Origin of the sequence: Streptomyces sp. NPDC056169, assembly GCF_042268445.1 — a bacterium.
Taxonomy (GTDB): Bacteria; Actinomycetota; Actinomycetes; order Streptomycetales; family Streptomycetaceae; genus Streptomyces.
Genome location: NZ_JBHJUO010000012.1, coordinates 284,614 through 333,015, shown reverse-complemented (window position 1 = coordinate 333,015; position 48,402 = coordinate 284,614). Strand labels below are relative to the sequence as shown.

The following is a 48,402-nucleotide window of genomic DNA, read 5'->3' as shown; positions in this document are numbered from 1 at the left end:
CCGTGGACAGCTTCCACAGGATGCCGTTGAGGACCTGCCGCCGGTCCCGGACCGGACGACCCATCCGCGGCGGAGCCAGCAACGGCCCGATCACTCCCCAGGCCTGATCAGTCAGTTCATGACGTCGCACCACGAACGGAGTAACGACCGACCGACATTGCGGACACGCCCTAGGGCTGTCGGCCCCGATCCGCACGACAGGCTCTGAAGCCGGCGCCGTCAGGCCAAGGGCAGGGGCCAGGCGTACGGGCCTCCGGGTTCGTCCAGCCAGGCCCACTGCCGGTCGCCGCTGACCGTCACCCCGAAGCGCTCCCGCTCCGGCCGCCCCTCGCGCAGCCAGAGCGAGAGCGCTTCGCGTCTGTCCAGGACCTCGGCGACGAGACCCCACAGGAAGCCGAAGCGTTCGTCCCCGGCGGGGCCGTGGCGCGGGCCCTGGCGCTCCGGGACGTGGGCGGCGGCGCCCCGCAGCGCCACGAAGTACGCCGAGGTCTCCAGGAACCGCCCCTCCGCGTGCGTACCGTCGCGCACGCGCAGCAGGACGAGGCCGGTGGAGAGCGGGGCGAGGACCAGGGCGCCGGGCCGGCACTGGGCGATCCAGGGGAACGGGACGGCGGGCACCGCGCAGGTCGCGACGATCCGGTCGTAGGGGGCGTGCTCGGCGCAGCCGCGGGCGCCGTCGGCGGCGAGCACCGCGGGTCGGTACCCGGCGGCGCCGAGATGGGTCCTGGCGGACTCGGCGATCTCCTCCTCCAGGTCGACGGTGGTGACGTGCTCCTCGCCGAGCCGGTGGCAGAGCAGGGCCGCGTGGTAGCCGGACCCGGCGCCGATCTCCAGGACGTCGTCCCCGTCGCGCACGTCCAGGGCCTCAAGCATGAGCGCCATCAGGGAGGGCTGGCTGGCGGAGGAGACCAGTTCCCCGTCGCGTACGCGGGTGGCGATCGCCGTGTCCGCGTAGGCCCCGTGCAGCCAGCGCGCCCGTCGCGCGGGGTCGGGGTCGCCGGCCCAGAGCCGCTCGTAGCCGCCGGTCCCGGAGACGTAGTACGAGGGGACGAAGAGGTGGCGCGGGACCTCGGTGAAGGCGGCCCGCCAGGCGGGGTCGGACAGCAGGCCGTACCCCTCGATCTCCCGCACGAGCGCATGTCGCTCCCGCGCACCGGCCCCGGCGGACTCGCCCCACGGCTCACCCATGCCTCCACTCTCCCGCCACCGGAGGCCTCCGGCGAGCGGTCGCCGGGTCTCCGGGCGAGCGGTCGCCGGGAGGTCCTAAGCCTCCGGTCCTCGGTCCGGTCATCTGAGACGATGGAACGGTGAACGAGATTCCCGGGGAAACGACGCAGGAGCAGACCTTCTACGAGCAGGTCGGCGGCGAGGAGACCTTCCGCCGCCTGGTCCACCGCTTCTACGAGGGCGTCGCGGCCGACCCGCTGCTGCGCCCGATGTACCCCGAGGAGGACCTCGGCCCGGCGGAGGAGCGCCTCGCCCTCTTCCTGATGCAGTACTGGGGCGGCCCCCGCACGTACAGCGACCACCGCGGTCACCCCCGCCTCCGCATGCGCCACGCCCCGTTCACCGTGGACCAGGAGGCCCACGACGCCTGGCTCCGCCACATGCGCGCCGCCCTGGACGACCTCGAGCTCGCCCCCGAGCACGAGGCGGAGCTGTGGCGCTACCTCACCTACGCGGCGGCCTCGATGGTGAACACGGCCGGCTGACGGACCTTCACCACCCCACACCACCACCGCCACCCCTGGACGGACACATTCCGGAGACGGAACGCCGATTAACGGTCACGATCCCATCAAGGTCGGTCCGTAAGCGGTTTCCAGCCGCCCCTGCACTCTGAAAGAGTCCAGAGGAAGTCCGGGGGGACTCGGTGGGCTTACGGAGAACTTTCGGCGGCGCTCCGCGCACGCAGGCTGTTTCAGGGTTCCAGGGGGATGGGTGACGGGGTTCGTATTCCTGCGTGTCAGGGCTCACCGGCTGTTGCTGGCCGCGGCGCTGCTCGCCGTACTGCTGACCACCACCGTGCTGGCCACGCTCGCCGCCTTCTCCTCGTCCATCGGGGACGCGGCGCTCCAGGCGGGGCTCCAGGGGCGGTCCGCGCCCGCCGCGTCGCTGCTCGTGACCGGACAGGTCGACGCCGCGAAGCGGGCGAGTGCCGAGGAGGCCGTGCGGGACGGGGCACGGAAGACCTTCGACGGGCTGCCGGTGACCGTACGGCGCCTCGAACGCTCCGGGCCGTACGCACTCCCCCGCGGTCTTCAGCCACCCGCCGCCCGCAAGGGCGATCCTGACCTCACCCGCTTCGCCGCCCTCGACCGCTCGCGGCTCTCGCTCGTCCGGGGCGCCTGGCCCTCGGCCGCCCGCACCGGCGGCGTCGTCGAGTCGGCGATCCCCGAGGAGGCCGCCCGGCGCCTCCGGATCACGCCGGGGACCGTGCTCGCCCTCGGCGACCGGCTCGCCGAGGGCAAAGTGGTGAAGACCCGGATCACCGGCGTCTACAAGCCCATCGACACCGCCGACCTGTACTGGCAGCTCGACCCGGCCGGCGGCCGCGGCGTGCGGACGGTCGCCTTCACGACGTACGGACCGCTCTTCGTCGACCCGGCCGTCCCCGCCTCCGGAGCGCTCAGCGCCGGGGACACGTCCTGGCTCGGCACCGCCGACTTCAGCGGCCTCACCACCGACGGGATGGACGCCCTGCGCGTCTCGGCGACCGAGGCGCCGAAGGAGCTGGCCTCCGCCACCGAGCCCTTCGGGACGACGATCGCCGCGGCCACCGCGCTCCCGACCGTCCTGGAGCAGACCCAGCGCGCGCTGACGGTCTCCCGCTCGACCCTGCTGATCGTGGCCGTGCAGCTGGTGCTGCTCGCCGCGTACGCGCTGCTGCTCGTGGCCCGGCTGCTCAGCACCGAGCGTTCCGGAGAGACGGCGCTGCTGCGGGCCCGCGGCGGTTCGCGGCGCCGGATCACCGGGCTCGCCGCCGTCGAGGCGCTGCTGCTCGCGCTGCCCGCGGCGATCGCCGCCCCGCTCCTGACCGGCCCGCTGACCCGGCTCTTCGCCGAGCGGTCCGCGCTCTCCTCGCTCGGAGTGAAGCTCGACACGACGCCGTCCCTCCAGGTGTGGCTGGTCGCGATCGCCGTGGCGCTGTGCTGCGCGGCGGCCGTCGTGGCTCCCGCGCTCGCCGCCGGGGACGGCGCCGCCGTCTCCCTGCGCAAGACCCGCTCGGGCACCCTGCCCGCCCCCGTACGGGCCGGGGCGGACATCGGTCTGCTCGCCATCGCCGCCGTCGCGTACTGGCAGTTGCAGCGGCCCTCCGCCACCGGCGCGACCCTCGGGTCGGGCGAGGCCGGCGGGGGCTCCGTGGACCCGGTGCTCGTCGCCGCGCCCGCCCTCGCCCTGCTCGCCGGCACCGTCCTGACCCTGCGTCTGCTGCCGCCCGCCGCCAAGCTGGCCGAGCGGCGGGCCGCGAGCGGGCGCGGTCTCTCCGCCGCCCTCGCCGGCTGGCAGTTCAGCCGCCGGCCGCTGCGCGGCGCGGGCCCGGTGCTCCTGCTCGTCCTCGCCGTGGCGATGGGCATGCTGGCCATCGGGCAGAGCAACTCGTGGGAGCGTTCGCAGCGGGACCAGGCCGACTTCCGGGCCGGCGCGGACGTCCGCGTCCTCGCCGCCGGCCCCGGCGAGCCGACACAGACCGAGCTCCTCGCCGGCCTGCCCGGTGTCACGGCCGTGGCCCCGGTGCACCGCGCCTCGACGGACGTCGCCGGGAAGAACGCGACCGTCCTGGCCGTCGACACCCGCACGGCCGCGGGCGGGCTGCTGCTCCGCCCCGACCTCGCCGGCACCTCCTCCGCCGACTCCCTCTTCGCCCCGCTCGCCCCCGAGGCCGGGACCCGCCCCGGGCTCCCCCTGCCCGCCGGCACCCGGACGCTCGGCATCGACCTGCGCACCGTCGCGGCGGCCCGCACCTCCGAGGCCCGGGTCACGGTCGTCCTGGAGGACCCGAACGGCATCCCGTACCGGCTGGCCGTGGGCTCGCTGCCCTCCGACGGCCGCACGCACCGGCTGACCCTCGACCTCGGCGCCCTCGCCGGCGGGCCCGGCGCCACGGGCGGCGCGGACACCGCGGGCAGCAAGGGCTCCGGCGGCCTGCTCACCCTCACCGGCCTGGAGCTCATCGGCGAGGTCGACGACGGAGAGAAGCACCCGCTGACCCTGAACGTCGAGCGCTTCACCACCGTCGGTCCTGACGGCACCGAGCGGACGCACGCGCCGGGACGGATCCTCGCCGACTGGGCCTACGCCGCCGAGCAGACGCTGAACGGCACACCTGATCTCGCCGTCCAGGCGACCGGCCGTCCCGGCTCCGCGGGACCCGGCGGCCGCCCCGCGCCGTACTCCGTCGCGTACGCGATCAGCGGCAAGGAGGTGGGGGGCAGGTTCTTCGTGACCGAGGAGTACACCGTCCGGCTGACCGCCCCCGGGCCGAAGGCGCCCGCCCGACTGCCGGCCGTGGTCACGGAGACCTACCTGGCCGCGACCGGCGCCAAGCCCGGGGACAAGCTGGAGATCACCCTCGGCGGCAAGCCGGTCGGGATCACCATCGCCCGGGTGGTCAAGGAGCTGCCGACCACCGGCCCGGGCGCCCAGGGGGCCTCCGCCACCACGCCCGTCGCCACTCCTGAGGACGGCGGCTCGATCCTCGTCGACCTGGCCTCGGTCAACCGCTATCTGGCGAGCGACGAGACCGCGAGCGTCCCCGCGAGCGAGTGGTGGCTGACCGTCGCACCCGGCCGGTCGGACGAGGTCGCCGCGGCCCTGCGGGCCCGCCCGAGCGCGGACCCCGAGCAGATCCTCGTACGCGACGAGACCGCCGCCGACCTGCTCGGCGACCCGCTCGGCGCCGGACCCAACGCCGCCCTGATGGCCGTGGCGGCGGCCGCCGCCGCCCTCGCCGCGGTCGGTTTCGCCGTCGGCTCGGCCGGTTCGATGCGGGAACGGTCCGCCGAGTTCGGGGTGTTGCGGGCGCTCGGCACCCCGCAGCGCCGCCTCGCCCGGCTGATCGCCGCCGAGCAGGGCGTACTCATCGCCGTCGGCCTGCTCGTCGGCATCGGGCTCGGCACGGTCCTGGCCCGGGCCGTCGTCCCCCTCGTCGTCCTCACCGGCCAGGCCACCCGGCCCGTGCCCCCGGTCCTGGTGGAGCTGCCCCTGGGCCAGGTGGCGCTGCTCGTCACCGGCGTCGCCGCACTGCCGCTGGCGATCGTCGCGGCGATCGCCCTGCGCCGCACCGACCCGGTCGTGACCCTGCGCCACCAGGGGGAGAACTGATGACCGCCGCACGCAGGGAGAACGAGAACAGGGAGAACACCGACATGCCCCGGTCCGACAAGGCAGCCCGGTCCGCCAGGGCCCCCGGGTCCGGCAGCGCCCCCGGGTCCGGCAGCGCCCCCGGGTCCGGCAGGGCCCCCGGGTCCGGCAGGCCCGCCCGCGCCGTGGCGCCCTGGGTGCGGACCCGGCTGCGGACCGCGCCCTGGGCCGCCGGCTCCCTGGCGCTCCTCGTCCTGGTCACCGTCTACCTCGCCGCCGCGCTCCCGCGCGCCGTCGACGCGTACGAGACGGAGGGACTGCGGCACGAGATCGAGGCCGCGGAGCCCCGCAACAGCATCATCGAACTGACCCAGCCCGGCGGCCTGGGAGGGCCGCTCGCCGAGCGCGAGGCCGCCCTGGCCCCCTCCGTCCTCCTGAACAAGCGGGACACGCTGCGCTCCCTGCTCCCTGAGCCGCTGCGGACCGACCCGAAGCAGACCGTCCACGGCGTCCGTACGATCAAGCGGATCGACGGGCTCGACAAGTGGCTGCCCCGGCCCGACGGCCTGTCCCCCGAGCTCGTGCTCTCCTCCCCGTCCGACCTGACCGCCCACGCGACGGTACGGAAGGGCAGAATGCCCGCCGGATCGGCGCGCGCCCCGGAGGCCGTGGTCACCGCGGCGACCGCGAAGTCCCTCGGCATCAAGCCCGGTTCGGTCGTGCACGTGCCCGGCGTGGTGAACGCGGAGCCCGTCGGCGTGACGGTCACCGGCATCGTGGAGCCGCGCGGCATCGAGTCCGCGTACTGGGCGGTGGAGCCGCTGCTGCACACCCCGGCGCTCACCCCGATCGTCGGCGACGAGGTGAAGTACTACTGGCAGGGGGCACTGCTCCTCTCCCCCGCCTCGGCACCCGTGACCCTCTCCACCACCGGTGAGCCGGAGGCCTACTGGCGGTACATGCCCACGGCGGGTCACCTCACCGCGAGGGACGTCGACCGGCTCGACGCCGCGCTCGGCTCGGCGAGCGCCGGACCCGACCTGGTCTCTATGCGCCAGGTCATGGGGAACACCGGCGCGCTCACCACCAAGCTCGACGAGATCGTCGACTCCTTCCGCTCGATGCGCGAGGCGATCGACCCCGTCGTGGCCGTCGCCGTCTTCGGGATCGGCGCGGTCGCGGCCGTCGTCGTCGCGATGACCGGAGGCCTCTTCGCCGCCCGCCGGGACAGCGAACTGGCGCTGCTGCGCTCGCGCGGCGCCTCGCTGACCGGCATCGGGCTGCGCCTGCTCGGCGAGACCGCCGCGGTGGCCGTGCCGGCCGCCGCGCTCGGCCTGGCCCTGGCGGTGTGGACCGTACGGCCCCCGGAGGTGACGGGCGGTCCCGCCGCCGACGCGGGTGCCGCGGCCGAGGCCGCCACCGGACTCCCCCTCGGCCCCTCCCTCCTCGCCGCCGCCCTCGTCGCACTCCTCGCGATGCTCGTCCTGCCGCTGCGGGCCGTCGTCATGCACCGCCGCCCGCGTCTGCACGGCGGCCGCGACGACCTGCTCACCGCCCGGCCCTCCCGCCGCCGCACGGTCGCCGAGCTCACCCTGCTCGTCCTCGCCGTGGGCGCCGTCGCCTCGCTGCGGCTGCGCGGCACCGGCGACTCCGGGGACTACCTGGTGAGCGCCGCCCCGGTGCTCGTCGGCGTGATCGCCGCGCTCGTCCTCGTACGGATCTATCCGCTGCCCCTGCGGTGGCTGGCCCGGCCCGCCCGCCGACTGCGCGGAGCGGTCGGCCCGCTGGCCCTGGCCAGGGCCGGACGCTCGTCCTCGACGGGCGCGCTGCCGCTCCTCGCGCTGGTCCTCGCGCTGACCACGGCCGCGTTCGGCGGCTCGGTCCTCGCCGGGGTCGCCGACGCCCGCGACCGGGCCGCGCTCCTCGCGACCGGCGCGGACGCCCGCGTCGACGGCTCGGTCGAGTGGACGCCGCTGCCGGACGGGCTCACCGAGGCGGTGCGCGGTACGGCGGGAGTACGGGACCTGGCTCCGATCCAGGTCGAGTACGGGGTGGCGATGCCGTCCTTGCAGGGCACCGCCGCCCAGCCGATGAGCGCGCCGCTCGTGGGCGTCGAGCCCGGCTCGTACGCCCGCCTCGCGGAGCGGACCGACTTCGGCCCGTTCCCGGCGAAGCTGCTCGCGTCGACCGGAAAGGGCGGCAAGGACGCCGTCGCGGACACCGAGCGGGTGCTGCCCGCGATCGCCTCACCCGCGATCGCCGAGCGGCTCGGCAGCGAGCCGCTGGAGATCGTGGCGGCGGCCGGCGTGTTCCGGGTGAAGGTCGTCGCGGTCCGGACGACCACCCCGGCCCTGACCGGCGAGGACTTCCTCGTCGTGAACGCCGCCGACCTGACCCACCCGAGGCCCACCGCGCTGCTCGTCACGGGAAGCTCCGTGGACGGGACCGCCCTGCGCGCCGCGGTGAAGGCGAAGTCCGGCGACCTGTTCGTGGCGCTCCGCAGCGAGCTCCGCTCCACCTACGTGGACTCGCCGCTCCAGACGGGCGCCGAGCGGATCTACGCGGCGGCGATCGGCGCGGGCGCCGGCTACGCGATCGTGGCGGTGCTGCTCTCCCTGATGCAGAGCGCGCCGGAGCGGAACACGCTCCTCGCGCGCCTGCGGACGATGGGCCTGACCCGGAAGCAGGGGCGGCGGCTCCTCGGCCTGGAAGCGCTGCCGCAGGCGGTGCTCGCCGCGCTCGGCGGCATGCTCGTCGGCTGGGCGACGGTGCCGCTGCTCGCCCCGGGCATCGACCTGTTCCGGCTCGCGCTCGCGACGGCACCGGGCTTCGCGACGCTGGACAGCGCCCCGCTGCGGGCGGATCCCTGGTCCCTGGTCCTGCCCGCGCTCGGCGTCGTCCTCCTGACGGGACTGGCGGCGGCCGGGCAGGCCTGGTGGGCGGGACGCAGGGGCTCGATCAAGGAACTGAGGGCAGGAGACGCACGATGACGAAGACCGATACGACTCTCCCCACCGCCGCTTCGGGCACCACGCTGGAGGAGCTGGAGAAGCGGGCGACGGCACGGCGCGACCGGCCCACGTACGGGCACGACGCGCTCATCGCCTGCGACCGCCTGGTCCGGATCTTCACCACGGACGGGGTGGAGGTACAGGCGCTCCAGGGGCTCGACCTCCTGGTGAAGGAGGGCGAGCTGATGGCGCTCGTCGGGGCCTCGGGCTCCGGCAAGTCGACGCTGATGAACATCCTGGCGGGCCTCGACGTGCCGACGGCCGGCTCCGCGAGCGTCGCCGGGTGCGACCTGCTCTCGATGGACGGCAAGGCGCGGCTGCGCTACCGCCGCGAGGTCGTCGGCTTCGTCTGGCAGCAGACCGCGCGCAACCTCCTCCCGTACCTGACGGCCGCCCAGAACGTGGCGCTGCCGATGCAGTTGCGGGGCGGCCGGACGAAGCGGAAGGCCGAGCGGGCCGAGGAACTCCTCGCGATGCTGGGCATCGCGGACGCCCGGGACCGGCGGCCGCACCAGCTCTCCGGCGGTCAGCAGCAGCGGGTGGCCATCGCGGTCGCCCTCGCCAACAACCCCGCCGTCCTGCTCGCCGACGAGCCGACCGGCGAGCTGGACTCGGCCACCGGCGAGCAGGTCTTCGCGGCCTTCCGCCGCGCCAACGAGGAGCTGGGCACGACGATCGTCATCGTCACCCACGACCAGGCGGTCGCCTCCGAGGTCCGCCGCACGGTCGCCATCCGCGACGGCCGCACCTCCTCGGAGGTGCTGCGCCGCACCGAGGTCGACGAGCTGGGCCAGGAGTCCCTGGTGGCACGGGAGTACGCGATGCTCGACCGCGCGGGCCGGCTCCAGCTCCCGGCGGACTACACGCAGGCGCTCGGGATGGAGCACCGGGTGGCGCTGGAGCTGGAGCAGGACCACATCGGGGTCTGGCCGGACGACGCGGAGAGCTGACGGACGACGAAACCGGGGAGGGCGTCGGGACGTCCCTCCCCGGGGGATGTCCAGGCCGTCGGGGGATGTCCATACCGGCGGGGGATGTCCAGGCCGTCGGGATCACCGAGACCGCCGGGATCGGGCGGCGATGTTCCTAGAGGTCGTTCAGCGCGATGAGTCCGGCGGCCGTGGGCCGGAAGCCGCACCGCTCGTGGAAGCCGGTGAGGTGGGGCTCGTAGTCGACGTGCAGCCAGTGCGCGCCGCGCGCGCGGGCCGCGCCGGCGGCGGCCCGTACGAGGGTGACGCCGAGCCCGGCGCGGCGCTCGTCCGGGTGGACGGTGGTGTCGAGGAGGAAGGCGTGGACGCCGCCGTCCCCGACGACGTTCACGTACCCGACGAGCCGCCCGGCGCGGCGGGCGGTGACGCGGAGCAGGCTGCGGGCGAGGACGGGACCGAAGTCGGTGTCCTGGTGCCCGGGCCAGGCGGCGTGGAAGAGGCCGTTGAGCTCGTCCCCGGTGAGGGCCCCGTCGACCTCGACGTCCACCTCGGCGTCCGTGGTCACCCGGGGGTGACCGTGAGGGACATCGGCGCCGTACGGAGGGCGATCGAGCCGTACGGGGTACGCAGCCGGAGCCACGGCCCGGAGGCGAAGAGCGCGACCGGGGCGACCGGCGCGTCCGGCGCGGACTCCGGGGCGGGCGGCAGGAAGCCCAGCGACTGGGCGGCGTGCACGGCCCGCAGGGGCAGCCCGGTGGTGCCGAGGGTCCGGGACCAGATCTCGCGGCCGATGCGGTCGCGCTCGGCCCTGGTCCGCCGCTCCTCGGGCAACTCCTCGTCCCGCGAACGGAATTCGGCGACGGCCGCGGCGACCGCGCCCCGCATCTCGGCGGCGGACGGGAGTCCGGCGACCGGCTCCCAGCCGGCCCGGGGCGGCAGCACGCCCGCCCAGGGCGGCCCGGTGACGGAGTCCGGGACGACGGCCTTGCCGGCCGACTCCTCGATGCCTTCGAGGAGTTCGCCGGCGGAGACGGTGACGTCCAGGTCGACGGCGTCGACGAGCCGGGCCGTACGGATGGCGAGGACCTCGAAGGAAGCCGGCCGTCCGAAGACGGCCAGCGCCCCGCCGCCCGCCTGGAGGCGGACGGCCGCGGCCCGGTCGTAGTGGACCAGCCGGCCCAGGAAGGCGGCGAGGGCCGCCGCCTCCCGGGCGTCGGCGAAGTGCAGCGGCGCGAGCACGGTCATGCGGCGGACGTCATCCCGTCGTCGACGTACTCCTGGAGGAACTCGCGCTCCTCGGAGGTGATCCTCCGAGGACGCTGCGCCTCCAGGTCGAAGGGCACGACGACCGTGGACGCCCGGACGTACACGACGTCCGCGTCCTTGACCTCGTAGGCGATCGTCAGCGACGCCGCGCCTATCTTCGTGACCCACGACTCGATGGTCACCGGCTCGTGCCGGTGGACCAGCGGCCGCTTGTAGTCGATCTCGTGCCGGGCCACGACGGACCCGCCGGAGAACGAGGGGGAACCGTCCCCCGGCGCCAGCCGGAACATGAAGTCGATGCGCGCCTCTTCCAGGTACCGCAGGAAGACGACGTTGTTGACGTGCCCGAAGGCGTCCATGTCCGACCAGCGCAGGGGACAGCTGTAGATGTGCCTGGTCACTGACCTCAGCCTCGGGTCAGCTTCTTGTACGTGGCACGGTGCGGACGGGCCGCCTCGGCGCCCAGGCGCTCGATCTTGTTCTTCTCGTACGACTCGAAGTTGCCCTCGAACCAGTACCACTTCGACTCGCCCTCGTACGCGAGGATGTGCGTCGCGACGCGGTCCAGGAACCACCGGTCGTGGGAGATCACGACCGCGGCGCCGGGGAACTCCAGGAGGGCGTTCTCCAGCGACGACAGGGTCTCGACGTCGAGGTCGTTGGTGGGCTCGTCGAGGAGCAGCAGGTTGCCGCCCTCCTTGAGGGTGAGCGCCAGGTTGAGGCGGTTGCGCTCACCACCGGACAGCACGCCCGCGGGCTTCTGCTGGTCCGGACCCTTGAAGCCGAAGGCGCTGACGTACGCGCGGGACGGCATCTCGACGTGGCCGACGTTGATGTAGTCCAGCTCGTCGGAGACGACGGCCCACAGCGTCTTCTTGGGGTCGATGTTGGCGCGGCTCTGGTCGACGTACGAGATCTTGACGGTCTCGCCGACCTTGATGGAGCCGGAGTCCGGGGTCTCCAGACCCTGGATCATCTTGAACAGCGTGGTCTTGCCGGCGCCGTTCGGGCCGATGACACCGACGATGCCGTTACGGGGCAGGGTGAAGCTCAGGTCGTCGATGAGGACCTTGTCGCCGAAGGCCTTGGAGAGGTTCTCGACCTCGACGACGATGGAGCCCAGGCGCGGGCCCGGCGGGATCTGGATCTCCTCGAAGTCCAGCTTCCGCATCTTGTCGGCCTCGGCCGCCATCTCCTCGTAGCGGGCGAGACGGGCCTTGGACTTGGTCTGACGCCCCTTGGCGTTGGACCGCACCCACTCCAGCTCTTCCTTGAGGCGCTTGGCGCGCTTCTCGTCCTTCTTGCCCTCGACCTTGAGGCGGGTGGCCTTCTTGTCGAGGTAGGTGGAGTAGTTGCCCTCGTAGGGGATCGCGCGACCGCGGTCGAGCTCCAGGATCCACTCGGCGACGTTGTTCAGGAAGTAACGGTCGTGGGTGACGGCCACCACGGCGCCCGCGTACTTCGAGAGGTGCTGCTCCAGCCAGTTCACCGACTCGGCGTCGAGGTGGTTGGTGGGCTCGTCGAGGAGGAGCAGGTCCGGGGCCTCGATGAGCAGCTTGCAGAGCGCGACACGGCGCTTCTCGCCACCGGAGAGGTTGGTGACCGGCCAGTCGCTGGGCGGGCAGCCCAGGGCGTCCATGGCCTGCTCCAGCTGGGCGTCGAGGTCCCAGGCGTTGGAGTGGTCCAGGTCCTCCTGGAGCTTGCCCATCTCCTCCATCAGCGCGTCGCTGTAGTCGGTGGCCATGAGCTCGGCCACCTCGTTGAAGCGCTTGAGCTTGCCCATCTGCTCGGCGGCGCCGTCCTGCACGTTCTCCAGGACGGTCTTCGACTCGTCGAGCTTCGGCTCCTGCATGAGGATGCCGACGCTGTAGCCGGGCGAGAGGAACGCGTCACCGTTGGACGGCTGCTCGATCCCGGCCATGATCTTCAGAACGGTGGACTTACCGGCACCGTTCGGGCCCACCACACCGATCTTGGCGCCGGGCAGGAAGTTCAGGAAGACGTCGTCGAGAATCACCTTGTCGCCGTGCGCTTTACGCGCCTTGCGCATGGTGTAGATGAACTCAGCCAAGAGAAACCGTCCGGCGAAGAGTGAGTGGGCAGATACACCCCATCTTGCCTGACCGCCACCCTCAGGCGGAAACCGGTAAGACCGGCGCGAGGGCGGAGAGGGCGCGGAGACGGGGCGGGGGAAGGCGTGCGGGAGCGGCCCGGGCGGGGCTCGGGACGGGTTCCGGGTGGGGCCCGGACGGGGTTCCGGGTGGGGCCTCCGAGGGGCTGAGGAGGTCCCGGACGTGCGACGGCCCCCGGACGGGCCCGGACGCGGATGCGAGCCGGGGCCGTACGAGGGCCGTGCGCTGGTCCTGCGGTACCTCACGGAGTGAAGCGCGTGTGACGCGGATCACTCCGTGCGGTCAGGTACCGGACGTCGCCGTCAGTGACCGGCGGCCTTCTTCTTGCGGAGGATGAAGACCGCGGCTCCACCGATCACGACGAGCGCGGCGGCGATGCCGGCGATCATCGGCGTGGCGTTGGAGCTGCCGGTCTCGGCGAGGTCGCCGCCACCGGTGGTGCCGGTCGTGCCGGCGGTGTCACCGGTCGGGGCCGTGGTCGACGGAGCGGCCGACGGGGTCTCCGTCGAGGGCTGCGTGGAGGGGGTCTCCGACGGCTCGGTCGAAGGCTCCGTGGTGGGGGTCTCCGACGGCTTCGGGCCGGGGGTGGCCGTCTTGCAGTCCAGGACGCCCTCGAAGGTCTCCTCGAAGCCGTTCGGACCGGTGATCGTGAACTTGTACGCCTCGTCCTCGGCGACCGGGACCGTCACGGTCTTCGTCTCGCCGGCGGCGATCGTGTACGAGGTGCCCTTCAGGTCGAAGGTCCAGTCCTCGTCGCCCTTGTTGGAGGCGATGATCTCCAGGCCGCCCTTGGCACAGTCCTTCGCGACCGTGACGGCCGGGACGGCACCCGTCTTCGCCCAGGTCGCGGAGGCCTTGGCGGCGACGGTGGAGTCGCTGGAGCCGGCCAGGATCAGGGTCTGCGAGGGGCCGTCGATGGAGACGAAGGCGCGGCCCAGCTGGACCTTGGTGGTGGCCTCGGCGGTCAGCTCGGCGGTGCCGTCGGCGGTGCCGGCGGGAACGTCGAAGAAGATCTGGTCGCCGTTCTTGGCCTCGGAGACGGGCTTGCCGTCCTTGTCCACGACCGAGACACCGGCCGGGGCGCCCGCGGAGGCCGCGATCTTGGCGATCTCGGAGTTCGTGGAGACCGTGATCGGGCCGAGGCGCTCACCGGCCTTGCCCGCGACGGAGGAGGGCGAGAGGCTCAGGGAGGCCTTGGGCTCCTCGAGCTGCTTGGCCTCCTTCAGCAGGTACTCGGTCAGCTTCTGGGCGTCCTCGTCCTTCGGCGTCGCGGTGACGTCGTCGGAGAGGGTCCAGATCGCGGCCTGGGTGCCGGCCGCGGCCTCCTTCTTGGAGAGGTCGACGCCGACCTTGCCGCCGAGGGTCTCGGCGGAAAGCTCCGGGTAGCCGTTCTCCAGGATCCAGAGGATCTTGCCGGCGTTCTCGTTGTCGTGCAGGGAGGACTCGCCCCAGCCGACTTCCTTGTAGTCGAAGTCGTGCTTCGCCGGGGTGCGGAGGTCGATGCAGTACGTGAACAGCGTGCCGCCGCCCCCGACCTCCATCTTGAAGAGACCACCCTGAACGGACCACTTGTCGCCGTTCTTCTCGGTGATCTGGACACCGCCGACGTCGGACGTCAGGCCGCCGAGCTTGGCCGTGACACCGCCCGTCCCCGCGGGCTCATCGGCCATCGCCGGAGCGGCGGTGGCTATCGCACCGGCCGCGACAAGGCCGGAGACCAGGGTCGCGGCGGCCAGGCGGGCAGCGCCACGCCCACGAACTGAAAACATTGCTTTCCCCTCCGGGCGGGCCGCTCCGCGAACATGGTCTATTCGCATGGGGGGAGCGCACGCCAGCAGACTCACCGACTCGATGGGCTCAAGTGCCACATGAGTACCCGGGAATCCTATGGATGCGGAACCCCCCGGTGCCCGGCCATACGTTCAGATAACCATTCCGTCTCAGAATCGTTATGCCTCCGGCGAGTTGGTCGACAAATCCCCACAACACATGGTCAGGGGGCCGTCACCAACCGCTTCGTGGCCTCCGTCCAAGGGTCCTGTTCGAGCCCCGGACCGGGCCCCTGGCCGGGCCCCTGGCCGGGCCCCTGGCCGGGCTCCGGATCGGGCAGCCGGACGAGGGTCGGTTCCGGCTCCGGTCGTGATCCCGGCTCCGGCCGGGACCCCGGCTCCGCCCTCGCCGCACGCCGGAAGGCCGCCGTCCCCCGCGTCAGATCGTGCCCCACGGCCACCGCGTCCACGTCCACGAAGGTCTTGCGCTGCCCGTCGCGCTCGTCCTCCCGCACCTTCAACCGGCCGTGCACCACGAGCGGTTCCCCGACGGAGACCGAGGCCGCCAGATTGGCCCCGAGCGACCGCCAGGCCGACACCGTGTAGAAGCTCGTACTCCCGTCGGACCAGAGCCCCCGCTCCCGGTCCCAGCGTCGCGCGGTCACCGCGAAGCGGAACCGCGCCACCCCACCCCCGGCCGTCTCCCGGTACTCCACCGCCGTCGCCACGTTGCCGACGAGCGTCACGGTCGTGTCGTTCATGGTTCCGCCCCCACCTGTGCGTTTCTCTCGGTCGGCACCATGGTGGGGGCGGTGGGGAACATCCCGCCGGGGCCTGTGGACAGCCCGACGCTTGTGGACAACTCCCCCACCCGAAAGGGGAAAAGCCCGACATGGGCGCGTGCGGGCGCTACCTCCCCCGCATGCCCGCCCTCGTCGCCCCCAGTCGCGACGCTCCGGACCGGAGCCCGCCGACCACCCGCGCCGAGGGACGGGTGCCGACCACCGTCGCGTACTGCTCGCGCACCTCCCGGTAGCGCATCAGCTCCGCCGCCACCGGGTCGAGCACCCGGGCCCGGCCGCAGGCCGCGGCCGCCTCCCGCAGCCGGCGCTCGGCCTCCTGCCCGTACCGCCGGGCGGGGCCCTTCACGGCGCCCTCGCAGGCCCATTCGACGAGCGGCCCGCCGACGATGCCGCCGAGCATCACGAGCACCGGCGGCAGGAGCCCCGGATCCACGACACCGACGATCTGGCCCACCAGCCACAGCGCGCCGAAGATCTGCAGGAGCGTCATCACGGCCTGCGCGAGGACGGCGGCCGGCCACCAGGCGGGCCGGGGCGGCCGGGCGGCCGGGTCGCCCATGCTCGCCGTCAGCTCGTCCAGCGCCTCCGGCAGCCCCTCGGCCCCGCGCGCCGCCGCCTCCCGCACGGCCTGCGCCCAGGGAGTGGGGAGCCCGCGCGAGGCCTCGTCGGCGACGATCCGTACCGCCTGCTCGACGCGCTGGCGCGCCGTCAGTTCGTCCTCGACGGGCGAGTCGGGGCGCGGGTCGGTGGAGCCGTGCGCGCGCATCCGCTCGTACCAGCGGTAGAGCCGCAGCCAGGGCGTACCGCAGGCCCGGATCGCTCCCCGGCGCCAGACCCGCTCGGCGGCCTCCCCGGCGGCCTGGGCGCCGACGGCGACCGCGAGCCGGTCCGCGAAGTCCCCCCGGGCGCGCTCGTCGAGGCCGGAGCGGCCCTCGGCGAGGTAGGCGGGGCGCAGCCGGACGGCGGCGGCGTCGATGTCGGCGGCGAGCCGGCGTTCGGGGGCGGTGCGGTCCTGGACGAAGCGGCCGACGAGTTCGCGCAGTTCGGGGACGCCCTCGCCGCTCAGTGCGGAGACGGCGAGGACGGTGGCGCCGGGTTCGCCGTGCTCGCCGAGTGCCACGCCGTCCTCGTCGAGGAGGCGGCGCAGGTCGTCGAGGACGAGGTCGGCGGCCTCGGTGCCGAGGCGGTCGATCTGGTTGAGGACGACGAAGGTGACCTCGGCGTGCCCGGCGAGGGGGCGGAGGTAGCGCTCGTGGAGGGCGGCGTCCGCGTACTTCTCGGGGTCGACGACCCAGATGACGGCGTCGACGAGGCCGAGGACCCGGTCGACCTGGTCGCGGTGGGCGGTGACGGCCGAGTCGTGGTCGGGGAGGTCGACGAGGACGAGGCCCTGGAGGTCGGCGTCGGCGGCGCCGCCGGCGAGGGGGCGGCGGCGCAGCCGGCTGGGGACGGCGAGCCGGTCGAGGAGTCCGGCGGCGCCCTCGGACCAGCTGAGGGCGATGGGCGCGGAGGTGGTGGGGCGGCGCAGGCCGGTCTCGGAGACGGGGACGCCGGCGAGGGCGTTGAAGAGGGTGGACTTGCCGCTGCCGGTGGCGCCGGCGAGGGCGATCACGGTGTGCCGGGAGGAGAGGCGCTGGCGGGCGGCGGCCTCGTCGAGGACGCGCCCGGCCTCGGCGAGGGCCTCGCTCTCGACGCGGGTGCGGGAGAGCCCGACGAGCTCGTGGAGGGCGTCGAGGCGGGTACGGAGGGGCCCGCCGTAGTTCCCGCCGAGCAGCGGCAGCGAGTCCTCCTCGGGAGCCTCGCGCTCCGCCTCCCCCACGACGGCGGCCCTCTCGCTCGCACGCCGGGCGATCAGTCCGTCGTCCCACCGCTCCCGGCCACCGGTACCGCCGCGCTCGTCGTCGACCACGTCACTTCTCCTTCTGCAGTACGGAGAGCGCGGCGATGAGCTCCGCCTGCGGCTCGGGGGTCACGTCGAGCCCGTCGAGGGGCGCGAGGCGCCGGTCGCGCTCGGCGTGCAGGACACGGTCGACGGACGAGAGGACCAGCTCGCCGCCCTTGTCGCGCAGGCGCAGGGCGGCCTGGGCGCCGAGGAGTTCGGCGAGGCGGTCGCCGGCGGCCCGGGCGCGCCGGCCGCCGAGCAGGGAGGCGGCGAGGAGCGCGGCGACGGTGTCGGCCTCGGGGACGGCGGTGCGGGAGGCGCGGGAGGCTCGGGACCCGGGGGGTCGCTCGACGTTCCGCACCTCCTCCTCGGCCAGTTCTTCGAGTACGCGGCGCCAGCGGCGCACCTCCACGCCGATCCGCTCCCCCGCCTCCCGGTCGCCGCCGGTGCGCGGCGGGCCCAGGGCCTCGGCGGCGGGGTCGCGCTGCCAGGCGTCGCGTACGCGCTCCTCGGCGGCGGCTACCGCGCAGTGCAGGAGGGCGGCGAGGGACTCGGCGAGGGCGTCGAGGAGTTCGTCGGCGGTGCTGTCGCGGGGGTAGCCGCGCCAGCGGGTGCGGGCGTCCCCGGCGAGGACGGCGCCACGACCCAGCTGCTGCCGCACCCGCTTGCCCTGCTCGCGGTAGGCGGCCTCGACGGCGCCGCCGAGCCGGACGGCGGAGGCGTACTGGGCGGCGACCGCGCCGGCCAGTTCGGGCAGCCGGGCGTCGAGGGAGGTGATGACCCCGGTGGCGGTCCGGTCGACGGCCTGCTGCCGGGCGGCGGGGTCCACGGCGCGGTGGGCGAGCCAGGCGCGCAGCGGGGCGACGGCACTGTCGGGCAGGAGCCCGCTGCCGCCGTCCGTGGACTCGGGCAGCTCGGGAATGGTGAAGCGCGGCACGTCGCCGAGGCCCGCCTTGTCGAGGAGCGCCTCGTACTGGCGGGAGACCTCGCCGATGACCTGGTGCGGGACGCGGTCGAGGACGGTGACGAGGGTGGCGTCGTACTCCTTCGCGGTACGGAGCAGGTGCCAGGGAACGGCGTCGGCGTACCGCGAGGCCGTGGTGACCATCACCCAGATGTCGGCGGCGCAGATCAACTCGGCGGCGAGGAGTCGGTTCTCGACGACGAGGGAGTCGATGTCGGGCGCGTCGAGCAGGGCGAGCCCCCGGGGCAGGGAGGCGGCGGTCTCGACCCGCAGGGCGTTCTCCTCGGGCGGCTCCTCGGTGGAGTGCTCCTCGTCGGCCTGGGGCAGCCAGACGCGGGTGAGCTGCGGGAGGACGCGCATTCCGGCGAACCAGTGGTGGTCCTCGGGGTGGCAGACGAGTACGGGGGTACGGGTGGTGGGCCTGAGCACCCCCGACTCGCTGACGCGCCGCCCCACAAGGGAGTTGACGAGCGTGGACTTCCCGGCCCCGGTGGAACCGCCGACGACGGCGAGGAGGGGGGCGTCGGGATCCTTCAGGCGGGGCACCAGATAGTCGTCGAGCTGAGCGAGGAGCTCGGCCCGGGTCTGCCGGGCGCGTGAGGCGCCGGGGAGAGGGAGTGGGAGACGCACGGCGGCGACACGGTCGCGCAGGGCGGAGAGTGCGTCGATCAGCTGAGGCCGTTCGTCCAAGGTCACCACATGCGAAGAATGCCCAATTTATGAGTGTTTTTGAAGCGTATAGGCGCCCTACGCGCCGAGAGAAGAGAAGGGCGACCGGGACCGCAGGCATAACGAGTGCACAACACCCGCCCCGAGCGGCGTGAAAACCGCTGCGCGAATCGCACCTGCCTGCGATTATCGTTCCGCTTCACCGAACCTCCACATCGTGCCACGCAGGTGAAGCAACCGGGCCAAGGCGATCGGAGCCCTATCCTTGTCCCGGCAGGCCACACCCCACCCACCAGGGCCTCCACGCCACACGGCCACCACCCGGCCCCCGTAGCTCAGTGGATAGAGCAGGTGCCTTCTAAGCACTTGGCCGCAGGTTCGAGTCCTGCCGGGGGCGCACGACGGAAGACCCTCCTTCGGGAGGGTCTTTTTGCATCGGTGCGTCAGCCGGTCAGGCGTTCCAGCAGGAGGAAGCCGCCGATGGCGATCATCATGGCGCCGGAGGCCCTGGTGACGGCTCGGGCCGCCGAGGGCCGGGTCTTGAGGACGGTGCGGGCCAGGACGCCGACGGCGAGGTAGACGACGGCGCACGCGGTCAGGTGCAGCATGCTGAGCAGCCCGGTCTGCGCGGCCACCGGCCAGCCGTCGGCGGTGTCGATGAACTGCGGGAACAGCGAGAAGTACAGCAGCAGCGCCTTCGGGTTCAGGCCGCTGATCCCGGCGCCCCTGAGCATGACTTGTACGCGGGAGGCGTCCGCGGTCTCTCCTGCGGCCGTCGGCACGGCCGGCTGCCGCAGAACGCCCCAGCCCAGCCACAGCAGGTAGCAGGCGCCCGCCACGGTGAGGGCGGTGACCGCGGTCGGGGAGCTCGCCACGAGCACCGCCAGGCCCGCGACGGCCACCAGCGCGTACGCCGTGTGGCCGACGACCAGCCCCGTGACGGCGGGGACGACCGACCGGTCGCGCAGGCCTGCGGAGATCGCGTAGGCCCAGTCCGCGCCCGGCGTGAACACCAGCAGCAGGTCCACCACCAGGAAGGCCGCCAGTGTCGTCGTGTCCATCGATCGTTCCCTCTCACGTTCCTTGTTCCGAGAGGGAAGGCTAGGGCGGATATGCCCGAAAGTGTTTGCTTAATTATCCCGACAGGGGGGTAAGTGGGGGAGAATTTTCTTCATGGATGCCATGGACCGGAAGATTCTTACCGAGCTACAGCTGGACGGCCGTCTGACCATCACCGAGCTGGCCGCGCGCGTGCGGCTGAGCGTCTCGCCCTGCCACCGTCGCCTGCGCGACCTCGAACGCGAGGGCGCCATCCGCGGCTACCGCGCCCTCGTCGACCCGGCCGCCGTCGGTCTGAACTTCGAGGCCCTCGTCTTCGTCACCCTGCGCTGGGAGAACCCCGACACCGTCACCACGTTCGAGACGGCCGTCACGGCCATCCCCCAGGTCATCCAGGCCCAGCGTCTCTTCGGCGAACCCGACTACCTCCTCCGGGTCGCCACCACCGACCTGGCCGCCTACCAGCAGCTCTTCGACCGTGAGCTCTCCCGGCTGCCCGGGGTCCAGCGCCTGGCCTCCACCCTCGTCATGAAGAACGTCATCGACGACCGCCCGCTGCCCGAGTAGGCGGCGACGCGCGTGAGCGGGCCCGAGCCCGAACGCCCCGACCGGACGGTCAGGGCGGTCGGGATCGGGCCCTCGGTCGTCAGCGGACCTCGGTCTTCAGCGGACCGGGTGCGGCAGGCGGACGCGGACCAGGGTCGTCTCCACGTCGCTGTCGACCAGGCGGCCCGCCGTGTCGAAGGCCGCGGGGCCGTCCGTCATGCCGAAGTCGTTGTCGTTGAGCAGGACGAGGGTCGAGCGGCCTTCGAGGGCGATGCCCTCGATCTTGCCGGGGACTCCCTCGACGGTGTTCAGGTCGACGACCAGGCGCTTGGCGAGGACCGGGACCTCCGCCGACGCCGCGTCGTCGAGCTGCTCAAGGGTCGGGCCGGCGGCCGTGTCCCAGGTGGTGTCGAGGATGTCCGTGCCGCGGCGGAGGTTCACCTCGTACACGCGGGAGGCCTTGTCGGTGCGCTCCTGGACGAGGAGGCGGTCGCGGCCGAGGGCGACGAGGGCGGAGATCTTGAGCTCGGAGGTCTTGGTCTGGCCGGGCTCGACGACCTCGACCGGGTCGAAGCGGTAGGCGTACTCGGCGGTGACCTCGTGCGTACGCGTCGAGAAGCGCAGCAGGCGCGTGGTGCGGGAGTTCTCGCCCGCGACCTTGTCGGGGTTGAGCAGCGGGCTCTGCAGGGCCATGACCAGGTCGCCGCCGGGGAGCAGCGCGAGGCCCTCGAAGCCTCGGTTGATCTTGCGCTGGAGGAAGATCGACGGGAGCGACTCGATCACCGGGTAGTCGGCGCCGGTGAGGCCGAGGCCCTTCGGGACGTGGCGCGCGAGCACCCGGCCCTTCGCGGAGACGTGCACGAGCGAGGGGCCGTACTCGTCCACGAGCCAGAAGCTGCCGTCCCGGTCCCGCACGATGCCCTCGGTGTCCAGGCCGTTCGGGTTGTACGGGAGCGGGGTGGAGGCGTCGTACGTGTACGGGGCCTCGTCGCGGCCGGGCTGGTTGGGCAGGCCGGTCACGGGGGCGCCGGAGGCGGTGGTGAGCGGCAGGGCCTTCAGGACCTGGACGCGGCCGCCGACCGCCCGGATCTTCACGATCGCCGGGTCGAAACCGGGCACGGGGAACGTGCGGCGCTTGTCCTTGCCGACGGCTATCTGGCCGTTGGGGCCGCGGTCGGTCACCGTCCAGTACTCACCGGGTCGTTCGGCCGGGTACAGGTCGCTGCCGATGCCGCCCAGGTCGACGCCCCGGTCGTCCTGGACGCTGCCCGGCAGCAGGCCGTTGCTGAAGGCGGCGAGCGGGAGGTCGGGCAGGGTCGAGGCGGAGACGACCCGCGCGGTGGAGCCGTGGTGGGCCGGCGTCGCGTCGGCCGTCCCCACCACCACCGAGAGCGCGAGGGCGGCGGAGACGGGAAGCACCACGGCGGCGGGCCGGCGCAGGAGACGCGGATTCAATCTGAACTCCTTGGACACGTACGGGCGGGTGAGCGCGGGCTCATCGTGCGGTTCCGCGCGCAACGCCCGGCTACGTGTTCACGGCGAACGGGTGAGTCCTGGGTGAACGCGCGTCTGCGGCAGCCGAAGGCGGTGCCGGTGGCGGTCAGTAGCGGTCGAGGATCAGCTGCGTCTTGAGGATGTCGCCGTGGTGGAGCCAGCCGTTCGTCTCGGCGACGGCGATGGCGTCCTCGTGCAGCGCGGCCGCGTCGGCGTACGAGTCCGTCTTGAACGACAGCTCGACGACGTACTCCGTGCCCGTGCCGCCCGCTCCGACGACCGGCAGCACCTCGATGCTCGCGTCGTCCGAGGGGCCCCAGGCGCCGCCGTACACCTTCGCGGTCACCGGCCCGTGCGCGCGGGAGACCTGGAGCGTGTTCTTGCCCCAGTCGGCGCTGCTCCAGTCCTCCAGCTTGCCGGGGATGTCGTTGACGAGCCAGGTGCGGCCGGTCGTGCTCGTCGGCAGCGCCGTGCCCGAGTAGCCGCTCGCGCTGTGGCTCTTCTCGTTGCTGAAGCTGAGGGTCTGCTTGGCGTAGCCCCAGTCGACCTCGGCCTTGTAGTTGGTGTCGCTGCTGGAGAACCCGGCGGCGTTGGCCGTGGTGAGGGCGGCGTTGATGTCGCCGTTCGTGACGGGGAACCGCTTCTTGTACGTCTCCTCGAAGGAGGATCCGCTCTTGTGGCGGAGGCGGACGCTCCACCCCTGGGCGTCGAGCGCCAGGCCGTCGGTGTCGTAGTAGCTGTACGAACGGGCCTTGGCGGAGCCGGTGATGCCGAACGCCGACTTGACCGCCGCGCTCGGGGCGTAGGCCGAGTCCAGCGCCGCCGCGGTGAGGTTGATCTTCACCTCGTACGTCGGTACGGCGTTGGCGGCGGCGTACGCCGGCGAGGTCGGGGCGAGGAGCGCGACGGCGACGGCGAGGGCGAGGGCGGAACCGGCGGCGGCCGGGCGCGCGGCCCGGGAGGTGAAGGTCATGCCGCTGATCGTCACGAGGGAGGGTGAGGGGCGCGTGACGGCCGGGCGTGGGGTCGGTGAACCGGCGGCGACACCCCGGCCTCCGCCGTCGGCGAAACGGCGGCGACACCCCGGCCTCCGCCGCTGGCAGGCGCTAGCGCAGCAGCAGGTTCGTGCCCACGTCGTCCGGGACGGCCTCGCGGACCGGGGTGCTGTCCGGGCCGGGGACGCGGAGGCCGGGGATCGGGGTCCGGGTGGTGCGGTGAAGCAGGACCGTGCCGTCGTGGCGCCAGACCTCCGTGTAGCCGTGGTCCAGGAGGAGTTCGACGCGCGCGCTCTGGTCGTCCGTCGACGCGAAGGGGAACGTCCTGTGCTCCACGCGGAGGAGCACCCAGTCCGCGCCCCGCGGCGTCGCGTCGGCGATGACCACGTGTGAACGGGCCGTCAGGCGCGGGGCGATGGTGTTGTCCGCCTCCACCGTCGCGCCGTCCGGGATGAGTTCCGCGGCCGTGGCGAGAGGTCGCTTGTCCGGGCTGGGTGTCCACTGGTCCGGGCGGACGAGGAGACCGAGGCCGAGCGTGACGGCCGCCGCCGAGGAGAGCGCGACCGCTGCGAGCGCCCATCTCCGCGCCACCGCGCGGTTCTTGTGGAGGCGGGCGAGTGTCTCCAGGGACGCCGTGACCAGGATCGGCCACAGGAACGCGTCGTAGTGGTTGATCACCGGCCAGTGGTTCGGATTGTCCGAGAGCACCCGCTCCGCGAGGAGGGGCACGGCGAGCAGGAAGGTCGGCGAGCCGAGCGGCAGCAGGGCGAGCGTGCCCAGGATCCAGGCCAGCATGGCGACTTTGACGAAGGGGGTGACGGAGACCTGGAGCAGCACCCACGGGGCCGTCAGGACGTGGGCCAGTGCGGCGCCCGGGTCGGCGCCGAGGCTTCCGTACGACCAGTAGTAGCCGTCCGGGCCGCCCATCGCCGGGAGGAACCAGGTGATGGCGGCGGCCGATACGAGGGGCCCGGCGAGGGCCAGCGCGGCGCCCGTGGCCCGGCCCGCGCGGTCGCCCGCGCGGTGCGCGCGTACCGCCAGGACCAGGCCGAACGCACCGGCCACCAGGCCCATGTCCTCCTTCGTCGCGCACAGCAGGAGCGCCCAGCAGGCCGCCGCCGCGTACCGGCGGGCCAGTCCCCGTTCCAGCATCAGGAGGGTGAACGGCACCGCGAAGGCCACCTCGTGGAAACCGTTGTAGGAGGAGTTGAGGAGCGGCCAGCCCACCGCGTACACCAGCCCGCCGAGGTCGGCCGCCCTGCGGACGACCAGCGGGTCGGCGCCCCGGTCGGCGCCCCGGTCGGCGCCCTGACCGGCGCCCCGGAAGCAGTGACGGGCGATGCGCCGGACCACCGGCACACCGGCCGCGAACAGCGCGGCCTGCGCGAAGAGGAGAACCCGCGGGTCGTCCCACACCCAGTACAGCGGCGCGAGGAGCGCGAGCGCCGGCGTGAAGTGGTCGCCGAGCAGCGAGAAGGCGGGCGGGAACTCGTGGTGCACGTTCTTGATCGGCGATCTCGGCAGCTCGAAGTGCGCGTACGCGCGCACCGCCTGGTCGAATATCCCGAGGTCGAACCCCGTGAGCCGCAGGGCCGTCCAGGACTGCATCCCGAGCCCGAAGCAGACGAGGAAGCAGAGCAGGGTGAGGGCCGCCCCCCGCCCGCGCGGGGACACGGACGGTGCCGACCGCGGCGTCGACACCGGGTGGACGGCCGGCGGCTTCCGTATGTGTATCGGAGCTGTCGAGGTCGATCCCATGTTCGAGACAGTACGTGTCTCGAACGTTCGGGAGCGAGAATCGGGCCATGGTGATCACCGCGCGCGCCCTCAACCGCTCCACCCTCGCACGCCAGTTGCTCCTCGACCGGGCCCCGGTCGACGTCGAGGAGGCCCTGCGGCGGGTGGTCGCCCTCCAGGCGCAGCAGCCGGGTTCGCCGTACGTGGCGCTGTGGAACCGGGTCGCGGGTTTCGACGCGGGGCGGCTCGACGGCGCCGTGGACGGGTTCCGGGCGGTGCGGTCGACCCTGATGCGGCTGACGCTGCACGTGGTGCACGTCGAGGACTACCGGGCGTTCCGCGAGGGCATGGAGCCGACGCTGCGCGGTTCGCGGCTCGGTGACCACCGGTTCAGGGCGGCGGGGTTCACACCGGCCGACGCCGACGCGCTGCTGCCGGGGCTCCTCGCGTACGCCGAGCGGGCGCGGACCGGCGCCGAGATGCTGCGCCGGCTGGAGGAGGGCCGTGGTGGACCGGTGGAGTCCGTGGTCTGGCGGATGATCCGGCAGTACGCGCCGCTGTGGCACGCCCCGACGGGGCCGCCGTGGTCGTACGGCACGGCGCAGTCCTTCGTCACCGCGAGCACCCTTCCCGAGCACAGGGATCCGGACGCGGTCGCCGCGGGCCTGGCGGTGCTCGTCCGCCGCTATCTGGAGGGGTTCGGCCCGGCGTCCGTGGCGGACGTCGCGCAGTTCTCCATGGCGCAACGGGGCCGGGTGCGCGAGGCGTTGGCGGCACTCGGCGACCGGGTCGAGCGCCTGGCGGGCCCCGACGGGACGGAGCTGTACGACGTGCCGGGGGCGGCCCGGCCCGACGAGGACGTGCCCGCCCCGCCCCGGCTGATGGCCATGTGGGACAGCATCCTGCTGGCGTACGCCGACCGCGGCCGCGTCATCCCGCCCGAGTACCGCAAGTCCGTGATCCGGGTGAACGGCGACGTCCTGCCGACGCTGCTCGTCGACGGACACGTCGCCGGGGTCTGGCGGGCCGTCGACGGCGGGATCGAGGCCTCGGCGTTCCGGCCGCTGCCCGCGCCGGTCTGGGAGGAGCTGGCCGGGGAGGCCGCGGCCCTCGGGGCGTTCCTGGCGGGCCGGGATCCGCTGGTCTACCGGCGCTACGACCACTGGTGGGCCAAGGGTCTTCCGGTGGTCGAGACGAAGGTGTTCCCCACCCCCTGACTCGGCCGCCATTGCCAGTGGCCGGGACTGCACATATCTTCGAGCCGACACCACCTACGGACCGGGATGCTCGTCAGTCCCGGGGCGGTCCGCCGTTCACGGGCCGGACGGCGGGGGGCGGACCTTCGGGACGACGGTTCGCCGGACGCCGGGCGTACGGGATATCCGTATCCACGTACCCGCAGGAGCTGAGCAGCACATGAGCAAGCACGTCCTGGCACAGAACCAGTACGGCAAGGCCGAGAACCGCATCGTGACGGTCACCCGCAAGGGCAACGACGGCGCCTGGCACGAGATCCGCGACCTGAACGTGTCGGTGGCGCTGCGCGGCGAGTACCGCGAGGTCCACCTGACCGGCGACAACGGCAACTGCCTGCCGACCGACACCACCAAGAACACCGTCTACGCCTTCGCCAAGAAGCACGGCGTGGCCTCCCCCGAGGCCTTCGGCATCCTCCTCGCCCGGCACTTCGTGACCTCGCAGCCCGTGATCCACGAGGCGCAGATCCGGATCGAGGAGTACGCCTGGGAGCGGATCTCCGTCCCCACGCGCAAGGAGCAGCACTCCTTCGTGCGCAAGGGCCAGGAGGTCCGCACCGCGCAGATCACCTACTCGGGGACCAGCGGGCTCCAGGTCCTCTCGGGCCTCAAGGACCTGACGGTGATGAACTCGACGAACTCCGAGTTCCACGGCTTCATCAAGGACGAGTACACGACGCTCCAGGAGGCGTACGACCGGATCCTCGCCACCAAGGTGACCGCGCGCTGGGCGAACTCGGCCCCGGCGGCGGAGGACGCGGAGCACGACTGGGACCGCTCGTACGACAAGGTGCGGCGCCACATGCTGGAGGCGTTCGCGGAGACGTACAGCTACTCGCTCCAGCAGACCCTGCACGCGATGGCCGACCGGGTCCTGGACCACGTCTCCACGGTCAACGAGGTCCGGCTCAACCTGCCGAACAAGCACCACTTCCTCGTGGACCTGGAGCCGTTCGGCCTGAAGAACGACAACGAGGTGTACTTCGCGGCCGACCGGATGTACGGCCTGATCGAGGGCACCATCCACCGTGACGGCGTGCGGCCGGTGATCGCGACCAGCGACTGGATCACCGCGTAGGGACCACCACGTAGGGACCACCACTTAGGGATCACCGGGTAGGGATCACCGCGTAAGGATCACCACGGCCTGGCCGTCTCGACTCCCAGCCATACGGCTCCGAGTCCGGCGGCCAGGCTCCCCGCCACGTTCAGCACCGCGTACCCCTTCGCCCCGCCCTCGTACAGCTTCAGCGTCTCGTACGAGAAGGTCGAGTACGTGGTGAGGGCGCCGCACAGACCGGTGCCGAGCAGCAGGTGCAGCCGCTCCGAGGAGACGCCGGTGAGCAGCCCGAGCACGAACGAGCCGACGACGTTCACGGCGAACGTGCCCCAGGGAAGGCCGAGGCCGAAGCGGGCCTTCGCCAGCCGGTCGGTGAGATGGCGCAAGGGCGCGCCGACGGCGGCGCCCGCCACGACCAGGAGCCAGTTCACGCGGGCGTCACCCGCACCGGTGCGACCGCCCGGGTGACGGCGACCCCCGCCCAGACGGCGGCGAGGGCGGTGAGCACGGTCGCCCCCATGTAGAGGAGGCCTCGGGTGGCGTCGCCCGCGGCCAGCAGCCGCTGGGTGTCGAGCGCGTACGTCGAGAAGGTGGTGAAGCCTCCGCAGAAGCCGGTGCCCAGAAAGGGGCGGAGCAGCGGATGGGGAGCCACGCGGATGCGGGTCTCGGTCAGCAGCACCATGAGGACGCCGAGCGTCGCGCAGCCCACCGCGTTCACCGTGAAGGTCGTCCAGGGGAAGGCGTGGGGCGGGGTCGGCCACACCAGCGAGGCGCCGTAGCGGGCGACCGCGCCGAGGGCGCCGCCGGCGGCGACGGCCCCGACGACCGGCAGCTCACCGCGCGTTCCCATGCCCCGAAGGGTACGGGGCCGGGGCGCGGAGGAAGTCGAGGCGAGGCGCACAGGCGCGGTCCCCGGCCTGGGGCATTAACCGGGAGCCGGCCCGTGCAGCCTCGCTCTGCGATGGTCCGGCCACGCAACGCGACGGGTCAAAGCGGGGCCTGTGAGTCTGTCAGATCCCCCCGCGGGGTATTCCGGACCATCGCGCCAGGTGTCCGGAACCATGCCATGGAGACGGCTGTGACCTGGGGTGATGTAGGGGGAGGTGGTCCGGCCACCATTCGGCGGCCGATTCGGGTGCCGGGTACACCTCGTCCCCGTGGGCGGGGACGGGCGACGGTGGTGGAGCAGCGGGAGGGAGCTGCGCAACCTTCGGGCAGGAGTGTCGTGAGTACATCCGTCGCAACCAAGCGCAGGGCCACCACCGGGGCCGTCTCGTCCTTGCCGGTGCCCTCGAGCCTCGCCTCGCCCGTCGGTGCGGCCGGTTCGGGCGAGGAGGCCTACGCCGAGCTGTGTTCCGCGCTCTTCTCCGGCTTCCCGCGCCGCGACCAGCGCCTGAAGGCCGAGCAGTACCTGCACGGCCTGCTCACCGCGCAGGGCCGCAAGTCGATCCGGAACATCGCCGCGCAGATAGGCGGGCCGGCCGCCGAGCAGAGCCTGCACCACTTCGTCTCCAGCTCGACCTGGGACTGGCAGCCCATGCGGGCCTCGCTCGCCCGGTTCCTGGAGCGGAACAGCTGCCCGCAGGCCTGGGTGGTCCGGCCGATGCCGATCCCGAAGGCCGGGGAGCACTCGGTGGGCGTGGACCGGCGGTTCGACCCGGAGCGCGGTCAGGTCTTCCACGGCCAGCAGGCGTTCGGGGTGTGGTTCGCGAGCGACGAGCTGAGCGTCCCCGTCAACTGGCGGCTGTTCCTGCCGGACCCCTGGGTCAACGACCGGACGCGGCGCGACCGCGCGGAGGTTCCCCAGGAGGCCGGCGAGGAGACCCTGGAGGAGTGCGCGGTCGCCGCGGCGCTCGACACCGCCCGCTGGCAGGACGTCACCCGCAAGCCGGTGCTCCTCGACATCCGAGGCGGCGCGGGCCGCGCGGCGCTCACCCGGCTCGCCGGGGCCGGGGTGCCGGTCGTGGCGCGGATCGGCCCGGGTTCGCGGCTGGCGATCGCGGACCGTTCGCTGCCGGGCTTCGGCGCGGGGCCGCTCTCCGCGGTCCAGATCCTGGAGTCGCTCAAGGGGCTGCGCAGGCCGGTGAGCTGGGTGGACACGGTGGCCGGTGTGCGGACCTCGCGGACGTCGCTCGCGACGGCCGTCCGGGTCGCGCTGCCCACGCCGGGCGGGGAGCGGATGCGTCCCCTGGTGCTGCTCGGCGAGTGGGACGACCCGCGGCGGGCCCCGGCCCGGGTGTGGATCAGCGATCTGACCAACTCCCCCGTCGGCTCCCTGCTGCGGCTGACCAAGCTCGCGCGCCGGGTGGAGCGGGACTTCGTGGAGGTCGGCGAGGGGGCGGGGCTGCGGGACTTCGTGGGCCGCTCGTTCCGCGGCTGGCACCGTCACATCACGCTGGCCTCGGCCGCCCACGCGGCGACGCTCCTGGCCTCCTCGGACTGGGACGCGGCCTACGACTCCGGCTACGCGTCGCGACGCTCGGCGAGCTGACGGAAGATCACGCCACCGGCACCCCCCTTAGGGGGTGTCGGTGGCGGCCCGGCCCCGGGAGAGGACCTCGCGGGTGCGCTGGAGGCGCAGGGCGAGCTGGACCTCCAGGACCTGGCCCGGCTTCTGCCACTCCGGGCCGAGGAGTTCGCCGATCCGTTCGAGTCGGCGCGAGACCGTGTTGGGGTGGACGTGCAGCGCCTCGGCCGCGTTGGTCGGGCTGCCGCCGGAGGCGAAGTACGCCTCCAGGGTGCGCGTGAGGTCGGTGAACCGCTCGGCGTCGTAGTCGAGTACGGGCCCGATCGCCCCCTCGACGAAGCCCTCCACGTCGTGGTCGTCGGAGAGCAGCATCCCGAGGAAGCCCAGGTCGTGCACGGACGCGGCCGAACCGGTGGCGCCCAGAGCGCTCATCGCGTCGAGGCACCGCCCGGCCTCCAGGTGCATCCGGCCGATGCCGTCCGGGCTCATGGCGGGTCCCGCGGCGGCGACGGAGACGGGGTGGCCGAGCAGCGGGGACAGCTCGGCGGCGACGGCCTTGGCGGCGGCGGACGCGTCGATCCCCGGGAGCAGCAGCACGATGCAGCCGCCCTGCACGGTCTTCAGACCGGAGAGGCGGTACGCGTACGAGGACGCCCACACGACCGCCCGGCCCTGCTCGCCGCCCTCGGGCCGGGCGAGCACGAGGACGTGCGGTCGGCGCAGGTCGACGCCGAGACGGCGGGCCCGCTGCGCGATCTGCTGCGGCGCGTGCGGCGGGTCGGCGATGAGGTCGTCGAGGAGCTCGTCGCGTACGGGCCCTTCGGCGACGGCCGTGGAGCGCCGCATCAGGAGGAGGAAGGCGACGGACTGGGCGGCGAGTTCGAGGAGCCGCTCGTCCTCGCCGGTGAGCCCGCTCGCGGCGCGGATCACGAGGCCGCCGAGGTCCTCGGAGCCCGCGATGACCGGGGCGACCCAGGTGTCGTCGTCGGCGAGGACCGGGCGGCGGCGGGCGTGCGCGTCGAGCGAGGCCTTGGCGACGGCCTCCTCGTCGAGGCCGGGGATTTCCGCGCCGGCGAGGACGCGGCCGCCCTGGTCGCGGATGAGGACGGTCGCGTCGAGGGCGTCCCCGGCGGCCTTGGCCACGTTCCCCAGGTCGCCGCCCGCGAGGACGAGGTTCATGATGCGGCTGTGGGCCTCGCTGACGTGCCGCATCCGGGTGAGGCTGGTGCGCACGCGGGAGCTGTCCCGCTCCAGTTCGGAGACCTCGGCGCGGGTCCGGTCGAGGAGTCCGGCCTTCTCGACGGCGAGGGCGGCGAGGTCGGCGAGCGCGGCGAGGAGGGCGAGCTCCTCGGAGGTGTGGTCGCGGACGCGCCGGTCCGCCCCGTACAGCACGCCGATCACCGCGTCGCCGCTGCGCAGCGGCGCGGCCATGATGGCGTGCAGCCCTTCGGCCCGGACGGCGGCCTCCGCGGCCTCGTCGAAGGCCGGGGCGTGGACGCCGGCGTCGAGGGAGCCCGAGGGGGCGAACCGCTCGTCGGCGAGGTAGTCGGCGGTCCAGACGGGCTCGCCGTGGAGCTGGACGGCGCCGCCGAGTCCGTACCCCTCGGCGATCTTGAAGCCGGGGGCGAGGCGGGGTCCGGCCGGCCGGCCGGAGCCGGGGTCGAGTCCGGCGCGGGCGCCCTCGGTGGTGTGGACGTAGCAGCTGCCGTGCTGTCCCCGGAGCGTCACGAACGCCATGTCGAGGCCGAGGAGCCGGCGGACGCGGCGCGTGATGACGCGGAGCAGGCTGTCGAGGTCGTACGAGAAGGTCAGGTCGCGCGCGGTGTCGGTGAGGGCGGCGAGTCCGGCCTCGCGGCGCGCGTCGTCCTCGCGTCCGGAGCGGACCTCGTCGGCGAGCTTCACGGCCCGCTCCAGGCGGTCGAGCCCCTCGCCGGAGAGTCCGGTCAGGCGGGCCTCGTCGAGGAGTGCCTCGAAGCGGGCGGCCGGGGCCCCTCCGGCGAGCAGTTCGAGGACCGTGAGCAGCGCGTCGGCACTGCCGGCTGCGTCCGCGCCGTGCGAGGTCATGGCCTCCACCCCCGTAGTAGAGCGAAATAGGGCACCTCGGTGGAAACCCATCCCACCCGCCGAAATTAATTCGGCTTCGGGAGTCGGTCAACCTCGGCGTGCCGCACGTCCACAACGGCGACCTGACGTACTTCGTTCCCGACGACGCCCCCCGAGCCCCGGCCGCCCCTCAGACGAGCGAGCCGACGGGGACGGGACGGGCCCGCACCGGGCTGTACTGGGCGGGCACATGGGCCGGCAGGTGCGCGGCCATGTGGGCGGGGATCCGGGAGGGCGGCCGGGCGGGTGCCTGGGCGCCGAAGACGGAGCGGCCCGCGGTGTTCCGCACGGCCAGGACCGAGCGGTGCAGCCGGCGCAGGCGCGCCGAGGGCTCCATGCCGCTCTCGGCCGCGAGGGCCGCGCGCAGCCGCTCGTACGCGGCGAGCGCCTCGTCGTGGTGGCCGCAGCGCAGCAGGGCGACCATGTAGTGGGCGTGCAGGGGTTCGTTGGTGCGGTAGCGGGCGACGAGTCCGGAGAGTTCGGAGACCAGCTCGGCGTGGTGCCCCAGGCCCAGCTGCGCCTCGACCCACTGGTCGAGCACGCTGAGGCGGGACGCTTCGAGGCGCTCGATCTCGCGGCGGAGCCGGGGGCCCGCCGCCACGCCCGCGTACGGCTCGCCGCGCCACAGGGCGAGCGCCTCGCCGAGCCGGAGCGCGGCGCGCGTGAGGTCGCCCGCCTCCATGGCCCGGTATCCGGCGCCCGCGGCGCGCTCGAACTGCCAGACGTCGAGCACGCCGCCGCCGGTGTCGAGGCGGTAGCCGCCGGGCTGGGAGACGAGGATCGCGTCGGCGGTGCGCCGGTCGGACCAGCCCGGACGGGGCTCCGCCGGATCGGCGCCGCGCAGCGCGCTCGCGATGAGCGACCGCAGCTCCGCTATGTGGGACTGGAGTTCGGCCCGGGCGCCGCGCGGGGCGCCGGAGGGCCAGAGCTCCTCGGTCAGGACCGTCACGGGGACGACCTGGTCGGCGCTGGCGGTGAGCAGGGCGAGCAGCTGCCGCGGTGCGGCTGCCGTCGGGGTGATCGACACACCGTTCTCCCGAACCGACAGTCCCCCCAGAATCCGGACGTCCACCTTGCCCCCTCAGTGCCTGTGCGGTGTCTGTGCGCGGGATGACCCTCGTTGATTAGAAAAGACCCCCGTAGGCATGTCAATAAGAAACCGGAGGGTACGGAAACCTGACCCGTGATATCGGGGTGCTTCACCCCATTTGAGGGGATATTTCGGCGTCAAGTTTTCGTCACTGGCTTAGACCTTTGGCCCCCGAAAGGCTGTTTCAGGACTCGGGGGTACGCTTTCCCGGGGTCCTTACGGACGCGGGAGGGGTCCTCAACCGCGATTTCGCGCCAGAAACCGCCCGGTGGGTACGGTTCACAGCACGGCGGCGGCGATGACGAGGCCGAACGCGACGACGATCAGGGCCGTACGCACCCGGTGGAATCCGTTCCACCGCTTCTCGAAGGCGGCCCGTACCGCCGCCGGGTCCTCGCCGGCCGCTCCTCCCGGGCGCTCCGAGGAGGCGAGGGCCACGTTCAGCGGGACGTTCCCGGCGACCGTGACCAGGTGGTTGAGGGCCGCGCACACGAGCCCCGCCAGGAGCAGCCACTTCTGGGTGTCCGTACGCCCGTCGACCGGGACGAGGAACGCGGCGGCGGGGAACGCGACGACCCCGAGGAAGACCAGCAGGAACACGGCCCTCGGGACGCATTCGTTGATCCGGCGCATCGCCGTGACGAACTCCGCGTCCGTCAGACGGGCGAGGGCGGGCATGATCCCGGTCTGGAAGATGAGCAGGAAACCGGCGTAGAGACCGGTGAATCCGACGGCGAGAGCGAGCAGCAGGGTGGCCATGCGGCCATTCTGGCCCGCCACCCGCCCCGCGCGTCGACAGTACGGGTCACACGACAACAACTGTACGGGTCAACCGACTTCGGCCGTACGGGTCGCCCGGGCCGCCCTGACCCAGCCGTACGGGCCGCCCCGGCTCGGCTGTACGGGTCGCCCGGCTCGGCTGTACGGGCCGCCCCGACTCAGCGGTACGGGCACCCGACCTCAGCTGTACGGGTCGCCCGACCTCAGCTCGCCCTCCCGGGAGGCGCCGTCGCCCGGCTCCGCGGCCGGCCCGCGCAGCCGCTCGGCCTGCCGGACCGCCTCGGCGAGCTCCCGGACCACCGCAGACCCCGACCGTCCCGCGATCGCCTCCGCCCGCTCCGCGAGCGCGCCGAGCCCGGGGTCGCCCGGCAGGCCGCCGCCGCGCAGCGCGTCCGCGAAGTAGGCGGTGATCGCGGTCAGCTGGAGGCTCTCGTGGCCGCCGTCCCACAGCCCCGCGGCGAGCGCCTCGACGGCGACCGTGCCGGACCGCTCGTGCGGCGCCCGGGTCGCCGGGTCGAGCCAGCGGACCGTGGCGGTGGCGACGCGGCCCGTCGCCCCGGGCCGGGTCTTCACCACGTACAGCGCGGTGACGGTGTGCCCGGCGCCGACCTCGCCGCCGTCCACCCGGTCGTTCCGGAAGTCCTCGTCGGCGACCTCCCGGTTCTCGTACCCGATCAGCCGGAAGCTCTCGACGGTCCGCCGGTCGAAGGCGACCTGCGCCTTGGCGTCGCGGGCGCGCAGCTCGACATGGGCGGGCAGCTGGTCGACGAAGACCCTCCGGGCCTGCTCGGGGGTGGAGACGTACGTCGTGTGGCCGTCGCCCTTGTCGGCGAGGCGCTCCATGAAGTCGTCGCCGTACTCACTGCCGACGCCGACGCCGAAGAGCGTGATCCCGTGGGCCCTGCGCTCCTCGTCGATGCGGGCGAGGATCCCGTCCGCGTCGGTCTCGCCGGTGTTGGCGAGGGCGTCGGAGAGCAGCACGACCCGGTTGGTGGCGCCCTCGCGGCGGCCCTCGACGGCGACGTCGTAGCCGGTGCGGACACCGGCCTCGACGTTGGTGGACGAGGTCGTCGCCAGGGACTCCACGACCTGGCGGATCCGGGCGCGGGACTCTCCGACGCGGGTCATGGGCAGCCGGGTCTCGGCCTCGTCGCTGAAGGTGACGAGGGCCATCGAGTCGTCGTCGCGGAGCTCGCCGGCGAGGAGCCCGAGGGACTCCTTGACGAGGTCGAGGCGGCCGGGCTCGGCCATCGAGCCGGAGATGTCGACGACGAAGGTCAGGGCGGCGGGCGGGCGTTCGCCGCTCCGGTCCGCGCCGCGGGTGGCGAGCCCCACCCGGACCAGGGACCAGCCGTCCCGGCCGGTGCGGGCGCCGTCGAGGCTCACGCCGAAGCCGTTGTCCGCCGGGCGCGGGTAGTCGGGGCGGAAGCTGTTGACGAACTCCTCGGGGCGCACGGTCGACGGGTCGGGCAGCCGGCCCTCGGCGAGGGTGCGGCGGGCGTAGCCGTACGAGGCGGTGTCCACGTCGAGGGCGAAGGTGGAGAGGTAGTCGGGGGCGGGGGGCCTGATGCGCTGCTCGCCCTCCCCGGGCGCGGCCGCGTCGGCCCCGGGGGTCGCCGTCCCGGGTGCGACGTACCCCGGTTGCGCGGCCCCGCCGCCGGAGGCGCCCGGTGCGGTGCGGCCGCCCTCGGCGCGTGACGCCTTGTCGGCCGTCACGCCAGACGCGCCGCAGCCGCCGACGGTCAGTCCGGCGACGAGCAGCCCCGCGATCGTGGCGCCGAACCGGGCCCTGCGGCGCCCGTTCGCCGCCGCGTTCTGTCGACTCATGCGATCTCCCCCTCTTCGTACGGCACTTGTGAATGTGACGAACGAAGCGGCCGGGCGGAGCAGTCGAAGGAGTTGCGGATGGATCTCGATGTGGCAACGGCGACAGGGGCGGACGAGGGTGGCATGGATTCGCCATCCTTCTCAACAGGGGTTGTCACCGTGTGCAGTCACATGCGTACATGGAGTGGACATCGATCGGGCGGGGGTGGTCAGCGGTGGCAGAGAGCGCGGGCTCCGTGATGCTCGCCCGTTCGGCGATGAACCGGGCCGCGACCGAGGGACAGCGGCCCGCGGGGCGCCCGGTCCGGGGCGCGCGGCGCATCAGTGCCGCGCTCGCCGGGCTGGCCGCTTCCACCCGGCACGAGCTGCTGACCTTCGACGATCCCGTCGCCTCCGCGGGCTGCGCGATCCCCGGGCCGTTCCTGGAGCTGGCGGGAGCGTGCATGCGGGCCGCGGCGGAGCGGGCCGAGGAGGTCCGGCGGATCGTGCCGCGGCACGCCCTGCCCCGGCTGGAGGACGGGCTCCGGATCCCCGGCCGGGCCCGGCTCGCGGACGCGATCCCGTTCAAGCTGATCGTCGTGGACCGGACGGTGGCGGCGATCCCGCTCGATCTGGAACTGCTCTACAACGGGCTGCTGCTGATCCGCGACCCGGTGGTGGTACAGGCCCTGGTCCGGACGCACCACGCCTGCTGGGCGGCGGCCGAGGAGCTGACGTACGTACCGCCGCCCGCTCCCCCGCCGCGGGATCTCGCGCCGCAGCTGCGGCCGGTCCTTGACGCGCTCCTGTCGGGGCTCACGGACGAGACGGCGGCGGCCCGGCTCGGCATGTCGGCGCGGACGTACAGCCGCCGGGTCGGCGAGCTGATGGCGGCCCTCGGCACGACGAGCCGCTTCCGCGCGGGTGCGGAAGCGGCTCGGAGGGGGTGGGTGTAGCCGCGGCTACGACACGATGTCCTTGCGGGCGAAGCCGCGGAAGGCCAGGGCGAAGAGGACCACGGCGTACGTCACCGAGATCGCCGCTCCCTTGATCATGCCGCCCCACTCCAGCTGCGGCTGGAGCGCGTCGATCCAGGCGAACTGCCAGTGCGCGGGCAGGAAGTCGCGCCAGTCGCCGAGTGCCGTGACGGCGTCCAGGACGTTGCCGACGATGGTCAGGCCGACGGCGCCGCCCACCGCGCCGAGCGGCGCGTCGGTGCGGGTGGAGAGCCAGAAGGCGAGCCCGGCGGTGACCAGTTGGGAGACGAAGACGAACGCGACGGCGACACCGATCCGGAGCACCGCGTCCATGGCGGGCACGGAGCCGCCGGTGGGCAGCTGGAGCGGCCCCCAGCCGTAGGCGACGGTGCCCGCGACCAGGGCCACGAGCGGCAGCAGGACCATCGCGGCCGCGCTGTAGCCGAGGGCCACCGCCAGCTTCGAGGCGAGGAGCCGGGAGCGGGGCACGGGCGCGGCCAGGAGGTAGCGCAGCGAGGACCAGCTCGCCTCGGAGGCGACGGTGTCGCCGCAGAACAGCGCGACGGGCACGACGAGGAGGAAGCCGGCCGAGACGAAGAGACAGGTCGCCGCGAAGTTGGCGCCGGAGGCCGTCGCCGTGTCCATGAGGGTGATGCGGCCGTTGCGGTCGCCGTCCCCGGCGCCGCCGATCGCGAAGGCGGCGATCAGCACGAAGGGCAGGGCGACGAGGATCCCGCCCATGATCAGGGTGCGGCGCCGCTTCCACTGGCGCAGGGCTTCCACGCGCAGCGGCAGGGTGCGTCCGGCCCGGTAGCCGGGGGCGGGGACGTCCGCCGGGGTCGCGGTGGCCGTGGTGGTGGTCGGCGCGCTCATGCGGATCCTCCTCCGATCAGGGTCAGGAACGCGTCTTCCAGGCGCCGGTGCGGTCCGACCCCGGTCAGCGGTACGTCGAGGCGGACGAGGTCGCCGATGAGGGTGGTCGTGTCGGTGCCGTCGAGGACGACGAGGAGCCCGCCGTCGGCGCGGGCGGCGGAGCCGACGCCCGGGAGTGCGCCGATCTTCTCGACGAGCGGGTCGTCGACGTCACCGGCCAGCGTCACGAGCAGGGTGTCGCCGGAGCCGGTGATCTCGGCGACCGGTCCGGCCTGGACGAGCCGGCCCCGGTCCATGACGACGAGATGGGTGCAGGACTGCTCGACCTCCGCGAGGAGGTGGCTGGAGACGATGACGGTCCGGCCCTCGGCCGCGTACCGGATCATCACCTCGCGCATCTCGCGGATCTGCGGCGGGTCGAGGCCGTTCGTCGGCTCGTCGAGGATGAGCAGGTCCGGCAGGCCGAGCATGGCCTGGGCGATGGCGAGGCGCTGCCGCATGCCCTGCGAGTAGGTGCGTACGGCGCGTTCGAGGGCGCTGCCCAGGTTCGCGATCCGCAGGGCGTCGTCCACATGGGCGTCCTCGGCGGGACGGCCGGTGGCCTTCCAGTACAGATCCAGGTTCTCCCGGCCGGAGAGGTGCGGCAGGAAGCCGGCGCCCTCGACGAAGGAGCCGACCCGGGAGAGGACCGGGGCGCCGGGGCGGATGGCCTGGCCGAAGACCCGGATCTCGCCCTCGTCGGGCCGGATGAGGCCCATCAGCATGCGCAGGGTGGTGGTCTTTCCGGCGCCGTTCGGGCCGAGGAGGCCGAGGACCTGGCCCTGTTCGACGCGGAAGGAGAGGTCCTTGACGCTGTACCGGTCGCCGCCCGCGTACTTCTTGGAGAGACCGGTGATCTGGAGGGGTACGGAGGTGAGTTCCGGGTCCGGCGCGGGGGCGGTGGTGCGGCGGCGGGCGGTCAGGAGGAGGGCCGCGGCGGCGGCGAGGCCGAGGAGCGGCAGGCCCCAGACCCACCAGGGCAGGGCGGCGGCCTGGGCGTCGAGGCCGGGCGCGGTCGGGACGGTCAGCGGGCCCTCGACGGCGACGGTGTAGCCGGCGGGGACGGTCGGGGAGGCGTAGCCGAGGTCGGTGGCGGCGAGGACGAGCCGCAGCCGGTGCCCGGCCTCCACCTCGTGGTCGATCGCGGGCAGGGTCAGGGCGACGCCGCGGCCGGCCTTGGCGTCCTCGACGCGGACGGGGGTGACGAGCTGGGAGGGCAGCACCTGCTGCCGGCCGTCGGGCCCGACGTCGTACACCTTGGCGAAGAGGACGGCGGAGCCGTCGGCCGCGGTGGAGGTGACCTTGACGCGGACGGTCGGGGTGCCGGTGATCCGGACGGCCTCGGCCTGCGGCTTCGCGTCGAAGCGGGCGTACTGGCCGGGGAAGTCGAGGGAGAGGCCGACGCCGAGGGAGGAGAGGCCGGAGAGGCCGCCGCCGAGGCCGGGGACGGCGGAGATGGCGGGCGGTGCGGCGCCGGCCGGGTTGGCGAAGGTCTGCGGGGGCCCGGCGAGGGCGATGCTCTCGGTGGCCCCGGTGGCGGCGGTGAGGCCCGGGTAGCGGTCGGCCGTCGCGGCGCGCAGGGTGGCCTGTCCGTCGGTGGAGTCGACGCCGCCGGTGCGGCTGACCCGGAAGGCGGGGCCGGTGTCGGCGGAGGTGTCGCGCTTCAGCCAGCGGTCGAACCACGTGCTGATCCGCTGCTCGACGCGCTCGGTCTCGCGGTCGCCGCCGTCGTGGCCGCCGGCGATCCAGTCGACGGCGACGGGGGCGCCGTTGGCGCCGATCGTGCGGGCCATGGCGTCGGACTGGGCGAGGGTGAAGAGGGAGTCGGACTGGCCCTGGACGATGAGCGCGGGCACCGTGATGCGGTCGCCGACGGCGGAGGGGCTGCGGGCTTCGAGGAGGGCGCGGGCGGCGGCGTCGGGCTTTCCGCTGACGGCGACGCGCTGGTAGAGGGAGCAGAGCTCGGGGGTGAAGCGGCCACAGGCGGTCGCGGCGGGGGCGGTCGCGCCGGGGCGGCCCGGGCCGGACTGGTCTCCCGCCGAGAAGAAGATCCCGGCCCAGAGCTTCTTGAAGACGCCGTTCGGGAAGAGGGCGTCGGCGAGGTTCCAGTAGGTGATCTGGGGGGCGACGGCGTCGACGCGCGGGTCGTGTCCGGCGGCGAGCAGGGAGATCGCGCCGCCGTAGGAGGCGCCGGTGACGCCGACGCGCGGGTCGCCGGCCTTGTCGAGGAGGACCTCGGGGCGGGCCGCGAGCCAGTCGATCAGCTTCCGGACGTCCGCGACCTCGTGGTCGGGGTCGTTGAGGCCGATCTCCCCGGTGGAGTCGCCGAAGCCGCGGGCGGACCAGGTGAGGACAGCATAGCCGTCGCGGGCGAGCTGCTCGGCCTGGGCGCGGACGTCGTTCTTGGAGCCGCCGAAGCCGTGGCCGAGGAGGACGGCGGGGCGCCGTTCCCCTCCGCCGCTCGTGAAGTACGAGGTGTCGAGCCGTACGCCGTCGATGTCGAGCGCCTTGTCCGCGCGGTGCACGGGCGGCGGTTCGTCCGAGGCGACGGCGGTCCAGGTGCCGGCACCCGCGAGGACGGCGAGGACGGCGGTGACCGCGGCCCACCGGGGAAGTCGGAGTCGCATGGGTCGAGCCTATGCGGGCCGACTCGTGCGGCACTGCGGTCCGGAGGGGGAGGCGCCCGACCTCCTCGGGTCGTACGGAGGGGCACCCCGTACACCGGACGCAGTACGCGCCCGGGGCGCGAACGGCCGAACGGCCCCCGGTGTGCGGCGGTACGCACACCGGGGGCCGTTCGTCAGGAGCCGCTCGTCACGGCCACGACCGGCAGGTCAGTGGTTGCGGGGGAAGCCCAGGTCCACGCCGGACGGGGCGTCGGACGGGTCCGGCCAGCGGGTGGTGACGACCTTGCCGCGCGTGTAGAAGTGCACGCCGTCGTTGCCGTAGATGTGGTGGTCGCCGAAGAGCGAGTCCTTCCAGCCACCGAAGGAGTGGTAGCCCACCGGCACCGGGATCGGCACGTTGACGCCGACCATGCCGGCCTCGACCTCCATCTGGAAGCGGCGGGCCGCGCCGCCGTCACGGGTGAAGATCGCGGTGCCGTTGCCGAAGCGCGAGCCGTTGATGAGGGCGAGGCCCTCCTCGTACGTGTCGGCGCGCAGCACGCAGAGCACCGGGCCGAAGATCTCGTCCTGGTAGGCGGCGGCCGTCGTCGGCACGTGGTCCAGGAGGGACAGGCCGATCCAGTGGCCGTCCTCGTGGCCCTCGACCGTGTAGCCGGTGCCGTCGAGGACGACCTCGCAGCCCTCGGCAGCCGCGCCGGTGACGTACGAGGCGACCTTGTCGCGGTGGACGGCCGTGATGAGCGGGCCCATCTCGGAGGTCGGGTCGTTGCCGGGGCCGATCTTGATCTTCTCGGCGCGCTCGCGGATCTTGTCGACGAGCTGGTCGCCGATGGAGCCGACGGCCACGACCGCGGAGATCGCCATGCAGCGCTCGCCGGCGGAGCCGTACGCCGCCGAGACGGCCGCGTCGGCCGCCGCGTCGAGGTCGGCGTCCGGGAGGACCAGCATGTGGTTCTTCGCGCCGCCGAGCGCCTGGACGCGCTTGCCGTTGGCGGAGGCGGTGGTGTGGATGTGGCGGGCGATCGGGGTCGAGCCCACGAAGGAGATCGCGGAGACGTCCGGGTGCTCCAGGAGGCGGTCGACGGAGACCTTGTCGCCGTTCAGGACGTTGAAGACACCGTCCGGGAGGCCCGCCTCGGCGAGCAGCTCGGCGATCTTCAGGGCCGGCGACGGGTCCTTCTCGCTCGGCTTGAGGATGAAGGTGTTGCCGGTCGCGATGGCGATCGGGAACATCCACATCGGCACCATGGCCGGGAAGTTGAAGGGCGTGATGCCCGCGACGACGCCCACCGGCTGGCGGATCGAGGCCACGTCCACGCGGTTCGACACCTGGGTGGAGAGCTCGCCCTTGAGCTGGACGGTGATGCCGCAGGCCAGGTCGACGATCTCCAGGCCGCGGGCGACCTCGCCGAGCGCGTCGGAGTGGACCTTGCCGTGCTCGGCGACGATCAGCTCGGCGATCGCGTCGCGGTTGGCGTCGAGCAGCGCGCGGAACTTGAAGAGGATCGTGGTGCGCTGCGCGAGGGACGAGGTGCCCCAGGTCGCGAAGGCGTCCTTGGCGGCGGCGACGGCGGCGTCCACCTCCTCGACGGAGGCGAGCGCGACACGGGTGGTCACGGCGCCGGTGGCCGGGTCGGTGACCGGGCCCCAGTTGCCCGACGTGCCCTCGACGGCCTTGCCACCGATCCAGTGGTTGACAGTCTTGACGGTGTTCGTCATGACGAAATGCTCCTTCAGAGATGGCGGCGTCGGGCGGTGACGTGCCGGTCGTACTCCTCGCGGGCCTTGACCGCCGACGGGCGGGTCGACGTCTCGGCCACGGGCACATCCCACCACGCCTGGGCCGGGGGCGGGCCCGACACTGTGTCTGCCGTTTCGGTCTCGACGTAGACACATGTGGGAACCGTCGCCTTCCGCGCGTCCGCGAGGGCTTCTCGCAGGTCACGCACGGTGCGGGGGCGCAGCACGCGCATGCCGAGGGAGGCGGCGTTGGCCCCGAGGTCGACGGGGAGCGGCGCTCCGGTGAAACCGCCCTCCGCGTCCCGGTGGCGGTAGTCGGTGCCGTACCGCTCGCCGCCGACCGCCTCCGAGAGGCCGCCGATGGAGGCGTATCCGTGGTTCTGCAGGATGACAAGACGCAGGGGCAGTCGTTCCTGCACGGCGGTGACGATTTCGGTGGGATTCATGAGATAGGTACCGTCGCCGACGAGCGCCCAGACGGGCCGGCCGGGCGCGGCGAGCAGGACGCCGAGGGCCGCGGGGATCTCGTAGCCCATGCAGGAGTAGCCGTATTCGACGTGGTACTGGTCCGTGGAGCGGGGCCGCCAGAGCTTGTGGAGGTCGCCGGGGAGCGAGCCTGCGGCGTTGATCAGGATGTCGCTGCCGTCGACCAGAGTGTCGAGTACGCCGAGGATCTGGGCCTGGGTGGGCCGGGCGTCCTCGTCGGGGACGGCGTAGGCGGCGTCGACGCGGTTCTGCCAGCGGAGTCGCTCCTCGGCGTACTCGTGCGCGTAGTGCGCGGCGACGTGGTGCGGCTCCAGGAGCGTGTGGAGCTGTTCCAGGCCCTCGCGGGCGTCCGCCACGAGCGGCAGGGCGGCCATCTTGTGGGAGTCGAAGGCGGCGACGTTGAGGTTGACGAACCGTACGGAGGGGTGGCCGAAGAGCGTTCCCGAGGCGGTGGTGAAGTCGGTCCAGCGGGTGCCGACGCCGATGACCACATCGGCGGTACGGGCCAGGTGGTCGGCGACGGCGGTGCCGGTGTGGCCGACGCCGCCGACGTCCTGGGGGTGGCCGTGCGGCAGCGACCCCTTGCCGGCCTGGGTGGAGGCGACCGGGATGCCGGTCAGCGCGGCGAAGTCGTGGAGCGCCTCCTCGGCCCCGCTGTACCGGACGCCGCCGCCGGCGACGATCAGCGGACGGGTGGCCGCGCCGATCGCCGCGACCGCCGCGTCCAGTTCGTCCTCGTCCGGGGAGGGGCGGCGCACCCGCCAGACCCGCTCGGCGAAGAACTCCGCCGGCCAGTCGTACGCCTCCGCCTGGACGTCCTGGGGCAGCGCGAGGGTGACGGCGCCGGTCTCGGCGGGGTCGGCGAGGGTCCGCATGGCGGCGAGCGCGGCCGGGATCAGCGCCTCGGGGCGGCCGATCCGGTCGAAGTACCGCGAGACGGGGCGCAGGCAGTCGTTGACCGAGACGTCACCGGCGTAGGGGAGTTGGAGCTGCTGGAGGACGGGGTCGGCGGGGCGGGTGGCGAAGGTGTCGCCGGGGAGGAGCAGGACCGGCAGGTGGTTGATCGTGGCGAGGGCGGCGCCGGTGACGAGGTTGGTGGCGCCGGGGCCGATGGAGGTGGTGACGGCGTGCGCGGAGAGCCGGTTCGACTGGCGGGCGTAGCCGACGGCGGCATGGACCATGGCCTGCTCGTTGCGGCCCTGGTGGAAGGGCATCGACTCCTCTTCGACCAGCGCCTGGCCGATCCCGGCGACGTTCCCGTGGCCGAAGATGCCCCAGGTGGCGGCGATCAGCCGCTGCCGGGCCCCGTCGCGCTCCGTGTACTGGGCGGCGAGGAAGCGGACGAGCGCCTGGGCGACGGTCAGCCGGATGCTCATGCGTATCCCTCCGTGTGGTCCGGATGGAAGGAGATCTTCCACTCCCGTTCGGCTCCGGGGCCCGCCATGACGTTGAGGTAGTAGAGGTCGTGACCCGGCTGGGCGATCGACGGCCCGTGCCAGCCGTCCGGTACGAGCACGGCGTCGCCGTCCCCGACCTCGGCGAGGAGCTCGGCGCCGCCGGGCCGGGAGGGCGAGATCCGCTGGTAGGCGAGGCCGTGCGGGCCGACGATCTCGTAGTAGTAGATCTCTTCGAGGAGGGACTCGGCGCCCGGGCGGTGCTCGTCGTGCTTGTGCGGCGGGTAGGACGACCAGTTGCCGCCGGGGGTGACGACCTCGACGGCGATCAGCCGGTCGCAGTCGAAGGCGCCGGCGGCGGCGAAGTTCCGCACCTGGCGGGTGCGGTTGCCGCTGCCGCGCGTCTCGACGGGAACCTCCGGCGCGGAGCCGTAGCGGGCGGGGAGTCGTCGCTCGCACTTCGCTCCTGCCAAAGCGAAGCGGCCTCCCGCGCCGGAGGCGATCTGGGCGTGGGCTCCGCGCGGTACGTAGGCGAAGTCGGTCACTCCCGCGAACACGTCGTCGCGGCCCCGGAGTTCGAGCACGTCGCCGTCGACGCGCACGCTACAGGCACCGGAGAGGGGAAGCACGATCCATTCGGAATCCCCGCTCTCGAAGGAGTGGTTCTCCCCCGGCCCGAGGGTGAGGATCCGGAGGGCGGAGTGCTCCCAGCCGGCCCGTTCGGGGTCGATGCGGAGCGCGTACGGCCCGTGGGCGGCGGACCCGGCGGGCAGGTGGAGGCGCTCGGGGCGCGAGGGACCGGTGGGGTAAGCGGAACCGGAGGGGTGAGAAGGGCCGGAGGGGCCGGAGGGGTGAGAAGGGCCGGAGTTCATGGCGGGATCCCTACCCCTTCTCCGGGATCGTTCCCGTGCCCGCCGCGAGCGCCTGGGCGATCTCCTCCGCGTACGGCATGGCGGAGGAGCAGGCGAGGCGGCCAGCGACGATCGCGCCGGCGGCGTTGGCGTGGCGCAGGGTCCGTTCGAGGCCCCAGCCGGCGAGGAGGCCGTGGACGAGCGCCCCGCCGAACGCGTCGCCCGCGCCGAGCCCGTTGACGACGTCCACCGGCAGCGGCGGCACCTCGGCGGACGTGCCGTCGGCGGCGAGCGCGAGGACGCCCCGGGGGCCCTGCTTGACGACGGCGAGCCGGACCGCGCCGGTGGCGAGCAGGGCGCGGGCGGCGGCGTGCGGTTCGCGCTCGCCGGTCGCGACCTCGCACTCGTCGAGGTTGCCGACGGCGACGCTCGCGTGGCGCAGGGCCTCGGCGTAGTACGGGCGGGCCTCGGCCGGGTCCGACCAGAAGACGGGCCGCCAGTCCAGGTCGAGGACCGTCACCTCGCGGCCGGCCCGGGCGCGCAGCGCCTCCAGGGTCGCGGCGCGGCTCGGTTCGGCGCACAGGCCGGTGCCGGTCGCCCAGAAGACCCGGGCGGCGCGGATCGCGTCGAGGTCGAGCTCGTGCGGGTGGATCTCCAGGTCGGGGGCCTTGGGGTGGCGGTAGAAGTGGAGCGGGAAGTCGTCGGGCGGGAAGAGTTCGCAGAAGGTGACGGGGGTGGGGTAGGCCGCGACCTCGGTCACCCAGCGGTCGTCCACGCCGAAGCGCTTGAGGTCGTGGTGGAGCGCGGTGCCGAAGGGGTCGGCGCCGGTGCGGGAGACGAGCGCGGTACGGCGGCCGAGCCGGGCGGCGGCGACGGCGACGTTGGCCGGGGAGCCGCCGAGGAACCTGCGATACGTCTCGACGCGGTCGAGCCCGACGCCGCTCTGGAGCGGGTACAGGTCCACGCCGAGGCGCCCCATGGTGATCAGGTCGTACGGCTCCGTCTCCACGCGCCCCTCTTTCGCCTGCGGCCCCGCCCTCAGGTCTAGTCGGCCGCCCGGAGGCGTGTCAACGACATGTCCGGACATTCGGACGCCCTGTCCGCGTGTCCGCCTGCCCGCTTGACGCTCCTCTCGGGCCCCGGCCAAGGTGGCAGACATGACGAAGCCGTCGAAGCCGTCGTTGCCCCCGTCCCCGTCACCGTCCCCGGCGCAGTCGCCGTCACAGTCGCAGTCGCAGTCGCAGTCCCGTATCCGCGTCGGATCCGCCCCGGACTCCTGGGGGGTGTGGTTCCCCGACGATCCGCGGCAGGTGCCCTGGCAGCGCTTCCTCGACGAGGTGTCCGGCGCGGGATACGGATGGATCGAGCTCGGGCCGTACGGCTATCTGCCCACCGATCCCGCCGTCCTCATCGAGGAGACCGCGCGGCGCGGGCTGCGGGTCTCGGCGGGGACGGTCTTCACCGGGCTGCACCACGGGCCGGCCGTCTGGGACCGCACCTGGGCGCACGTCGCCGAGAACGCCGCGCTCGCCCAGGCCGTGGGCGCCGGCCATCTCGTCGTCATCCCGTCGTTCTGGCGGGACGACCGGACGGGCGAGGTCCTGGAGGAGCACACGCTCACGGCGGAGCAGTGGCGGGATCTGACCCGGCTGACGGAACGTCTGGGACGGGAGGTGCGGGAGAGGTACGGGCTGCGGCTCGTCGTCCATCCGCACGCCGACACCCATCTCGACGGCGAGGAGAGCGTGACGCGCTTCCTCGACGCCACCGATCCGGAGGCCGTCGCGCTCTGCCTGGACACCGGGCACTACGCGTACGCGGGCGGGGACAGCGTCAAGCTGATCGAGAGTTACGGGGAACGGATCGGCTACCTCCACCTCAAGCAGGTCGATCCGGAGGTCCTGGCGCGGGTGGTGGCCGAGGAGGTGCCGTTCGGCCCGGCGGTGGCGCGGGGCGTGATGTGCGAACCGCCGTCCGGAGTGCCCGCCCTGGAGCCGGTGCTCGCCGCCGCGCAGGCCCTGGACGTGGACCTCTTCGCGATCGTCGAGCAGGACATGTACCCGTGCGAGCCGGACACTCCGTACCCGATCGCGCTGCGCACCCGGCGCTTCCTGCGCTCCTGCGGCGTGTGACCGGCGCATACCCGTGTGACCAGGGGTGACGCACGCAGACACACCGTCGTCCGCATGCATCACTTCCGTCACACAGGTCCTCGCTCCGTCACGCGTGTCTCCGTTACGCGGGTCTTCCGTCACAGGCGCTCGACAGCCGCTCTCCTCCTGTCGGCAGGGGTCGTTCAACGGGCACAGGCTCAGTGATCACCAACGCCCGCCCGCAGCGCCCCCGAACGGCACCCCCTGCCGCCGCTGCGCGGTGCGCAGGGAGGTACCAGGCATGACGGACAAGAGGCTCTGGTCGTACAAGGACATCGCCGCGCACATCCGCGTCCAGCCGGACACCGTGCGCTCGTACCGGAAGCACGGTCTCCTGCCGGCCCCCGACCAGGTCGAGTCGGGCAAGCCCTACTGGTACGCGGACACGATCCGCGCCTGGGTCGCCAGCCGTCCCGGCAACCGGGCCCGCCGCGACTGAGGCCTGTCGTCCGCACCTGACGGGCGAGGACGCCGGGTCCCGGAGTGTTCCGGGGCCCGGCGTCCTGCTGTCCGGCCGGCCGTCCTGCCGTCAGGTGATCAGCGAGGCGCGGCCGCGCTCTCGCGCAGCTCCTCGGCCGTCTCCTCGGCGGCCGGAGCCGGCAGCGGCGCGGGGCCGTCCGACTCGCTGACGCCGAAGCGGTCGTGGAAGCGGCGCAGCGGCCCCGGGGCCCACCAGGTGAGGCGGCCGGTCAGCTTCATCACGGCGGGCACGAGGAGGCTGCGGACCACCATCGCGTCCATGAGGACGGCGAGGGCGACGCCGAGGCCGAGCATCTTGGTGTTGGTGACCCGTGAGGTGCCGATCGCGATCATGACGACGGCGAGGATCACGGCGGCGGCGGTGATCAGGCCGCCGGTGCGGCGCAGCCCGAAGCGGACGGAGTGCTCGTGGTCGCCGGTGGCGTCGTACTCCTCCTTGACGCGGGAGAGCAGGAAGACGCCGTAGTCCATGGAGAGCCCGAAGGCCACGCAGAACATGAGGACGGGCAGCGTGGTCTCGATGTCGCCGGTGGGGGTGAAGCCGAGGAGCCCGGCGAGGTGGCCCTCCTGGAAGACCCAGACGACCGCGCCGAACATCGCCGTGAGGCTGAGGGCGTTGAGGACGACCGCCTGGACGGGGATCAGGACGCTGCCGGTGAGCAGGAAGACGAGGAGCAGGGTGGCGAGGACGACGATCGCCGCCGCCCAGGGCAGCCGCTCGGCGAGGGCGTCCTTGGAGTCGACGAGGACGGCGGCCTGTCCGGTGACGGCGGTGTCGAAGGGCGCGGGTGCGGCCCGGAGTTCGCTCACGACCCGCTGGGCTCCGGGGCCGACGGTCTCGCCCTCGGGCACGACGGTGAAGTAGGCGTGGCCGCCGCCGCCCGCGGTGACGGGGCCGTCGGCCCGGCCGACGCCGTCGAGGGCGGCGATCCGCTCGCGGTAGGCCGCGTACTGGGCGGGGGTGGCCCGCCCCTCGGCGAGGACGGTGATCGCGCCGGCGGGGTCGCCGGGGAAGCCGTCGCGGAGCTGGTCCTGGACGACCCGGGAGGAGGCGGTGACGGGGAGCTGGCGGTCGTCGGCGGTGCCGAACTTCACGCCGAGGAAGGGCAGTCCGAGGAGGACGAGGCCGGCCGCGGTGGCGACGGCGAAGACCGGCGCGCGGCGCATCACGAGGTCGGCGGCCCGGGCCCAGCCGGATCCGTCGGCGGTGTCCTCGCGGGGCGGCCGGCCGCGCCGGAGGAGGCGTCGCAGGTCCAGGGCGTTGACCCGGTCGCCGAGCAGGACGAGGGCCGCCGGGAGCAGGGTGAGCGCGGCGGTCGCGGCGAGGACGACGACGGCTATCCCGGCGTAGGCGAAGGAGCGCAGGAAGTACTGCGGGAAGACGAGCATCGCGGAGAGCGAGACGGCGACGGTCAGCGCGGAGAACAGCACGGTCCGCCCCGCCGTGCGCAGGGTGGTGCGGACGGCGGTGTACGTGTCGGCGCCGGCGGCGAGCTCCTCGCGGTAGCGGCGGACGACGAACAGGGCGTAGTCGATCGCGAGTCCGAGGCCGAGGGCGGTCGTCAGGTTCTGTGCGAAGACCGAGACGTCCGTGAACTCGGTGATGCCGCGCAGGACGGCGTTGGTGCCGAGGATGGCGACGATGCCGACGCCGAGCGGC

Annotated in this window: 37 protein-coding genes, 1 tRNA gene and 1 pseudogene (1 of these 39 only partly in view); 12 read left to right on the top strand and 27 right to left on the bottom strand. The window is 73.4% G+C overall.

The window, feature by feature from the left end; translation table 11 throughout:
• Positions 1-190 (bottom strand): annotated as a pseudogene (locus ACFC0G_RS22105) (hypothetical protein); the annotation flags it as partial.
• Positions 191-219: 29 nt separating this feature from the next.
• Complete coding sequence (locus ACFC0G_RS22100) at positions 220-1,188, bottom strand: methyltransferase domain-containing protein (RefSeq protein ID WP_376405748.1); 969 nt, start codon at positions 1,186-1,188, stop codon at positions 220-222.
• 119 nt (positions 1,189-1,307) lie between these two features.
• On the opposite strand from ACFC0G_RS22100, the gene ACFC0G_RS22095 reads away from it, so the two are divergent.
• The 4 genes from ACFC0G_RS22095 (at position 1,308) to ACFC0G_RS22080 (ending at position 9,265) form a co-directional block, all read left to right on the top strand.
• Positions 1,308-1,712: a globin gene (locus ACFC0G_RS22095; protein WP_376405746.1), complete on the top strand. Its 405-nt coding sequence runs from the start codon at positions 1,308-1,310 to the stop codon at positions 1,710-1,712.
• A gap of 229 nt (positions 1,713-1,941) precedes the next feature.
• Positions 1,942-5,325: an ABC transporter permease gene (locus ACFC0G_RS22090; protein WP_376405744.1), complete on the top strand. Its 3,384-nt coding sequence runs from the start codon at positions 1,942-1,944 to the stop codon at positions 5,323-5,325.
• Entirely contained in the window at positions 5,325-8,294 is a 2,970-nt protein-coding gene (locus ACFC0G_RS22085) for an FtsX-like permease family protein (protein WP_376405742.1), read from the top strand. The genes ACFC0G_RS22090 and ACFC0G_RS22085 overlap by 1 nt, the downstream gene beginning before the upstream one ends.
• The gene (locus ACFC0G_RS22080; RefSeq protein WP_376405740.1) at positions 8,291-9,265 is read left to right on the top strand and encodes an ABC transporter ATP-binding protein; all 975 of its coding nucleotides are present in this window, start codon (positions 8,291-8,293) and stop codon (positions 9,263-9,265) included. Before ACFC0G_RS22085 ends, ACFC0G_RS22080 begins: the two co-directional genes overlap by 4 nt.
• Positions 9,266-9,401: 136 nt before the next feature.
• On the opposite strand, the gene ACFC0G_RS22075 is transcribed toward ACFC0G_RS22080, so the two are convergent.
• The 8 genes from ACFC0G_RS22075 to ACFC0G_RS22040 form a co-directional block, all read right to left on the bottom strand.
• Positions 9,402-9,809, bottom strand: coding sequence for a GNAT family N-acetyltransferase (locus ACFC0G_RS22075; RefSeq protein ID WP_376405738.1), 408 nt, complete (start codon positions 9,807-9,809; stop codon positions 9,402-9,404).
• Positions 9,806-10,489 (bottom strand): hypothetical protein, encoded by a 684-nt coding sequence (locus ACFC0G_RS22070; RefSeq protein ID WP_376405736.1) that lies wholly within the window; start codon positions 10,487-10,489, stop codon positions 9,806-9,808. Before ACFC0G_RS22070 ends, ACFC0G_RS22075 begins: the two co-directional genes overlap by 4 nt.
• Positions 10,486-10,911 (bottom strand): thioesterase family protein, encoded by a 426-nt coding sequence (locus tag ACFC0G_RS22065; protein WP_317595234.1) that lies wholly within the window; start codon positions 10,909-10,911, stop codon positions 10,486-10,488. The genes ACFC0G_RS22070 and ACFC0G_RS22065 overlap by 4 nt, the downstream gene beginning before the upstream one ends.
• A gap of 5 nt (positions 10,912-10,916) precedes the next feature.
• Positions 10,917-12,581 (bottom strand): energy-dependent translational throttle protein EttA, encoded by a 1,665-nt coding sequence (gene ettA, locus ACFC0G_RS22060; RefSeq protein WP_376405733.1) that lies wholly within the window; start codon positions 12,579-12,581, stop codon positions 10,917-10,919.
• Positions 12,582-12,944: 363 nt separating this feature from the next.
• Complete coding sequence (locus ACFC0G_RS22055; protein ID WP_376405731.1) at positions 12,945-14,411, bottom strand: LAETG motif-containing sortase-dependent surface protein; 1,467 nt, start codon at positions 14,409-14,411, stop codon at positions 12,945-12,947.
• Positions 14,412-14,635: 224 nt separating this feature from the next.
• Positions 14,636-15,172, bottom strand: a complete 537-nt coding sequence (locus ACFC0G_RS22050) for a single-stranded DNA-binding protein (RefSeq protein WP_376405729.1) — start codon at positions 15,170-15,172, stop codon at positions 14,636-14,638.
• 148 nt (positions 15,173-15,320) lie between these two features.
• On the bottom strand, positions 15,321-17,123 hold the full coding sequence (locus tag ACFC0G_RS22045) for a GTPase (protein WP_376405727.1): 1,803 nt from the start codon (positions 17,121-17,123) through the stop codon (positions 15,321-15,323).
• Between the two features lies 1 nt (position 17,124).
• Positions 17,125-18,750, bottom strand: coding sequence for a dynamin family protein (locus ACFC0G_RS22040; protein ID WP_376405725.1), 1,626 nt, complete (start codon positions 18,748-18,750; stop codon positions 17,125-17,127).
• Positions 18,751-19,053: 303 nt separating this feature from the next.
• On the opposite strand from ACFC0G_RS22040, the gene ACFC0G_RS22035 reads away from it, so the two are divergent.
• Positions 19,054-19,126 (top strand) — tRNA-Arg (locus ACFC0G_RS22035).
• A 46-nt stretch (positions 19,127-19,172) separates the two neighbouring features.
• Here the strand turns inward: ACFC0G_RS22035 and ACFC0G_RS22030 are convergent.
• Positions 19,173-19,790, bottom strand: a complete 618-nt coding sequence (locus ACFC0G_RS22030) for a LysE family translocator (protein ID WP_376405723.1) — start codon at positions 19,788-19,790, stop codon at positions 19,173-19,175.
• A gap of 112 nt (positions 19,791-19,902) precedes the next feature.
• Here ACFC0G_RS22030 and ACFC0G_RS22025 point away from each other — a divergent pair, with 112 nt between their 5' ends.
• The gene (locus tag ACFC0G_RS22025; protein WP_376405721.1) at positions 19,903-20,355 is read left to right on the top strand and encodes an Lrp/AsnC family transcriptional regulator; all 453 of its coding nucleotides are present in this window, start codon (positions 19,903-19,905) and stop codon (positions 20,353-20,355) included.
• Positions 20,356-20,451: 96 nt separating this feature from the next.
• On the opposite strand, the gene ACFC0G_RS22020 is transcribed toward ACFC0G_RS22025, so the two are convergent.
• From ACFC0G_RS22020 to ACFC0G_RS22010, 3 genes are all read right to left on the bottom strand, one after another.
• Positions 20,452-21,789: an esterase-like activity of phytase family protein gene (locus ACFC0G_RS22020; protein ID WP_376405719.1), complete on the bottom strand. Its 1,338-nt coding sequence runs from the start codon at positions 21,787-21,789 to the stop codon at positions 20,452-20,454.
• A gap of 145 nt (positions 21,790-21,934) precedes the next feature.
• Positions 21,935-22,801, bottom strand: a complete 867-nt coding sequence (locus ACFC0G_RS22015; RefSeq protein ID WP_376405717.1) for a hypothetical protein — start codon at positions 22,799-22,801, stop codon at positions 21,935-21,937.
• 133 nt (positions 22,802-22,934) lie between these two features.
• The gene (locus ACFC0G_RS22010) at positions 22,935-24,581 is read right to left on the bottom strand and encodes a DUF2079 domain-containing protein (RefSeq protein WP_376405715.1); all 1,647 of its coding nucleotides are present in this window, start codon (positions 24,579-24,581) and stop codon (positions 22,935-22,937) included.
• 47 nt (positions 24,582-24,628) lie between these two features.
• On the opposite strand from ACFC0G_RS22010, the gene ACFC0G_RS22005 reads away from it, so the two are divergent.
• Positions 24,629-25,777, top strand: coding sequence for a winged helix DNA-binding domain-containing protein (locus ACFC0G_RS22005; RefSeq protein ID WP_376405713.1), 1,149 nt, complete (start codon positions 24,629-24,631; stop codon positions 25,775-25,777).
• Between the two features lie 199 nt (positions 25,778-25,976).
• Positions 25,977-26,894 carry a factor-independent urate hydroxylase gene (gene pucL / locus ACFC0G_RS22000; protein WP_376405711.1) on the top strand — a complete coding sequence of 306 codons (918 nt, stop codon included), beginning with the start codon at positions 25,977-25,979 and terminating at the stop codon, positions 26,892-26,894.
• Between the two features lie 59 nt (positions 26,895-26,953).
• On the opposite strand, the gene crcB (ACFC0G_RS21995) is transcribed toward pucL, so the two are convergent.
• Both crcB (ACFC0G_RS21995) and crcB (ACFC0G_RS21990) read right to left on the bottom strand, forming a co-directional pair.
• On the bottom strand, positions 26,954-27,307 hold the full coding sequence (gene crcB, locus ACFC0G_RS21995) for a fluoride efflux transporter CrcB (protein ID WP_376405708.1): 354 nt from the start codon (positions 27,305-27,307) through the stop codon (positions 26,954-26,956).
• Complete coding sequence (gene crcB / locus ACFC0G_RS21990; RefSeq protein WP_376405706.1) at positions 27,304-27,726, bottom strand: fluoride efflux transporter CrcB; 423 nt, start codon at positions 27,724-27,726, stop codon at positions 27,304-27,306. The genes crcB (ACFC0G_RS21995) and crcB (ACFC0G_RS21990) overlap by 4 nt, the downstream gene beginning before the upstream one ends.
• 375 nt (positions 27,727-28,101) lie before the next feature.
• Here crcB (ACFC0G_RS21990) and ACFC0G_RS21985 point away from each other — a divergent pair, with 375 nt between their 5' ends.
• A complete protein-coding gene (locus ACFC0G_RS21985; protein ID WP_376405704.1) occupies positions 28,102-29,367 on the top strand; it encodes an IS701 family transposase in 1,266 nt (421 codons plus the stop codon).
• A 27-nt stretch (positions 29,368-29,394) separates the two neighbouring features.
• Here the strand turns inward: ACFC0G_RS21985 and ACFC0G_RS21980 are convergent, their stop codons facing one another.
• The 4 genes from ACFC0G_RS21980 to ACFC0G_RS21965 form a co-directional block, all read right to left on the bottom strand.
• Positions 29,395-31,407 (bottom strand): helix-turn-helix domain-containing protein, encoded by a 2,013-nt coding sequence (locus tag ACFC0G_RS21980; RefSeq protein WP_376405702.1) that lies wholly within the window; start codon positions 31,405-31,407, stop codon positions 29,395-29,397.
• A gap of 169 nt (positions 31,408-31,576) precedes the next feature.
• Positions 31,577-32,518: a BTAD domain-containing putative transcriptional regulator gene (locus ACFC0G_RS21975; RefSeq protein ID WP_376405700.1), complete on the bottom strand. Its 942-nt coding sequence runs from the start codon at positions 32,516-32,518 to the stop codon at positions 31,577-31,579.
• A gap of 297 nt (positions 32,519-32,815) precedes the next feature.
• On the bottom strand, positions 32,816-33,295 hold the full coding sequence (locus ACFC0G_RS21970; protein ID WP_376405698.1) for a DUF1772 domain-containing protein: 480 nt from the start codon (positions 33,293-33,295) through the stop codon (positions 32,816-32,818).
• A 201-nt stretch (positions 33,296-33,496) separates the two neighbouring features.
• Positions 33,497-35,143, bottom strand: coding sequence for a VWA domain-containing protein (locus tag ACFC0G_RS21965; RefSeq protein ID WP_376405696.1), 1,647 nt, complete (start codon positions 35,141-35,143; stop codon positions 33,497-33,499).
• A 215-nt stretch (positions 35,144-35,358) separates the two neighbouring features.
• Here ACFC0G_RS21965 and ACFC0G_RS21960 point away from each other — a divergent pair, with 215 nt between their 5' ends.
• On the top strand, positions 35,359-36,078 hold the full coding sequence (locus ACFC0G_RS21960; protein WP_376405694.1) for a DNA-binding response regulator: 720 nt from the start codon (positions 35,359-35,361) through the stop codon (positions 36,076-36,078).
• 6 nt (positions 36,079-36,084) lie between these two features.
• Here ACFC0G_RS21960 and ACFC0G_RS21955 read toward each other — a convergent pair whose 3' ends face one another.
• From ACFC0G_RS21955 to iolC, 6 genes are all read right to left on the bottom strand, one after another.
• Positions 36,085-36,972 (bottom strand): ABC transporter permease, encoded by an 888-nt coding sequence (locus ACFC0G_RS21955; protein ID WP_376405692.1) that lies wholly within the window; start codon positions 36,970-36,972, stop codon positions 36,085-36,087.
• Positions 36,969-39,638, bottom strand: a complete 2,670-nt coding sequence (locus ACFC0G_RS21950; RefSeq protein ID WP_376405690.1) for a CocE/NonD family hydrolase — start codon at positions 39,636-39,638, stop codon at positions 36,969-36,971. The genes ACFC0G_RS21955 and ACFC0G_RS21950 overlap by 4 nt, the downstream gene beginning before the upstream one ends.
• 207 nt (positions 39,639-39,845) lie before the next feature.
• Positions 39,846-41,357, bottom strand: a complete 1,512-nt coding sequence (gene mmsA, locus ACFC0G_RS21945) for a CoA-acylating methylmalonate-semialdehyde dehydrogenase (protein WP_376405688.1) — start codon at positions 41,355-41,357, stop codon at positions 39,846-39,848.
• A gap of 14 nt (positions 41,358-41,371) precedes the next feature.
• Positions 41,372-43,240 (bottom strand): 3D-(3,5/4)-trihydroxycyclohexane-1,2-dione acylhydrolase (decyclizing), encoded by a 1,869-nt coding sequence (gene iolD, locus ACFC0G_RS21940; RefSeq protein WP_376405686.1) that lies wholly within the window; start codon positions 43,238-43,240, stop codon positions 41,372-41,374.
• Positions 43,237-44,130 carry a 5-deoxy-glucuronate isomerase gene (iolB, locus tag ACFC0G_RS21935; RefSeq protein ID WP_376405684.1) on the bottom strand — a complete coding sequence of 298 codons (894 nt, stop codon included), beginning with the start codon at positions 44,128-44,130 and terminating at the stop codon, positions 43,237-43,239. Before iolB ends, iolD begins: the two co-directional genes overlap by 4 nt.
• A gap of 10 nt (positions 44,131-44,140) precedes the next feature.
• Entirely contained in the window at positions 44,141-45,088 is a 948-nt protein-coding gene (gene iolC / locus ACFC0G_RS21930) for a 5-dehydro-2-deoxygluconokinase (RefSeq protein ID WP_376405776.1), read from the bottom strand.
• A gap of 178 nt (positions 45,089-45,266) precedes the next feature.
• On the opposite strand from iolC, the gene ACFC0G_RS21925 reads away from it, so the two are divergent.
• Together ACFC0G_RS21925 and ACFC0G_RS21920 are read left to right on the top strand one after the other, a co-directional pair.
• Positions 45,267-46,241, top strand: coding sequence for a sugar phosphate isomerase/epimerase family protein (locus tag ACFC0G_RS21925; protein ID WP_376405682.1), 975 nt, complete (start codon positions 45,267-45,269; stop codon positions 46,239-46,241).
• Between the two features lie 262 nt (positions 46,242-46,503).
• Entirely contained in the window at positions 46,504-46,701 is a 198-nt protein-coding gene (locus tag ACFC0G_RS21920; RefSeq protein ID WP_376405680.1) for a helix-turn-helix transcriptional regulator, read from the top strand.
• Positions 46,702-46,799: 98 nt separating this feature from the next.
• Here ACFC0G_RS21920 and ACFC0G_RS21915 read toward each other — a convergent pair whose 3' ends face one another.
• Positions 46,800-48,402, bottom strand: the 3' portion of a protein-coding gene (locus ACFC0G_RS21915) for an MMPL family transporter (protein WP_376405678.1). It continues 692 nt past the right edge of the window; 1,603 of the gene's 2,295 nt are visible here — the last part of the coding sequence; the start codon falls outside the window, past its right edge; it ends in the stop codon at positions 46,800-46,802.

Bases quoted from the DNA above. Each gene is read 5' to 3' on its own strand.
- ACFC0G_RS22085 (WP_376405742.1), top strand. From the start codon at position 5,325: ATGACCGCCGCACGCAGGGAGAACGAGAACAGGGAGAACACCGACATG.
- ACFC0G_RS22030 (WP_376405723.1), bottom strand. From the start codon at position 19,790: ATGGACACGACGACACTGGCGGCCTTCCTGGTGGTGGACCTGCTGCTG.
- ACFC0G_RS22015 (WP_376405717.1), bottom strand. From the start codon at position 22,801: ATGACCTTCACCTCCCGGGCCGCGCGCCCGGCCGCCGCCGGTTCCGCC.
- ACFC0G_RS21920 (WP_376405680.1), top strand. From the start codon at position 46,504: ATGACGGACAAGAGGCTCTGGTCGTACAAGGACATCGCCGCGCACATC.
- ACFC0G_RS21955 (WP_376405692.1), bottom strand. From the start codon at position 36,972: ATGAGCGCGCCGACCACCACCACGGCCACCGCGACCCCGGCGGACGTC.
- crcB (WP_376405706.1), bottom strand. From the start codon at position 27,726: ATGGGAACGCGCGGTGAGCTGCCGGTCGTCGGGGCCGTCGCCGCCGGC.
- pucL (WP_376405711.1), top strand. From the start codon at position 25,977: ATGAGCAAGCACGTCCTGGCACAGAACCAGTACGGCAAGGCCGAGAAC.
- ACFC0G_RS22080 (WP_376405740.1), top strand. From the start codon at position 8,291: ATGACGAAGACCGATACGACTCTCCCCACCGCCGCTTCGGGCACCACG.
- ACFC0G_RS22010 (WP_376405715.1), bottom strand. From the start codon at position 24,581: ATGGGATCGACCTCGACAGCTCCGATACACATACGGAAGCCGCCGGCC.
- ACFC0G_RS22055 (WP_376405731.1), bottom strand. From the start codon at position 14,411: ATGTTTTCAGTTCGTGGGCGTGGCGCTGCCCGCCTGGCCGCCGCGACC.
- ACFC0G_RS22025 (WP_376405721.1), top strand. From the start codon at position 19,903: ATGGATGCCATGGACCGGAAGATTCTTACCGAGCTACAGCTGGACGGC.
- ACFC0G_RS21950 (WP_376405690.1), bottom strand. From the start codon at position 39,638: ATGCGACTCCGACTTCCCCGGTGGGCCGCGGTCACCGCCGTCCTCGCC.
- ACFC0G_RS21925 (WP_376405682.1), top strand. From the start codon at position 45,267: ATGACGAAGCCGTCGAAGCCGTCGTTGCCCCCGTCCCCGTCACCGTCC.
- ACFC0G_RS22050 (WP_376405729.1), bottom strand. From the start codon at position 15,172: ATGAACGACACGACCGTGACGCTCGTCGGCAACGTGGCGACGGCGGTG.
- ACFC0G_RS21965 (WP_376405696.1), bottom strand. From the start codon at position 35,143: ATGAGTCGACAGAACGCGGCGGCGAACGGGCGCCGCAGGGCCCGGTTC.
- ACFC0G_RS22070 (WP_376405736.1), bottom strand. From the start codon at position 10,489: ATGACCGTGCTCGCGCCGCTGCACTTCGCCGACGCCCGGGAGGCGGCG.
- mmsA (WP_376405688.1), bottom strand. From the start codon at position 41,357: ATGACGAACACCGTCAAGACTGTCAACCACTGGATCGGTGGCAAGGCC.
- iolB (WP_376405684.1), bottom strand. From the start codon at position 44,130: ATGAACTCCGGCCCTTCTCACCCCTCCGGCCCCTCCGGCCCTTCTCAC.
- iolC (WP_376405776.1), bottom strand. From the start codon at position 45,088: ATGGGGCGCCTCGGCGTGGACCTGTACCCGCTCCAGAGCGGCGTCGGG.
- ACFC0G_RS21980 (WP_376405702.1), bottom strand. From the start codon at position 31,407: ATGACCTCGCACGGCGCGGACGCAGCCGGCAGTGCCGACGCGCTGCTC.
- iolD (WP_376405686.1), bottom strand. From the start codon at position 43,240: ATGAGCATCCGGCTGACCGTCGCCCAGGCGCTCGTCCGCTTCCTCGCC.
- ACFC0G_RS21970 (WP_376405698.1), bottom strand. From the start codon at position 33,295: ATGGCCACCCTGCTGCTCGCTCTCGCCGTCGGATTCACCGGTCTCTAC.
- ACFC0G_RS22005 (WP_376405713.1), top strand. From the start codon at position 24,629: ATGGTGATCACCGCGCGCGCCCTCAACCGCTCCACCCTCGCACGCCAG.
- ACFC0G_RS22100 (WP_376405748.1), bottom strand. From the start codon at position 1,188: ATGGGTGAGCCGTGGGGCGAGTCCGCCGGGGCCGGTGCGCGGGAGCGA.